Below are 57,671 nucleotides of genomic sequence, written 5' to 3' on the forward strand. Positions count from 1 at the left end.
CCAGCGTATAAAAATTTGCCGTCTTGAGAAAGATGGATGGCGCTACCTTGATTGTTTTCTAAAAAATCCTCAGGTATCGTCTTATAATAAGAAATTTCCTTCAATTCTCCTTTCTCAGTGTCATATTGAAGTGCAATAATTTCTGAGCTTAGTTCAGTCATGCAGTAGGCCCATTTCCCATTGGGGTGAAAGGTGATATGTCTTGGTCCAGAGCCTGGCTGTGTTGCCAAAGTAAAATGTTTGGTGAGTTTATCCCCATCCCTACGAAATAGAATGATTTCATCTGCCCCTAAATCGACAGCAACAACATACTTCTCATCCGGTGTGAGTCCAGCGAAATGGGTATGTGGTTTTTCTTGGCGCTCATGTGGTCCCGAACCATGAATCTCTTTTGAAGTTAGCAGGTTTTTAATCTCGCCATTTTGTAGTAGTGAATAATAGTCAACCGTTCCTTTATGGTAATTCGCACTTAATAAGTATTGACTCTTTGGATCTAGACTTACATGACAAGGCGAGGCACCTGGAGAAAGGTGTTTGTTTAATAAAGTGAGCCCACTATGTCTGCTGTCTAACTCATAAGCGGCGACACCGCCTAAATCTCCTTCTTTCATCACAGCGTATAGATGTGATTGATTCGAGCTGATCGTTAAATAAGTTGGGTTTTCAAGTTTAGCAGCAAGTTCTATATTTTTAATTTGATCATCCTCTAAATGAAATGAGTAAATTCCTTGGCTATCCTTTTTTGTATAGGTACCAACATAGCCTGTGTAAGTAGTTGATGTCATAATTATTCCTCCAACATTTTATGTATAGCTTTACTGTATCATATTTAAAGAGGAGAATGAAAAATAGAAAGAATCGGGATAAATTTATGGTAAGCGGAGAGGAGAAGGATGGTTACAAATTTTATTTAAAGTAATTTGATTTAAAGATTTGTATGTTTTTTGAATTTTTAACAAATACATTTGCTTTTACTTATTAAAGAATGATATCCTTTTACATTATATTGACAGGAGGCCGCGAAAGAATTATGTCACTTGAAAGTGTTAAAGCTCACTTGGGGAAATATGGTCGAGATAAAGATATATTGGAGTTTGATACGACAAGTGCAACTGTTGATCAAGCTGCCGAAGCAATTGGTGTTATTCCAGCTAAAATTGCCAAAACACTCTCTTTTCGAGGTGAGGGAGAAAAAGCACTACTAGTTGTTGCTGCAGGTGATGCCAGAATAGATAATAAAAAATTTCGTCATACATTTGGAATGAAAGCGAGAATGCTCTCTGCTGAAGAAGTGCTTGATCATACAGGGCATGTGGTTGGTGGTGTCTGTCCATTTGGTTTATCAAAAGAAATGAATATCTTTCTTGATACTTCCCTACAGCGTTTTGAAATGGTATATCCAGCATGTGGTAGCAAAAACTCAGCAATTGAACTAACTTGTGAGGAATTATATCAATATGCAGGGGCAAAACAATGGGTGGATGTAACTAAAGATTGGAATGGCGAGGCTAGGGAACAAACTGCGGCTACAACGGAAAATTGATTGTATTTGATGTAATGAAAGAAGGAGAGGTACTTGCCTAACAAAGGTTGGTACCTTTTTATGTGGAGAAGAATTTGAAATACGTGGTGCTTCCTCACTTGGGAATCTTAATAACACACACTATTATTAAGAGGAAATAGCTTAATTCTTTTTTTATTAGAGAAAAAGACCTGAATCTGCGTGGTGTTCTTATGTTACTATAGTACTATTCATGTTGTGTGAAAGGGTTTAGTCATGAATGAAACGTATCTTATTTTCTAGATTAATAGTAAGATAAAGGTGTATATATGCAAAAGGGGTTGCATTTATGGGAGTTGTCGTCACTGGAATGGGATTGATTGGCCCTAACATTACATCAATCAAAGATTTTTCAAATATATTAAAAGATAAAAAGACAACATTAAATAGAGAAGAATTTAACGGTGAGCACATTTTTACTGGAAGAGTAAATGAGAATGATATTAGCCACTCTTATTTAAAGGCGAGTAAATTACCGAAGTCAGCGCAAATGCTCCTTCATGCAACAGATCGGGCAATAGAAATGGCACAGATTCAACCGAGAGATTATGCAACTGCTATCATTGTTGGCTCTTCTGGTGGTGTAATAACGGAGGTTTTTAACCATTCAACTAAGTTAAACAAAGGAAAAAGGATGAGTCCCTATGCCATAGGGAATATGAATGGGCATACTTTGGCGAATTGTTTAAGTACTTCATTGCAAATTGAAGGACCAGCCTTTTCTTTAGCAAATAGTTGTACTTCAAGTTTAGACGCCATTCATATGGCTAAAATTCTTCTGCAAGCAAACGAGGTAGATGTGTGTATTGTCGGTGGGGTAGACTCTACCATTAATGATTTGGTATTGGCGGGATTTCTGCCACTGAGAATCTTGCAAACGGGAGAGACATTCATGGGTCCCTTTTCAACAGGTGAGGGTTTTGCTATGTCTGAAGGTGCAGGCGTATTAGTATTGGAATCAGAGCAAGGAGCGGTTAAACGAAAAAAAGAGATAATAGGGTATTTAGCGGAATCTAGCATGTTCCAATCCGCTTATTCATCTTACATTGCTGATCCAGGAGGTCGGGCAATGGTTAAGGCTGTTGAAAGAACAATTAAGAAAGGGATGCCGACTTATATTAATAGTCAGGCTTTAGGTTCCGAAGCAAACGATGATATTGAGGCAATGGTTTATGGAGAGTTTTTTCTAGATAAGGGTGTGCCCATTACTTCTATTAAAGGGAATGTTGGTCACGCGATGGGAGCATCGGGCATGTTTCAAGTAATGGCCGGTTTAATTAGTATACAGGAACAGTTCATTCCGCCAACCATCAGAGTAGATGTCGGTAAGTATGAGCAGCTTCTGGTTGTTGACGAAGTGATTCATAGCCCAGTGGAACAAGTACTTGTTACTTCACAAGGCTATGGTGGGAACAATAATGCTGCCCTTTTCTCTAAGGAAAGGATGACATAAGATGGAGTTTGTTTTATTATTAACTGTTTCTTTCATCCCCTTGTTTATCTCTGTATCCATATTATTCTATTCTAAAACCTCCTTAACAAAAGCTTTGTCCATTTTCCTCTTAATGTTGTCATTTTGGCAAATGGATATTGCCTTTCTTTATGCTGACCAGATGCTTTCTTTACAAGCGATTGATTTGTTGTTCCGCATTTTACGTATGGGTCCGATTTTTATAATGCCAACGATGTATTATTTCTCATACTATTTAGTAAAAGAAAATCCTTTTTTACATCGCTTTGGGATATTGTTTAATAAACCGGGAATGTGGTTATTTACGATCATTAGTATCATAACGTATTTGATAAACTTTACTTCACTTGGAGTCGAGTCTTACAGATTTGTTGAAGCGGTAAACGTTTCACCTTCTCATTGGATTCCTATCTATGGTCCATTGAATTTTACGTTTATCATTAATGTTTTACTTGTTTTTATTAATTGGTTTTTCTTGTTTATCGTCACCTTACAGTTAAAAGGTGTTTATTATCGAAGCTTTTACTTACAATTAGTAATAGCAGCAATGATTATTTTTATTAATGGTGTTATAAGTGGTTTTTCTTTTGCGCCGCTTTATTTTTCTAGTTTTAACTCTATCATTGCAGCCTTAATCTTATTTCTAGGTTTTTTTCAAATGCAATCGCAAAGAATTCGCAATATCAATATTGAGTTAATTAAACAGAGTGAACTATTAGAAGAAATTATGGATATTAATCCTAATTATCTGCTTGTTACAGGTAGTGATCAGCGAATTGTGAAGGTGAATCGCTCCTTTTGTCAATTATTTGATGAGAAAGAACGTACTTTACTAGGTAAAAAAACATCTACACTTATTCACTTTTTGCCAATGGTTGCATACGGGTTTGAACAACCTTACCGCTATACAGATTATAAAGGAAAAAATTATTATATTCAGTGGGGCATGAAGCAACTATATCAAAATTCCGGTCAATCGTTCACCATCTATTTTGGTAATGATGTAACAGAGCAGAAAAAGAATGAGCAATTGCTTCTTTCATCAGAGAAGATGAAAGTAATTGGTGAAATGGCTGCGAGTGTAGCGCATGAAATAAGAAATCCATTAACGACGATTCGTGGTTTCATACAATTGTTAAGAGAAAGAAACCCTGACTCGGCTTACGAGAGAATTCTTATTGAAGAAATTGATCGGATTAATCAAGTATTAAAAGAATTATTAATTCTCGGGAAGCCTGAGGCTAAATCTGATGAACTGCCTTCTGTTGAGCCATTTGATGCAGTTGATGAAGTGAATAATATTAACCTCCTCTTCAATGCTATGGCGACAGAACAAGGGAAGAAGATTCAACTTACTAACAAATTAAAGCAAAAACATTATATAAATATGGATAAGTCCCATTTCAAGCAAGTTATGATTAATATTATTAAAAACAGTTTGGAAGCCATTCATGAAGGTGGGAAGGTTAAAATTGTTTTAGATGAGCATGAAGAGTATATCCGTATCCGCGTCATGGATAATGGAGAGGGAATTTCTAAAGAAAGATTAGCTAGGATTGGCGAACCGTATTTCACAAGTAAAGAAAAAGGAAATGGCATTGGCTTAACGATTTGTTTTAAATTAATGAACGAAAATAAAGGGAAAATGTTTGTGAAAAGTAAAGAAAGATATGGAACAGTTGTAACAATGCTATATAAAGCACATTAAAAACTCCGAGGGCAATTGGAGGTGGTTAAATATCCTTTGTCTTCGGGTAGAAGTTGTGTTGACATTGACATTTTCTTAAATCCATTTTAAAATGAATGATATTCAGTCATGTTTAAGGAGTTTGATAAATGGACAAAAAAGAGCGTATTGTGCATGCCGCAATTGAAGTTTTTCAAGAAAAGGGCATTGAAAAAACCAAAATTGCCGATATCGTGAAACTAGCAGGTATTGCTCAAGGGACTTATTATTTGTATTTCCCATCGAAACTTTCTGTTATGCCGGCTATTGCAGAAGTGATGGTAGAAAAATTAATTGCCAGAGTACATCATGAAGTAAATAGTGAAGCGATATTTGTTGATCGATTAAAGCAACTGGTCGACAGTATCTTTTTATATACGAGTGAGTATCGAGAAGTGCTTGCCTTAGTATATGCTGGTCTTGCTTCTAGCGAACATATTCGTCAATGGGAAACTGTTTACCAACCATTTTACGAATGGATTAGTCATTTTTTGCAGGCGGCTAAAGAAGAAGGAGTCGTACGTTCCAACCTTAATATAGAAAGTACAGCAAAGATTTTGATTGGATTAGTGGAATCGACAGCGGAGCAAATTTACTTGTATGATCACACAGATGAAGACAAAGCAAAGCAACAAAAAGAAGAAGTGCTAACCTTTCTAAAATACGGTTTAGGTTATCAATCTTCTGCTATTTAGCTTATGATTTTTGTAGGTTAAATAAATCTCACCAGTGGTGGGTTTTTAATAAAAATGACTGAAATTCAGTCATTTGGAGGGAAAAAGATGAATCGATCTTGGTTTTATGTTATATTAACGTGTTTATTTGAACTTGTTTGGGTTTTTGGCTTTAATACAGCGTATCTTTGGTGGCATTGGCTACTTGTAGTTGCAGTGATTTTATTAGATTTTCACTGTTTATCCAAAGCATGTGAGAATCTACCAACTGGCACCGTTTATGCTATCTTCGCCGGAGTAGGTACTGTAGGGACGTCTTTAATGGATGTCTTTCTCTTCAATGGAGAAATGGGGTTAGCGAAAGTAGTATTTATTATATTCATTTTAGTCGGTGTTATCGGTTTGAAGCTAGCTGATAATCAAATAGAAGAACATAGTAGGGAGGATCAAGTAGCATGATGGGCTGGATTCTTGTGATTTTAGCAGCAATAAGTGAAATTACTGGTGTTATTGGGTTAAAAAAATATAGTGAACAAAAAAACATTCAGAATGGTGTCATTTATATGGGTGGTTTTGGGATATCCTTTGCGCTCCTGTATGCCTCCTTTCAATATTTACAAGTGAGTATTGCTTATACGGTATGGATTGGTATTGGTACAGCAGGGGCTGTTTTACTTAGTATGTTCCTTTTCGGAGAGCCAAAAAGTAAAAAACGTATCATCAGCGTGTTGTTTATCATTGTCGGCGTAATTGGTTTGAAGGCGACTTCATAATATCCTTTGCACGGAGGAGGAAGCACCATTCTGAAGTGAAAAAATGAATAATTTGGGTGCGCAAATAAAAATGCGCACCAAAGTTAATAAAAGGGAGTGATTGCCTTTTTCTGTGCTGGGAAAACTCTGTAATCAACGTTTCCCCCTTTTTACATTGTGATATTCATTTCGTACTTACTCCATTTTTTCTCTATTATACTAAACAACATTATTCCTCTTTTATTTATTCAATGTATAGTGCAGGCAGAGTGAAAGAATTAGACTAAAATATTTGCTTTCGTTGTACCTTTATAAACCCGTTATTTTTTACGGTTAACCGCTGATCGATCATATAAAGCAACTCGAAAGCCGATGATAATGGATAGTAAGATGACAATAAACGGCGCATAAAAAATAATAAATGTACTCATCTAAAATGTCTCCCTTCTTATACATGACTATCATTTCGCCCTTGTACATACTCCTTATTAAATAAGAAAAGCCGCAATAAAAGATAGAGCGATGGTAGGAGCAAACCTAAACCGGCTATAAAGGCTATAATCAAAGCGATGGCCATTGCTTCATTTGTGAAACTATCAAATATTGATAAATGGGGATACAGTAAATACGGATAATGTGAAATGCCATAAGCAAAGAAGGCAAGGTAATATTGTCCGCATAACAAAGTGAATGCGAGCCCATAGTTCATCCTCTTATATATAAGGATAAACGTCCCGATGAAAAATAGTACAGACAATGCAAACATCCACCATAAATCAACAAGTCGTTCAAAATGCTCTGGGTTGTGGAACTTTAATTCAACGATAATCCCAATTGCTGTAATGAGTGAAGGGATAGCCCATATTAGTGCATATTTCCTTAATAAAATAGTTGCCTCTTCGTCCTTGGCATAATGGGCATACCATGTTAAGAAAACAGCTGAGATATAAAGAACTGCAGTTATACTCAGTACAACAATACTCCATGTGAGTGGGCTTGTGAAAAGGGAGACTATATCAAGCACAGGTCCATTTTGTTCGATTGAAATAAATCCGCCTTCTGAGATTGTAAAAACAATTGAAAGGGAAGCTGGGATAAATAAGCCAGATAATCCATAAACATATGTATACCTCTTGGGCATACGATTTCCGTATGTTGAAAAAGCATAATAAGATCCACGAATGGCTAATAAAATAATGGCTAAGCTAATCGGCACTAACAGAGTGGTCCCATAATAATAAGCGGATTGTGGAAAAAACCCAACGATACCGACAAAGAAAAAGACGAGAAATACATTGGTGACTTCCCAGACTGGGGATAAGTAACGTTGAATGATTTTATTTAAAATATGTTGATTGCCTCTATATAAGCTGTAGGCATTAAAAAATCCTGCGCCAAAATCAATAGATGCAACGATAACGTAACCAAACAAAAACAGCCAAAGTACAAAAATACCAATTATCTCAAGACTCAAAAGTGTCACCGCCTTTTTCTATTTTTCGATCAGCTAATTCTTGTTCAACCGTGTTTCTATTGAACATACTAGTGAGTACGTAAATACTCCCTGCACCGAGCAAGAGGTATAAACAGGCAAATAGAACAAGCATCCAGCCTACATATTCATTACTAGTTGCCGCTTCAGCTGTCCGCATCAACCCATGTAGAATCCAAGGCTGTCTACCTACTTCGGTGAACCACCACCCTACCTCAATGGCGATCATTGAAAGTGGACCGGAAAGCACCATAATCCATAAAAACCATTTTGAATGAATAAATGACCACTTTCTAATAAGCCCAATAATATAAAGTAAAGCAATTAAAATAAGGAGCATACCTAAAGTCACCATAATATCGAATAAATAATGAATATATAAAGGTGGCGTAACATCTTCATCAAACTGGTCCAAACCGATGACTTCGGCAAATGGATTGCTGTGGGCAAGTATACTTAAAGCGTAAGGTATCCGAATGGCATATTTAATCTCTTCATCATCTAATACACCATAGAGAATAAGAGGCGCATTTTCTTCTGTTTCAAAATGCCACTCGGCAGCCGCAAGCTTCTCTGGTTGATATTCGGCTAAATATTTTCCAGCGAAGTCACCTAACAGGGCGGTGGAGATGGAGAAGACGAGTGCAAGTTTTAAAGTTAGATAAAGCGCTTTTTTATGATAGAGATGTGTTGAACCTCTAAGCATGCGATAAGCAGCAATACTAGCAAGTATAAACGCTGAAGTCATATAGGCCGTGCTTAAAACATGTGCTACCTTTGTCGGCATAGCTGGACTAAACATAGCAAGCAATGGAGAAATATTAACAATCTGTCCATCGACAATATCAAATCCTTGGGGTGAATTCATGAAAGCATTGACCACAGTAATAAAAACAGCCGAAAATGAAGCACCTAAAGCAACAGGGATTAACAATAGTAAATGTTTTTTTTGATTTTCAAATCGATCCCATGTATATAAGTAAATTCCAAGAAAAATTGCCTCAAAGAAGAAAGCAAATACTTCCATAAATAATGGCAGAGCAATAATATGTCCTACTAGTTCCATAAAGTGTGGCCAAAGAAGAGAAAGCTGCAAGCCGATTGCCGTTCCTGTCACAACTCCAACAGCTACGGTAATGACGAATCCTCTTGCCCAACGACGAGCAAGTAATATGTAATGGTCATCTTGCTTTTTAATTCCGATCCATTGGGCAATCATAATCATTAGTGGGATTCCTACACCAATGGTTGCATAAATGATATGGAAAGTTAATGTTAACTCTGTCAAAGCACGGCTATATAAAACGCCTTGTTCGCTAGCCAATAGAATCCCTTCTTTCTTTATTATCTTTTATAATTAGTGGAACAAGCGTCCGAGGATGGATAAGCCGAGAATAAAAGCGATTGAAAAGGCTAAGAGAATGAGCTTTTTCTCCTGTTTTTTATACATTTTGTCTCCTCCTTTATTTCAAACTAAGTTTGCCCATAATATGGGATATTATTAAGAATCAGACAGAAACTTGTTACAAAGGATGAGAATAATTGAGTTATAATAGAATTAACTGTTTTTTAGGGGTAAATTTTCGTTAGAAAGGGATGATAAGGAATTTATTCTAGCCATGTATCAATTTGAAAAAGTAAAGAGGAGATTATTATGGAAACAAAAAGTAAAAAGAAAAGTAAACAAAGTATACTAAGAATGGTGATTAGATGTCTGATTGTTATTATAGGTGGTTTTATCGCTGCTTATGGACTAGAGGCAGTCTTGATTCCTAATAATGTATCAGATGGAGGCGTTACGGGCATCAGCATTGTAGGTTCGCAACTATTTGATGTCCCATTAGGTGTTTTAATCGCAATTCTTAATATACCTTTTGTTTGGTTAGGTTATAAACAAATTGGTAAAACATTTGCCATCTATTCAATTATTGGTATTGCTTCATTAGCTGCAGGTACAAGCCTCATGCATCACATACCAGTCATTATTCAAGGTGATACACTCCTTGTCACAGTTGTAGGTGGAATTATTCTTGGTTTTGGTATGGGGTTAGCATTACGTAATGGTGGGGCACTTGATGGAATCGACATGCTTGCTGTGCTACTTTCACGAAAGCTCCCATTCGGAACAAGTGATTTAATTCTATTCTTAAATTTATTTGTCTTTATAATTGTTTCTACTGTGTTCGGCCTCCAGGGGGCGTTCTTATCTGCGATTGCTTATTTTATTGCAAGTAAAGTGATACATATCGTTGAGGAAGGGTTAAGTGGATCGAAAACATTTAAAATCATTACAACTGAACCAGTGGCTATGGTTGAAACCATTCGCGACCGTCTTGGGCGTAGTGCTACGTATAAAGAAGCTTATGGCGGTTATTCGCATGAAAAGTTCATCGAAATCACTTGTGTCATTAACCGTTTAGAAGAAAGCAAAATGAAAGAAATCATTTCTGAAATTGATGACGGCGCATTTGTCACCGTTTATGATGTAGCAGAAGTGAAAGGTGGAAGCTTTAGGAAAACGAATATTCACTAATTCAGTTTGTTACTCATCCTTTCCCAAACTTGACTGTTTGGGGGGATGAGTTTTTTCGTTTTAGAAATAAAAAAAATAGATTTTTAGTGAATAACAATCCTACTTAAATGAGAATTATTAAATTTTCATATGTAGAGTATTGCGATTCATATCGTATTTAATTATTGGTTAAGAGAAGGACATTTGATTATAACCATTAAAATTAACGGAAAATTATAAAAATATAATGCTGTTTATGCAGGGAATGAATGGGTAAAGGGGAAATAGTAGATAGGTAAATAAAGGGATTAAGGGGGGCTCATAGTGACAGAGAAGTTTGAGGTCACAATTAATGGAGAAACAACAAGTATGAGTAATCAAAAGTCGGTTATGCAGCTATTAAATACAATGAATATTGAGGTACCATCACTTTGTTATCATCCTAGTTTAGGAGCTATTGAAACTTGTGACACTTGTATTGTGAAAGTAAATGGGGAATATGTCCGTTCGTGCTCAACGACCATACAGCCAAATGATAAGGTTGAAACAGTAGGTGAAGATATCCATGAAGCACAGATGATCGCTATGGATCGCATATTAGGTAATCATGAATTATATTGTACAGTTTGTGATTTTAATAACGGCAATTGCGAAATACATAATACCGTCAAGGAAATGAAGATTTCCCATCAAGAGACTGATCATACATCAAAAGATGCAGAAGTACAAAGAAATGAGTTTTATCGATATGATCCTGATCAATGTATCCTTTGTGGTAGATGTGTCGAGGCATGTCAGAACTTACAAGTTAATGAAACGTTAACAATTGATTGGGATTTAAAGCGACCACGAGTAATTTGGGACAAGGATTCTCCGATTGAAGAATCGTCATGTGTAAACTGTGGTCATTGTTCAACTGTTTGCCCTTGTAATGCCATGATGGAAGTTGGGATGGAAGGAGAAGCCGGATTCTTAACCGGTGTTAAACAACAATCTCTTCGTCCGATGATTGAACTAACGAAGAATATTGAAACAGGTTATGAGTCTCTTTTAACCATTTCGGATATAGAAGCAACTATGCGAGAAGAAAGAATTAATAAGACGAAAACAGTTTGTACATATTGTGGCGTAGGCTGTTCGTTTGATGTGTGGACAAAAGGAAGGCAAATATTAAAAGTAGAACCGCAGGAGGAAGCACCAGCAAATGGTGTATCAACTTGTGTGAAAGGTAAATTCGGCTGGGATTTTGTTAATAGTGAAGAGCGCTTGACCAAGCCATTGATAAGAGATGAAGAAGGTTTCAAAGAAGTGGAGTGGGAGGAAGCGCTTACTTTTATTAGTTCAAAAATGACTGAGATAAAAACGAATCATGGACCTGATTCATTAGCTTTTGTTGCATCTTCTAAATGTACAAATGAGGAGTCCTATTTAATGCAAAAATTAGCGAGAGCTGTCATCGGGACAAATAATGTTGATAATTGTTCCCGTTATTGCCAATCTCCAGCAACAAAGGGACTATGGAGAACAGTAGGTTACGGAGGCGATTCTGGCAGCATTAGTGATATTGCCCAAGCAGAGTTAATCATTTCTATCGGCTCCAATACAGCAGAATCCCACCCTGTTTTGGCGACAAGAGTAAAACGAGCGCAGAAACTAAACGGTCAAAAAGTGATTGTGGCAGATTTACGGAAGCATGAATTAGCTGAACGAGCAGACCTTTTCGTTCAACCTGCACCGGGCAGCGATCTTGTTTGGCTTTCAGCAGTGACAAAATATATTGTCGATCAAGGCTGGCATGATGAAGCGTTCTTAGCTGCGCATGTCAATGATGTAGAAGTTTTCTTCGAAAGTTTAACGCCCTATACATTATCATACGCTTCTGAAGTGACGCACTTATCAGAAGAAGAGCTGATCTCAATCGCTGAAAGAATTCATGAAGCAAAAACAACATCTATCCTTTGGGCGATGGGTGTGACACAGCATGGTGGAGGCAGTGACACAAGTACAGCTATCTCTAATTTGCTTCTTGTAACAGGAAACTATATGAAACCAGGTGCAGGTGCTTATCCACTTAGAGGTCATAATAATGTGCAAGGAACAAGTGATTTTGGCAGTATGCCAGATCGTTTCCCTGGTTATCAATATGTAACCGATGAAAGTGTCAGACAACGTTTTGAGGAGCAGTGGGGTGTGGACCTCCCTAGTGAGCCTGGTTTAAATAATCAAGAAATGGTAGAAGCCATTCATGAAGGGAAATTAAAGGCTTTATATATAAAGGGCGAAGATATGGGGATTGTTGATACGAATATCAATCATGTACAAGCAGCTTTTGAAAAACTAGAACTGTTTATTGTGCAAGATATCTTTTTCTCGAAAACATGCCAATATGCGGATGTAGTATTACCAGCCAGCCCTAGTTTGGAGAAAGAAGGAACGTTTACCAATACTGAAAGAAGAATTCAACGTTTATATAGAGTAATGGAACCGCTGGGTGATTCTAAGCCTGATTGGGAAATTATTATGGCTATTGCTAATCAACTAGGTGGAGATTGGAACTATCAACATCCAAGTGAGATTATGGATGAAGCCGCATCTCTTACCCCGTTAATGGCTGGAGTCAATTATGATCGGTTAGAAGGCTATAAAAGTCTACAATGGCCAGTAGCAGCAGATGGCAAGGATACTCCACTCTTATTCACAGATGGATTTTCACTACCGGGTGGAAAAGCTATTCTCCATCCAGTGAAATGGACACAACCGCTTACTTTCAATGAAGAATATGATATCCATGTCAACAATGGTCGACTGCTAGAGCATTTTCATGAAGGGAATATGACTTACAAATCTAAAGCGATTTCCGGTAAAACACCTAATGTCTTTCTGGAGGTTTCAGGCGAATTGGCAGCGGAAAGAGGGATTAGAGATGGTACGAAAGTTAAGTTAACATCTCCCTATGGCAGTGTAAGGGTAAGCTGCCTCGTCACTGATCGAGTAAAAGGTAAGCAGGTCTATTTACCAATGAATACATCTGGAGAGGGCGCTATTAACTATTTAACTAGTTCGCATACAGATAAGGATACAGATACGCCTGCATATAAAGAGATTTCAGCAAAGCTTGAGGTAATAGAAGAAGATGGAGAGTCTCCATTACCACGGAAGAATCATCGCTTCGGTACACCTCAACCGCAAGTAGGTGTGAATGTGGAAGGGAAATGGCAGAGGAGCGACTATATTTTCCCTGGAGATCTTGTAAGAGAGAGGAGGAGGAGACATGGCTAAAGCAACAACAGTAATACGAAAAATCGAAGTGTCGCCTGAAGAGCAGAGAAATAGGGAATTAAAGGAACTGGAAGATAGTATTGTGAATAACCGCCGAGCAATTATTGATTCTATACACTTAATACAAAGAATCCACGAAAAAGGCATCCTTCATATCGTAGAAAGTATGCTGGGACAAAGTGACAAAATTCTTGATCGTGTCCTGTTATCAATGGAGCATCCTGAAGTTACAGGATCAATTAAAAATTCGTTCCTTCTCCTTGAAGTCTTAGGAAAAATGGATTTAAAGGAATGGGAACCGATGATTGATAAAATAAATACTGCACTTACCCGCATGGTAGAGGTTCAACAATCAGATAAGGAAAAAAAGGAAGTGACCATGCTATCTATGCTAAGGGATTCAGAGGTAAGGGAAGGAATGAGTATTCTACTTACTTTTGTGAAAGGACTTGGGTCAAGTAAGGGTAAGGAAAAGGAAGAGATAGTAAAACAAAATTTGGGCACCAGAAAGTTTAATAAGAATTGGCTCTTTTTTATAGGTGGAGCAGCAGTTATGTCTATCCCGTTATTTTTAAAGAGAAAATAAGAATGAATTTCCGGCCAATGTGCCGGAAATTTTTTTGGGGGAGGGGAGAAAAGAGGGACGGTGCCTCTGATAAGAATAAAATGCGCATATAAGCGGCTATGGAAGTAGCGAGAAGTGTGGGCAAAAGACCTCACTCATAAAAAAAGGTCCCCATAGTACGTATATGGGGATTTATTGTCGTTCTTTATTCGGCTTGCAACCATTCTTGAGACCACTTCTCTATTTCGCGTAAAACGGGCTCTAGGGCCATTCCTTTGTCTGTAAGCGAATACTCTATTCTTACGGGCGTTTCCGGATACACCTCGCGTTTAACAATACCTTGTTGTTCAAGGTCCTTTAATCTTTCGGACAAGACTCTACCGCTAATGCTCATTGAAGATTCTAATGTACAAAAGCGTTTAGGTCCTGCTAATAGTTGATAGATTACTAGACCAGTCCAACGTTGGCTCATGATACTCATGGCTTTTTCGAATCGAGGACATATCAGTGCTTGATTCAAAATGGTCACCCCTATTCGATGATTTCCTTATATCTTAACAATACATGATTATTGTACTTGACACAAGTAGTTAACAAAAATATAATTACTTACATAAAGTAACTAACATAACTAAAAGACAATTAAAGGGGTTAATGCAAATGAATACGTTTCATGCAGAGCCAAATATCTACGCACAGAAAATAGATCTTAAAGTAACAAATTTACAAACATCACTAAGATTCTATCAAGATATATTAGGTTTCCAAGTATTGTATCAAAGCAAGCATGAAGTGTCATTATCAGCTGATGGGAATCAAACTTTAGTGCAATTACATGCGCCAGAAGGTTTGCAGAAAAAAGAGCTGAGAAGAACAGGGCTATATCATTTTGCCATCCTGCTTCCAACAAGAAATGACTTAGCTAAGATCATTCGCCACTTTATTAAAGTGAATTATCCTTTACAAGGAGCGTCTGATCATGATGTGAGTGAAGCCCTTTATTTAGCAGACCCAGACGGAAATGGGATTGAAATGTATGCTGATCGCCCAAAAACGTCTTGGGATTGGAAGGGCGAAGAAGTTGTCATGGGCACCAATGCCTTAGATGTTCAAAGTATTATGAGTGAATGGGACGGTAATGAGTGGAATGGTATGCCGAATGAAACAATTATGGGACATATTCATTTACATGTAAATAATATAGAAGAAGCAAAAACTTTTTATTGTGAGGGTCTAGGCTTTGAAGTAGTTACTCATTATGGTAATCAAGCATTGTTTATTTCTACTGGGAAGTACCATCATCATATTGGCTTAAATATTTGGAACGGAACCATGGCTGTAGCGCCTTCAGCTAATAGTGTTGGGATGGCTTTCTATACGCTCGTTTTCCCGAAAAATAAGCTTGAACAGGCTGTTGAAAGACTTCAAGCGATGAATATAGAGGTCGAAAGGCAAGCGGACAGTTATATGGTGAGTGACCCCGCTGGAAACAATATTAAGTTAGTCGTTGAATAGAAAGGTGAGCCTTATGGATGTTAACTACGATGTATGTATTGTTGGTGCCGGACCTGGCGGCGCATTATTGGGATATTTATTAGCGAAAAATGGCATCAATGTCATCGTGCTAGAACGTAATGAAAATATGGATAAAGAATTCAGAGGTGAACATTTAAATCACTTAGGTGAAAATGTACTTAAAAAATATCAATTGTTTGATCAGGTCAAACAATTAGGTGTATTGCCGATGGAAGGAATAGAGTACTGGCAGAACGGGAGAATTCTTAGAACTGTCACACCTGCTCCAGATGAAAGACATGTTGGCATCCATGTACCGCAAAAGCATTTATTATCAGTTCTATTAAAAGAATCTTTACAGTTCTCCGCCTATCGCCTATTAACAGGTACAAGGGCTACTGAATTGATGCTCTCAGATGGGAAAGTAAAAGGGGTAAAAGCGAAAAGGAAAAATGGAGAAGAAATAATGATTCACTCCTCCATTGTTATTGGTTCAGATGGTAGGCATTCAACGATTAGAAAGCTAGCTAAAATTCCATTTGAAAAAATTGAACACGATTACGATTTACTTTGGGCAAAATTCCCTGCACCACAAAATTGGCAACCTGTTATACGACAAGGCTTAGTAAACGATCATCAACTAGCGCTATTTACACAAACGAATTCTTATATTCAAGTGGGATGGAATATAGATAAAGGTGCTTTTGCAGAGATTAGGAAACAACCAGTGGAAACATATATAGAAAAGTTAATTCAGGCATTTCCAGATTTACAACAATCTGTGTTAAAGTATATTCAATCGTGGCAGGATTTTATTTTACTAAATGTACAAAGTTGTCGTTGCCAAACTTGGGTTAAGGATGGCTTAGTACTAATGGGAGACGCAGCTCATACAATGAGTCCAACAGGCGCATTTGGCTTAAATAGTGCCTTGATTGATGCAGAAACTTTATATCCAACGATAGTTAAAGCTTTAGCTGCAAACGATACAAGTGCTGCATGCTTAAATGAGTTTGAAAGATATAGAAGAACAGATATTGAATCTTTACAATTAGAGCAACAAAAGATGGAGGCTTCATACAGAGAGCAGTTTGTCTCTGCCTGAGTCTTAGGGGGAGAAATAAATGAATCAAATAAACATAGAAACAAAAGCAATTGAAATATTAGAAAAAAAGATTCAGAGAATTGATCGAGGTGATCGTTCTGTTTATTTAGTAGGGCCGATTCGCTTACCTGTAAACCTAGATGGAGAAACTGTGCATTTTAAATGGTATTGCTGGTTAGATAGTGCTGAAGTGATGGAAGATACGAGCAAGATTGTCGCTCATTTATCTGCTGCTAATCTTGCTGATTCACAGCAATCAAGTGTCCTTGTTTACGGTGATTTTGAGGATAGTGAAGATGCATTGGTGCGTTTCCACTCGATTTGTCATACCGGGGATATTTTTGGCAGCAAGCGTTGTGATTGCGGATACCAACTTAAGCAATCTATGAAAATGATGGTGGCAAATGGTTCGGGTGCATTGTTTTACTTAGCTAATCATGAGGGAAGAGGCATTGGGTTATTTAGTAAAGCGATGGCTTATGTACTGCAGGAAAATGGGTATGATACCGTCGAGGCAAATGAAGAGCTTGGCTTTGTGGATGACTCTCGAAAATATGATGAAGCAATCACTGTATTACAACAATTGAGGAAAAAGCCTATTACATTAATCACGAATAATCCCAAGAAATTAGATGCTTTAACAGATGCAGGAGCCTTATTAGTAGGTCGGACACCACTATGGGGGGATATCTCTGATTTTAATGAAAAGTATCTGCAAACAAAGGTGTTAAAATCCGGACATCTTCAGGCGGAAGGGGTGTCGAGAGATGAGTAATGATCAATTTTACATGGAGTTAGCATTGCAAAATGCCAAAGCGATGAAGGGGCAAACAGATCCCAATCCGCTTGTAGGTGCCGTAATTGTAAATAACCAGCGGATTGTGGGTATCGGCGCGCATATGAAAGCAGGTGAACCACATGCAGAAATTCATGCTCTCAATATGGCAGGGGATCAAGCGAAAGGGGCAACGATTTATGTCACCTTGGAACCTTGTTCCCATCATGGACGAACGGGTCCCTGTGCGGAGGCCCTTGTTCAAGCGGGGATAAAAAAATGCGTTATCGCTTCATTAGACCCCAATCCTATTGTTAGTGGGAATGGAGTAAGGATATTAGAAAAAGCAGGTATCGAAGTAATTATTGGTATTTGTGAACAAGCAGCAATAGAGATGAATGAGGTATTTAATCATTATATAACTGCTGATCGTCCTTTCATTACACTGAAATCTGGTATTTCACTGGATGGTAAAATTGCTACACATACAGCTAGCAGTAAGTGGATTACTTCAGAAGAAGCAAGATTAGATGTACACCAGTTAAGAAGTAACCATCAAGCGATTTTAGTTGGAATTGGAACAGTGCTTCATGATGACCCAGCTCTAACGTCTAGAATACAAAATGGTAGAAATCCCATTAGACTTGTGTTAGATTCAACTTTACGTATCCCTATGGAAAGTCAGCTTGTTAATGATGGATTAGCACCAACATGGGTTTTTACTGGTTCCTACTATGATCAAGAGAAGAAAGCGCAGCTAGAAGAGAAGGGCATTCGTCTCTTTCATACAGCAACAGAAAAAGTAACTATCGCTGAAGTAATGACTATGTTAAAAGAAGAGCAAATTTCTTCTGTTCTGATTGAAGGCGGCGGCAATGTCAGTGCGTCCTTTTTAGAGGACGGTTATATTGATAAAGTAGTAATTTATTTAGCGCCTAAGTTAGTTGGTGGAAAAGAAGCACCAACCTTTTTAGAAGGTACAGGGGTTGCTCTTATGAGTGAAGCGGTAGAATTAGAGCATGTAACGGTGACTCCGATTGGCAAAGACTTTAAGTTTGTTGGATATCCTACTAACAAATAAAGGACTGAAATGATGAGGTTTGGTTTTGATATTGATGATACTTTAATCGATTTAAGAGGACATGCATTAAGTATTTATAATCGGAAATTAAAGAAGGAGATTGAAGCATCTGCACTTCAACAATTAAACACACTTGAAATCCATTCTTTATATGATTTGACTGATGATGAAGGTTTCAAAATGTGGAATCAACATCAAGAGGAAATCTTCTTTACGAACTGCAAAGCTTTTCCTGGCGCACTTGAGCTTTTACAGAAGCTGGCGGCAATGGGGCATGAGGTCTTTTATATTACCGCAAGAAATGCGGACTATTGCCAGCAAACGAAAGCTTGGATGAAGCAATTCGGTTTTCCAATTGAAGAAGGTCACTTTTTCTGTGGAATGAAGGATCACGAAAAAGTGAATATCATTCAAGAGCTTCAGCTAGATTATTATGTTGATGATAAACCACAAATATTGCACACACTCAAAGAGACAAAGGTCACATGTTTGTTAAAGGATCAATCATATAATCAAGAGGCTTGTGATTGGGAAAGAATAAAAGACTGGCAAGTGTATTTAAGAAATATCGACCAATAAAAAAACTGACTCAGATTGTCGTATACGTACGACAATATAGAGTCAGTTTTTTTAGCATCTCGTGGAAATAGTAAAAGTGAAGGAATCTAATGAAATGAAATACGAAATACAATTATTGCTTGATGTATACACTTCCAAAAGGTTGATAGAAGTGCTCCATATCGTTAAAATATCATGACTCAATTCCGATAGACTCTCGATTTTTTTAAAATTGGCTAAGAAGTGATATGTTTGTTGAAAAAGTGGAGGGAGAGTTTTGAGTAATTGAAAAAGATATTCACTGTTTGGAACAGCCGCCAGCTCCCCATGGAGAGGCTAGTTTTAAGTGGAGTAAAATCAATCACAAAAGGCTGTAACACAAGATGTGTACAACTCTTTGTGAATAAATTTACTTAAATTGTAGTGAATTAGCTTTACTTCATTTTATCAACTAAAGGTTGTTCAGATGATTGAGTCATGGCTATGAACCCATTAACAATTAATATGTAAATAGGATAGAGAATGACACAAATAAGAATAATGATACTGGTGACTGGGTTAGGTGATTCGATTGTCATTGAAAACGGTAAGAATATTGCAGTGATAAGCATCATGATGGAAAAGAAAGGAATCCAAGTAATGCTAGTAAAATATCTTATTCTTTTATGGTGTAGCCATTTTGTAGTTAAATGAAAAATATAGGCAGTACCTAAGAGAAGGATGATCAGAATAAGTGTATTACTAATAATGATAACCATACTGACATTTATGCCTGTCCAGCGACTGATTCTATTAACATTGCTTGAAAGTTGTACGGGGAAATAAGCGATGAGTGCATAAAATAGGCTCAGCAGATTCATTTTTTTAAATGTAGTCATGGGGGTTCTTCCTTTCTCAATTTTACAATTACACTCGACAAAACCAATGTAGTTCGGCCAAAATAAGGATAAAGCGTAATGATAAGAAGGTGTATAGGATATGATAAATAATCAAATACAACAGTTATTAGCAGATGATTCACTTATTAAAAAGCTAGTTAAATATGAACCAGTACTATGGTTGAATCAACAATATGATTCTACGATTCGTGGTCCTTTATCTAGTGTACATGTTGAAGACGCTATAAGACGTTTAGAAAGATTTGCTCCATATATTGCTAAAGCTTTTCCTGAAACAAGCAAGCAGAAGGGTATCATTGAATCTCCTCTACTCACATTGTTCAATATGAAGGAAAAACATGTAAATGTCAAAGGAGACTTACTGCTAAAGGCAGATAATGAACTTCCTATATCGGGATCTATTAAAGCTAGAGGTGGGATATATGAAGTATTAAAGCATGCAGAACACCTTGCTTTATCTGAAGGGATTCTTAACCTTACTGATGATTATAGCAAATTATTTAATCAGCAGGCATTTTTTTCACAGTATAGTATAGCTGTTGGTTCTACAGGTAATCTTGGTTTAAGTATCGGTATAATGGGTGCAAAACTTGGATTTCGCGTATATGTACATATGTCGAGTGAGGCAAAGAAGTGGAAGAAGGAATTATTGAAGCAAAAAGGTGTACAGGTCATCGAGCATACTTCAGATTTTAGCGCGGCGGTAGCTGAAGGTAGAAGACAAGCAGAGAGCGATCCGACTATGTATTTTATAGATGATGAGCATTCTGAACACCTTTTTCTTGGATATGCAGTTGCTGCCTTTCGTCTAAAGAAACAGCTAGAAGAAAAGCAAATTAGCATCTCTCAAGAGTATCCATTATTTGTCTACTTACCTTGTGGGGTAGGAGGGGGGCCAGGGGGCATTACCTTTGGTTTAAAACAAGTTTTTGGTGAGCATGTACATTGTTTCTTTGCTGAACCGACACACGCACCGGCCATGTTATTAGGTTTGCGAACAGGCCTGCATGAGAAGATTTCGGTACAGGATATTGGAATAGAGCTGAAGACAGAGGCGGATGGACTCGCTGTTGGACGCCCCTCTCAATTAGTTGGTCATATGCTAGAAAAAGCGATAAGTGGTGTATATACTGTTTCGGACCGTGAGTTGTATGAAATGATGCATTTTCTGAAAAACGAGGAGGGTATTTTCTTGGAGCCTTCAGCTTTAGCAGGGTTCTTAGGTCCGAAAAAAATCCTTCAATCAATGTATTCTGAGCAAGTTGGTATCACTAATATGAGTAAGGTAACTCATCTCGTATGGGGAACAGGTGGCAGTATGGTCCCTGATGAAATACAGCAACAATATTTACATTTGGCAAAAAAGGCGGGGGAATAAAGAGATGAATTTCACAAAAAAGCTATTTTATAATGATGCTTATACACAAACATTTACATCAAATATCTCTAAGGTAGGTAAAGATACAGAAGGCAGCTACGTCGTATTAGAAGAAACTGCGTTTTACCCGACCGGTGGTGGACAACCTGCTGATAAGGGATGGCTAAATGGTGTAGAGGTAGTGAATGTTGAAGAAAAGGAGGGTGAGATTAGGCATTATTTGGCGCAGTTGTTAGACGAAGGGGAGAAAGTCGATGGTAAAATTAACTGGGACCGTCGCTTTGATCATATGCAGCAGCATGCTGGTCAGCATATTCTTTCAGCTGCCTTTGCTGAAACGTTTCAATATCAAACGATTAGCTTTCATTTAGGCAAAGAAATTGTTTCAATAGATTTAGACATTGAAGACGTAACGGATGAAGAACTCGAAAGGGTGGAAAATGTAGCGAATCAAATCATTCTTGAAAATAGAGAAATAGAGACAGTATGGGTAGAGAAAGAGGATCTTTACAAGTATCCACTTCGAAAAGAAACAACGGTCTCTCATCATATTCGTTTAGTGATTATTCCATCATTTGACTATAATGGATGTGGTGGTACACACCCTTCTTCAACTGGTGAAGTAAGTGCGATTAAAATTCTCGGAACAGAGAGACATAAAAAGAAAACGCGAATTTACTTTGTTTGTGGTGCAAGGGTATTGCAGCAATTGCATCAAAAAAATAAAGTTTTGAATGAAGCAACCAAGTTATTAAGTGCACCTGAGGAAGATGTAGCACAAACAATTAAAAAGCTTTTAGTGGATATGAAAAGCTTGCAAAAGCAATTAGAGGTAAATGGAGAACAACTTTTGCAATTTGAAGCACGTCAATTAATGACTACAGCAAAGACAAACGATAACTGCTTGGTTGTCGGTAAGGTTTTTCTTAATCGTTCAATCAGTGAATTGCAATGGATGGCCAAATGGATGACAGCAGAGAAAGAGAATAATCTTATTGTGTTTATTAATGAAACGGAAGACAAGCTTCAATGTATTTGTGCAAGTGGAACACAAGTAGACTTTAGCATGAAGGAAATTTGTAGCAAGTTACTCCTTGAGATAAAAGGTAAGGGTGGAGGCAACCAAACTTTCGCTCAAGGTGGCGGAGAGCGCAGTGTAGAGGGGAAAGTCCTGCTAGACAAGGCGCTTTCATATGTTATATAATCTAACATAAATAAGACAAAATTAAAAAAATATTACGAAAAATATTGAAAATTGATTGTCAAAGCTAGGACGAATGGTTTACAATTCTAAGTAAGGGTCTTATGCATTACAATGAATGTTTATGTTTTTACATAAGCACCTCTTGTAATATCCATACTGGCTAGGAGGAAGAAAAATGTTTCCGCCAAATACCCTCTATATTATTGGAGAGAGTAAAACCTCTTCTAACAATGCGATCATGCAACAATACAATGGTTTTTTCATTGCCTTTGTGGTTGAGAAAGATTCTGGGAAGATTATCGATGCTGAATGCTCTTCAACCATAGGTTTAACATCAGCTTTCATCCAATCTATTTTCGTTGGGCAAAGTTTGTTGGAGTCGGATTTCTTATTAAATGAAATCGAAACGAGATATTTTGGATCATCGCAGAAAGCCATAATGGTAGCGTATCGCAATGCACTTATTAAATATAACCAAATTAAAATGAAATAGCTGCTTTTTCTGTTTATCGCAGATAAAATCCAGCGACTAAAGGTTTATTTCACTATGCCTTGGTCGTTGGATTTTTTTGATTTCTAATGATGAAGGTATGATATTTATTTGTAAAATATTTTCAATTTTCTGAGAATCATAAGCTGGAGGGGACAAAATGAAATTATATGTGTCAGTCGATATGGAAGGAATTACAGGGCTTGCTGATTATACTCAAGTAGATTCAGCTAAAAACAACTATGAACGTGGTCGGAGAATTATGACTGATGAAGCGAACTATGTAATCACAGAGGCCTTCAATCAAGGTTGTGAAGAGGTGCTTGTGAATGATAGTCATTCGAAAATGAATAATTTAATGATTGAATATCTCCATCCAGATACAAGTTTGATTACTGGGGATGTAAAGCCCTTTTCAATGGTAGAAGGCTTAGATGAATCTTATGCTGGAGCAATTTTTGTCGGATATCATGCCCGCGCTTCCATGAAGGGCGTAATGTCGCATTCTATGTTTTTTAATGTGAGAAATATGTTTATTAACGATGTTGTTGTTGGTGAGTTGGGGTTCAATGCATATGTAGCTGGATACTATGGTGTCCCTGTCATCATGGTGGCTGGTGATGACCAAGCAGCGAAAGAAGCAGAAAGCTTAATTCCTCATATAACGACAGCGGTAGTGAAAGAAACGATTACCCGTTCAGCAGTGAAGTCACTTACGCCAGCAAAAGCAGAGATTTTATTGAAAGAAAAGACAGTGCAAGCAATAGAGAATAAAGAAAGAGTTAAGCCGCTTGTGCCTCCAGATAAGCCGCTCCTTAAAATTGAGTTTGCTAATTATGGTCAAGCAGAGTGGGCAGCATTAATGCCCGGAACTCATTTGGAAGAGGGAACAACAACGGTGCAATTTCAAGCGAAAGACATCTTAGAGGCTTATCGTGCCATGCTTGTCATGACTGAATTAGCTTCGAGAACATCATATTGCTAAGGAGGTGTGTCTATGCTTAAGTACATTGGAAAACGACTCGGGGCGATGGTCATCACCTTATGGGTAATCATCACACTTACATTCTTTCTTATGCATGCTATACCAGGTTCGCCATTTAATAATGAACGTGCAACAAGTGAAGCTGTTCAAAGGAACTTAGAAGCATTCTATCATTTAGATGAACCACTATATGTCCAGTATTTTTCTTATATCCAATCTGTCGTTACCTTTGATTTTGGACCTTCGATTAAAAAGCCGGCGCAGTCGGTTAATGATATGCTCGGTCGGGGCTTTCCTGTTTCTTTTGAATTAGGGATGGTAACCCTCATAGTGGCCGTTATATCCGGGATTACCCTCGGCGTGATCGCCGCCCTTAGACATAATGGCTTTATAGATTATTTAGCCATGACTGTAGCTGTTTTAGGTATTTCCATTCCGAATTTTGTCATGGCAACCATGCTAATTCAGCAACTTGCAGTTAACCTTCCAATTTTTCCTGTAGCAACATGGTCGAGTCCAATGCATATGGTGCTACCGACTCTAGCGCTTGCGACTGGACCGATGGCAATTATTGCTAGGCTTACAAGATCCAGCATGCTAGAAGTGTTAACTCAGGACTATATTCGCACAGCGAAAGCGAAAGGTTTGAAGCCTGTAACAATCGTTTTTAGACATGCACTGCGCAATGCGCTTTTACCGGTAGTAACCGTGCTAGGTACATTAGCTGCCAGTATTCTTACAGGTACATTTGTGATTGAGAAAATATTTGCTATCCCGGGCATGGGGAAGTATTTCGTTGAGAGTATCAATACGCGTGACTATCCAGTCATTATGGGGACTACGGTGTTTTACAGCTCGATATTAATCGTCATGTTATTCCTTGTCGACATTGCTTACGGCATATTAGACCCTAGAATTAAGCTTCATAAAAAGGAGGGGAACTGATGGAGATACAAAAGCAAACGAACGATACATATACAGATATTCCAGATGATTGGTTTTCCCCGAAAGAAAAAGATGAAAGAAAAGCGGAAGCGGTAGTTAGACCAAGTCTTTCTTATTGGCAAGATGCATGGAAAAGGCTATTGAAGAATAAATTGGCTATGTCAGGGCTCGTTTTTCTTGTTCTTTTAACCATTATGTCTTTTGTAGGACCGTTGATTTCCCCTCATAATGGATCGGAACAAATGCTGGCGAATCAAAACTTAGCGCCATCTTCAGAATTTTGGTTTGGCACAGATGAACTAGGTAGAGATGTCTTTACTCGAGTGTGGGAAGGGGCCCAAGTTTCCTTATTTGTTGGTCTTGCTGCAGCACTTATTGACTTTGCCATTGGTGTTGCTTATGGAGGCATTGCCGGTTATAAGGGTGGACGCACAGATAATGTAATGATGCGGATTGTAGAGGTATTATACGGTCTTCCTTATCTTTTAGTTGTGATTTTAATAAGTGTGGTCATGGGACCAGGATTATTCACCATTATTTTTGCCCTGTCGATCACAGGCTGGGTAGGAATGGCCAGGATTGTCCGTGGGCAAGTTCTTCAGGTGAAAAACTATGAATTTGTAATGGCATCGAAAACCTTTGGTACGAAAACGGGGAGAATCATTCGTAAAAACTTACTTCCGAATACGATGGGACCGATAATCGTTCAGATGACTTTAACAGTACCATCAGCCATTTTCGCTGAAGCCTTTCTTAGTTTCTTAGGGTTAGGGATTCAACCCCCACTAGCTAGTTGGGGATCGATGGCTAATGATGCACTCACTTCCATATTAACTGGAGATTGGTGGAGACTATTCTTCCCAGCGTTATTTATTAGTTTAACGATGTTCTCATTTAATGTGTTAGGTGACGGTTTACAAGACGCATTGGATCCTAAGTTAAGGAGGTAACAATCATGGAGAAAATACTTGAAGTGGAAGATCTGCATGTAACGTTTAAGACGTATGGCGGAGAAGTAAAAGCAGTAAGAGGTGTTACCTTCGACTTAAATAAGGGAGAAACATTAGCCATTGTTGGCGAGTCGGGTTGTGGGAAAAGTGTGACCTCACAAAGTATTATGAGGCTCATCCCCTCACCACCAGGAAAGATTGCGTCTGGTGCGATTCGATTTAAAAATAAAGACCTCGTGAATATTTCTGAAAAAGAAATGAGAACTGTACGCGGGAAGGATATTTCAATGATTTTCCAAGATCCAATGACGGCATTAAACCCGACATTGACTGTAGGAAAGCAGCTCATAGAAGGCATTATACAACATGATGGTTCAACAAAAGAAAAGGCAAGAAAACGGGCACTTGATATGTTAAATCTTGTCGGTATTCCTGATGCAGATATGCGTATGAAAAACTACCCTCATGAATTTAGTGGGGGGATGAGACAAAGGCTGATGATTGCCATCGCCCTGGTGTGTGAGCCTGAAATTCTTATTGCTGATGAACCAACAACAGCTTTGGATGTAACAATCCAAGCGCAAATACTTGATTTATTTAAAGAAATACAAAAGAAGACTGATGTATCCATTATTTTGATCACACATGATTTAGGTGTGGTCGCCCAAGTAGCTGACCGCATTGCCGTTATGTACGCTGGTAAAATCGTTGAGGAAGGCACGAGGAGAGAAATTTTTTATCAGCCCCAGCATCCTTATACGAAAGGGTTGTTGCAATCTGTACCGAGACTCGATCTAATTGGCGGGGAACTGGTTCCTATTTTAGGTTCACCCCCTGATTTATTTTCACCACCAATTGGTTGTCCATTTACAGCAAGATGTGATTTTGCTATGGAAGTATGTGATAAGATCATTCCTCGTGAAAAGAAACTTTCCAATACACATAAAGTGGATTGTTGGTTGCAAGATGAAAGGGCGCAAAAATTAAAAATGATGGTCAAGTAAGCAGTCTTAATATTTATCAGCTGAAATAGCTGAAAATATAAAATTTTATAAAGATGAAGGGGGAAATATGATGAAGAAGCTATTCTCACTTGTATTATTACTAGTTTTCGCTCTTGTTCTATCTGCTTGTACAGCGAATGAGGAGGCAGGGAAGGAAACAGATGGTGAAACTGGAGGAGGAGAAGAGGCGGCAGAAAAAGTATTGTATATGAATAATGCCCAAGAACCGACCTCTTTTGACCCGCCAATCGGTTTTGATAGTGTCTCTTGGTCGGCATTGAATAACTTGATGGAAGGCTTAACAAGATTAGGAGAAGATCACCAACCAGCTCCAGCAATTGCTGAGAAATGGGATGTTTCTGAGGATGGTAAAGTTTATACATTCCATTTAAGAGACGATGCGAAATGGTCTAATGGCGATGATGTAACAGCGGGCGATTTCGTTTATGCGTGGAAAAGGCTACTAAACCCAGATACTGGTTCGGCTGCCGCGTTTTTAGGTTATTTCATTGAAGGTGGAGAAGCTTTTAATAACGGCGATGGTTCTGCAGATGATGTTCAAGTAAAGGCTGTCGATGAAAAAACATTTGAAGTAACATTAACAAGTCCACAAGCTTACTTCTTAAGCGTTATCACGAATCCGGCGTTCTTCCCGATTAATGAAAAAGTGGCTGAAGAAAACCCAGAATGGTTCGCAGAAGCTGATTCATATGTTTCAAATGGACCTTTCAAATTAACAGAATGGCAGCATGATAGCCACTTTGTAATGGAGAAAAATGAGAACTATTGGGATGCAACTAATGTGAAGTTAGATAAGGTTCACTGGGCGATGGTGGATGATGAAACAACAGAATATCAAATGTATAAAACTGGTGAACTTGATACATCAGCTGTTCCAGCGGAGTTGAGCGAAGAATTATTTGCTGATGGTTCTGCACAAATGGTCGAACAGGCGGGAGATTATTTCTACCGTTTTAATGTAACGATGGAACCATTCCAAAATGTGAATATTCGTAAGGCGTTTGTCATGGCAATCAATCAACAAGAGATTGTTGATTACGTTACAAAAAATGGTGAAGAGCCAGCATATGGATTTGTTTCCCCAGGGTTTAAAGATCCATCAGGTAAGGATTTCCGTGAAGCTAGTGGTAATCTGGTAGAAACTAATCTTGAGGAAGCGAAGGCTCTTTTAGCAAAAGGAATGGAAGAAGAAGGATATGAAACACTTCCTGAAGTCACGTTAACTTATAGCACAAGTGAGAATCACAAAAAAATGGCAGAAGCGATCCAACAAATGCTTAAAGAAAACTTAGATGTTAGTGTGAAATTGGCGAATATGGAATGGAATGTCTTTTCAGAAGAACAAACAGCTCTTAAGTTCCAATTCTCTAGAAGTTCTTTCTTAGCTGACTATGCTGATCCAATTAACTTCCTAGAAAATTTCCAAACAGGACATTCAATGAACCGTACAGGTTGGTCTAATGAAGAATATGACAAATTGATTAAAGATGCTAAGAACGAAGCAAACGAAGAAAAACGTTTTGAAATGATGTATGAAGCCGAGAAAATCCTTTTTGAAGAAATGCCGATCATGCCGATTCACTTCTACAATCAAGTGTATTTACAGAATGAAGATATAACTGGTATTGTTCGCCATCCAGTTGGCTATATCGAATTGAAGTGGGCAGATAAAAAATAATTTTATTAAGATATGAGGTTTGAATGGTGAGGTGAGCCCTTTCGAGGGTTCACTCTTCACATATAGTAAGAAATGATAGCTGAACAGCTCTTATATTTCGACAATATTTCCTGAGAAATAAATAGATTGATGTCTAGATTTGCCTAATCGCGCTTAAAAGATTGCTTGTGATGTTAGGTAGTGATGAAATAACAGAATACACATACGCATATATTGAAGTAATGACAATGAAAAGGATGTGGGGAAATGATCATCAAACCGGCTAGATTACGCATGGGGGATACAGTCGGGGTAATCGCACCTGCAAGCCCACCAAATCAAGAAAACTTAAAACGTTCATTTGCTTTTTTGGAGAAAGAATTAGGATTGAAAATAAAGCTCGGCCAGTCTCTCTTTGAACAATACGGTTATTTAGCTGGGCCGAATGAGAATAGATTAAAAGATTTACATATGATGTTTGCTGATAAGGAAGTCAAAGCCATTATCTGTGCAGGAGGTGGCTATGGAACAGCTAGAATTGCTGATGATATTGATTATAAAATGATTGCTGAAAATCCAAAGGTTTTTTGGGGCTATAGTGATATTACTTTTCTACATACAGCTATTCGACAACAGACGGGGTTAGTTACTTTTCATGGACCGATGCTAGCTTCAGATATCGGCTCAGTGCAAGAGGATCAAACGTTATCGAAGACTTTTATGAAGCAAATAATGGAACCAGAAGGTAGGGTATATCCTAAAACATTAGGGAATCTTGAGACAATTGTTTCAGGAGTAGCAGAAGGTGACATTGTCGGAGGTAATCTGTGTTTGCTCACTAGCACAATAGGAACTGCATTTGAGATTGATACGAAGGATAAAATTATCTTAATCGAAGATGTTCATGAGGAGCCGAGATCGATTGACCGCATGTTGAATCAACTATATATGGCTGGGAAGCTCCAACAAGCAGCAGGGTTCGTCATTGGGAATTTTAAGAATTGTAAGCCTGAAAGAGAACAATCATTATCACTAGATGAAGTGTTAGATTACTATTTTAAACTTATCGGAAAGCCAGCTGTGAAAGGCTTCATGATTGGTCATTGTACACCGCATTTTTCTTTACCACTTGGTGTACCTGCAAAGCTTAATGCCGAGACACAAGATTTAACGATTGAACATGGAGTCTTATAAAGGTGGATGTCAAATATGAAAATCAAAAGAATTGAGACACATCGCGTAGCTATACCACTCATAAAGCCATTTAAAACCGCGCTGCGCACAGTAAATACAGCGGATAGTGTCATTATCAAAATAATTTGTGATAACGGAATTGTTGGTTGGGGAGAAGCGCCGCCTACAGCTGTCATTACAGGTGATACGATGGGGAGTATTGAAGCGGCTATTAACGAAGTGATGGCTCCGAATCTAATGAATACGGATTTTTCCCAATATGAACAAATGCTTTCAATAGTTCAAACGGCAATAGTTGGTAATGCAAGTGCGAAGGCAGCAATCGATATGGCTATTTATGATTGTTTATCACAATTATGTAAGCTACCACTCTATCAATTTTTAGGTGGATATACGCATGAAATAGAAACCGATTATACAGTAAGTGTAAATGGCCCCGAAGAAATGGGGGAAGATGCGGTAAACTATGTGCAACAAGGGTTTGATGTATTAAAAATCAAGGTAGGGAAAGATAGTATTGCAACTGATATCGAGCGTATTAAAGAGGTACGCCGTAGAATTGGTAATAAAATTAAGTTAAGACTAGATGCTAATCAAGGATGGGGCAAGAAGGAAGCCATTTTTGCGATACGAAAATTGGAAGATTTAGATTTAGGCATTGAGTTAGTTGAGCAGCCAGTGAAAGCTTGGGATATCGACGGCTTAAAACAAGTAACGGATCATGTTGATACATTAATCATGGCCGATGAAAGTATTTTTACACCGAAGCAGGCGTTGGAAGTCGTTAAAAACCGTAGCGCAGATCTCATTAATATTAAGCTGATGAAGGCTGGTGGGATTTATCAGGCCCAGATGATCAATCAATTGGCAGAAGCAAGCGGGATAGAATGTATGGTTGGTAGCATGATCGAAACGAAAGTAGGTATTACTGCTGCCGCTCATTTTGCTGCAAGTAAAAGAAATATTACGCGATTTGACTTTGATGCTCCTTTAATGATGGCGAAAGATATCGTTGATGGTGGTATTCAATATAGAAGCAAAAAGATCACATTTCCGAACGAATCGGGGTTAGGCATAATAGATGTAGATATTAAAGGAGGGGTTTCTCTTGGTAAATAAATGGATTACGAATGTCCCTGTTGCTACGTTATGGACGTCTGCCCAATCTCCTAGAGCAATAGATGAGCAAGGTATCAAGCAAAATCCTGACCTTAATGCTTGGATTGCATCACTAGATTACGAGACAGCTTTAGAACTATGTAATGCCAATCTCGTACAATCACAACTTTTATATGGTGAAGAAGTCGTCGTGATAGAAGAGACAAATGAATGGTTTCATGTGGTTGTACCTACTCAACCTTCTTCCAAAAATAGTGTTGGTTACCCTGGTTGGGTACCGAAATGTCAAATGACGGCTTGTGAAAGCTGGGATGTCATGCAAGGACCGATTGCTGTGGTCACTGTGAAAAAAGCCAATTTAACTAAAACAAATGAAATCCTCACTCTAAGTTACTTAACGGTCTTACCATTAATTTCAGAAAAAGGTGAGTTGGTTACTGTACAAACACCTGACGGAGAAGGTGCTTTACAGCGGAGTGACGTTGAGATTTTTTCATCTAGATCCGATTGGTCGGTGAAAGATGGTGAGAAAGTGGTTGAATCAGCTGAACAATTTCTTGATTTACCATATTTTTGGGGTGGGATGAGTAGCTACGGTTATGATTGCTCTGGATTAAGTTATACTGCGTGTAAAGCGAATGGTGTCATCATACCAAGAGATGCACATGATCAGTCTGTTGAAGGAGAAGAAGTTTCACTTGATTCCCTACAACGAGGGGATCTTTTATTCTTCGCTTATGAAGAAGGTAAAGGAGCGCTGCATCATGTCGGTATTTATTATGGGGATGGTAAATTACTGCATTCACCAAAGACGGGAAAGAATGTTGAGATAATCCCACTCGCTGGGACGGTATACGAGAAAGAACTAATGGCAGCAAGGCGTTTCTGGAAAAAAGGGGAAGATTCACATGCAAGCTGAAACGATTTTATCAGTCCAACAATTAAAGAAGCATTTTCATTTAGGGAAAGACCGCGTTTTAAAAGCTGTTGATGGGGTTTCTTTTGACATTAAAAAAGGAGAAACTTTTGGGATTGTAGGCGAGTCAGGTTGCGGTAAATCGACTGCAGGCAGAACAATCATTGGCTTATATGATCGTACGGCTGGAGATGTTTTATATGATGGTAAAAATATTCATGAAATGAATGAAAAAGAAAAATTTCAATTCCATCGCAAAATGCAAATGATTTTCCAAGATCCATATGCTTCATTAAATCCTCGCTCAACTGTACAAGAGATTATTTCTGAACCGATGGAAGTCCAAGGACTTTATCAAAATAAAAAAGAACGTCTAGAACGGGTATATCAATTACTGGAGGATGTCGGGTTAAATCGGGATCATGCAAACCGCTACCCTCATGAATTTAGCGGGGGGCAAAGACAAAGGATTGGTATTGCTAGAGCACTCTCGTTGGATCCAGAATTTATTATTGCTGATGAACCTATCTCTGCATTAGATGTATCTGTTCAAGCGCAAGTTGTGAATCTATTAAAAGATTTACAAAAGAAAAAAGGCTTAACCTACCTTTTTATCGCCCATGATTTGTCCATGGTTAAGCATATTAGTGACCGAATAGGCGTTATGTATTTAGGACATTTAGTAGAGTTAACTTCAAGTGAAAACCTTTATCAGAAACCCTTACACCCATATACACAAGCACTACTATCAGCAATCCCCATACCTGATCCTGATGTAGAAGATAGACGGGAACGAATTATTTTAAAAGGAGAGTTGCCAAGTCCAGTCAATCCACCAAGTGGCTGTGTGTTTCGGACGAGGTGTCCACATGCTATGGAAGTGTGCGCGACACAAGCTCCTGTTTGGCAAGAGGTTGATGATAAACATTTTGTTGCTTGCCACTTATATAATGAAGACCTGCAAGACGGTAAGAATGGTAAGCAAGCAGCTGCATCGAGGGAATCATGAGTAAATTGGAGGTAATGAAACAAGCTGTTAATGAGTTGTTGCAGCAACATTGTCTAGATGCAGCTGTACATATAGAAACCGACGAAGGTATTTTATCAGTCAATTCCCATCAAGTGTTTTCGTCAGCAAGCCTAATAAAAGTGCCCATTTTATTAACAGCATTACGTGAAGTGGAAAAAGGTCGTTTACACTTAGAAGAAGAAGTAAAGGGTGGTCTTTCTGTTGGAGGGGCAGGGGTTTTATCAGCTCTATCTCCCAATCCTTCCTTTACATGGAAAGATATCCTTACATTAATGATGATTGTCTCTGATAATAGTGCAACAAATTGGATCATTGATCGCTTGGAGATGGATACAATCAATCGTTTGATTAAAAGCTTAAATTTAGAACAAACATGTTTAAACAGAAAAATGATGGACTTTCAAGCGATTGAAAGAGGAGTGAATAATCTAACAAGTGCTTACGATATGGTGCAATTGCTAAGAGTAATGAAAGACAAAGGGCGATGGATAAAAGATAGCTACATGCTCATGGAGAGTATAATGGCGAAACAACAATTCACATTATTAACGGCAGAATTAGAGGAAGAGAGCCATCCAAATATTAGTTACGGAAGTAAAAGTGGCTCGCTACAAGGTGTTCAACATGATTGTGCTTACTTCTGTCATGAAAATAAGTATGTTCTTGCCGCTGTTTTAACAGCTAATTTACCTAATCAAATGATTGGTAAACAGCTTATTAGTGAAATAGGAATGGCGATTAAGAGGTATATAATATAGTTGTTATAGCAAATTAGGCTCTGAATAACCATTGTGTTCAGAGCTTTTTTTGTTTAAGTCGGCGATATCAGTATTGCTGTACGATTTGAGGATGGGAGCAGGCAATTACTGCATTCTTCGCGTATAGAAACGTGAAGAAATGTGAGTCGATGACAAGGATACGGTAAAACCGTCTTTGCTGAGAAATAGCCAATTCGGATTTGCAAAAGCGGTTGAATTAGCTCCGAAATGAAAGTGAGGAATCAGGTCAAGCATGAAGAGAAAATCGAAAGTCTACCTCTAAAGTATAAGAATCCCCTGAGTCAAAGTGCACACTTCCCCATGCCCCATAAGACCGGAGCCTTTACCGCAATCAATCCATCTTTTGTAAAACATAATGGTACTAAAGATGCCAAAAGTAACTTTGATGGCACAAAATATATTCTCCTTTTTAGATTGAAATTGTCTAACTTTTCTTTCTATCTAGAGGAATTCGCTGTTGTTTTAGGGTTTTTTATACTATATAATGATAAATGGACTTAGATTGATAATCATTTTCAGTTGTCATGATGAGAATAAACAGATAATGAGGTTTACATATGAGAATATGGATGTTAATCTGTGCAGCTATAGTCCTGTCATTTATATCACTATTTATCGGTGCGATTGATATTAAACCAATGGATTTGCTAGATTGGGAGTCTGATGAAACACAAATTTTCCTGATTAGTCGTGTACCTAGATTAATAGCGATTATTTTAGCTGGTGCAGGAATGAGTATTGCTGGTTTGATTATGCAAAGTTTGAGCAGGAATAAATTTGTTTCTCCGACAACCGCGGGAACGTTAGATGCTGCTAAGCTAGGTATTATGATTTCCATGCTATTTTTTACAAACGTAACGTATACCCAGCAAGTTCTTTTTAGTTTTGCCTTTGCGCTTGTCGGTACGATGGTATTTATGCAAATACTTGATCGTATCAAATTTAAAGATGTTATATTTGTTCCTCTTATTGGAATAATGTACGGGAATATTTTGTCTTCTATTACCACTTTCTTTGCGTATGAAGCTGATATCCTGCAAAATATATCTTCATGGTTAATGGGGAGTTTTACTTTAGTAATCTCGGGCCGATATGAACTTTTATATGTAAGTATCCCAGTATTCATTTTGGCTTATTTATATGCTAATAAATTTACCGTTGCAGGTATGGGAGAAGAATTTGCGAAAAATTTAGGATTGAGCTATAAGTGGGTTTTAAATATTGGTCTCATCCTTGTTGCTATCATTGCTACGACTGTTGTACTAACCGTCGGTGTCATTCCGTTCTTAGGCTTAATTGTACCTAATATCGTGTCTCTGTATATGGGAGATAATCTCCGAAAAACGATTCCACATACGGCTCTTTTAGGCGTTGTGTTCTTATTAATTTGTGATATTATTGGGCGCATTGTGATCCACCCTTATGAGATACCGGTGAACGTAACAGTTGCGGTAATCGGTAGTGTCATCTTCTTAATTATGTTATTTAGGGGGAGAGCATATGCGAAAAAATAGTACCAAATTAATCGTTTTGGCGGTCATATCTATCGTTTGTATAGTACTGTATGGTTTTTACGATATAAAAGGTGGGTTTGATTATGCTTTCCCAAGGCGTATGATTCGTGTGGCAGCTATGGTGGTTACCGGAGTTGCGATTGCTTATTCTACAGTTGTATTCCAAACAATTACTAACAATAGAATCTTAACACCTTCTGTGATGGGGATCGATTCTATGTATGAAGTAGTTCAGACGATGATTTACTTCTTCGCGGGTTCGATGTCGATATGGGTATTAAACAAATATTTAAATTTTGGTGCAGCTATATGTGCCATGGTCATTTTTGCATTGTTGTTATACCGCTTCTTATTCAGAGCAGATAAACACCCGATTTACTTACTTTTATTAATTGGGATGATTATTGGTACGCTGCTTGGCAGCTTGGTGACATTCTTACAAGTAATGATCGATCCCGTTGAATATTTAAGTTTACAAAGCAAGTTATTTGCAAGTTTTACAAATGTAAAAGCTGATTTACTAATGATTGCTTTTGGCATATTGTTACTTGCTTTTATATACGGATATTTCATCATGGATAAATTGGATGTTATGTCGCTTGGGCGTGAAAATGCGATTAACCTGGGGATTAACTATGATCGTATGGTTATGAATGTACTAATTCTATCATCAGTCTTGATTGCCACTTCTACTGCGTTAGTTGGGCCAATTACATTCTTTGGGCTGATTGTTGCTAACCTGTCCTATCAATTTCTCTCGTCATATAAGCACTCTACGCTCATTCTTGGTGCTAGTTTAATTAGTATCATAGCTTTAGTCGGTGGACAATTCCTAGTTGAGCATGTATTTGAATTAAAAACAACATTAAGTGTTATCATTAACTTTATTGGTGGTATTTACTTCATCTATCTATTATTAAAAGAAAGTAGGTCAGCCGGATGATTGAAATAAAAGGATTAACGAAGCGTTTTAATAAAAAGCCTGTTGTTGAAGACGTTACAGTCGCAATTGAGCCAGGGACCATTACTTCTTTTATCGGACCAAATGGTGCAGGGAAATCTACACTTCTATCGATGGTTAGTAGATTGTTAGAAGCAGATACAGGAGAGGTATTGCTTGATCAAAATGATGTAACGAAATGGAAGTCCAATGAATTTGCGAAACGCGTATCGATTTTAAAACAAGCGAATCACATTAATGTCAGGTTAACAGTGAGAGATCTTGTAGAGTTTGGAAGGTATCCATACTCTAAGGGTAGATTAAATGACGCTGATAAGAAATTTGTTGATCAGGCAATTGAATATATGAACCTTTCAGATATGGAAGATAAGTTTTTAGACGAGTTATCAGGGGGACAAAAGCAGCGAGCTTTTATTGCTATGGTTATTGCACAAGATACCGATTATGTCTTACTTGATGAACCGTTAAATAACTTGGATATGAAGCACTCTGTCCAAATTATGAAGATTCTCCGTAAATTAGTTGACGATCTTGGAAAAACCGTCGTCATTGTATTGCATGATATTAATTTTGCTTCTGTTTATTCCGATCGGATTGTCGCATTAAAAGACGGCAAAGTAGTAAAGAATGGACCGACTGAAGAGATTATTAATTCGGTCGCATTGCGAGAAATTTATGATATGGATATTCCTATTCAAGAGCAAGATGGTTGCCGTATATGTGTATATTTTAATTCGCAAATTTCTTAAAGAGATTCCTTATAGGAAGGGTTACTATCACCCCTTTTTATAAGGAATTATCATAACTTTAAATGCATATTTATTCATTTTTATGCTTCTTTTATTAAAACATCTTAATTTATGCTTCTTTTTTAGCAAACGTTAAAAATCTAAATTTGGCAAGTGTTTCGATAGGTGAAATAAACAGTCAGTAAAATAATTAATTTCCAATTATAGAATATTTTTCTAAAAAAATTCAAAATAATTATGCAAATGGTATTGACGATTTGTCTAAATCAATCTATAATGATTATTGTTATCAGTGATAATGATTATCATTGCTAATAAGAGATTATACAATAGGGAGAGGTCATACATATGAAGAAATGGAAGTTAGCTAGTCTTTTTCTAGCGCTTGTTTTAATGCTTGCTGCATGTGGTTCCAATGACGATACTGCTGAAGATGCAGGCAACTCAGAAGATAAACAAACAGAAAATAATGCAGCGGAAGGTTCTGCTTATCCAATGACTGTGTCTCCGACTGTTGCTTCAACTGAAAGTCGTGATGCCGGAACAACAGTTAACTTTGAAGATGTAGAATTTGAAAGCATGCCTGAAAAAATTGTTGTTTTTGACTACGGTTTCTTAGATACACTAGATGCACTTGGAGTTGAAGGGGTAGTTGGTTTACCTCAAGAGTCTACTTTGCCATCTCACTTAGAGGCATATGCATCTGATGAGTATACAAATGTTGGTTCTTTAAAAGGTCCTCTTTTAGAAGATATTGCTGAACTTGATCCAGACGTTATCTTTATTTCTGGTCGTCAATCAGCATTTTATGAAGAATTAAAAGAAATTGCACCAGTTGTATTTGTAGGTACTAGCGAAGATGCTTATTGGGATACATTCCAAAATTCTGTTGACGTAGCTGCAAAAATGTTTGATAAAGAAAAAGAAGCAGAAGAATATCTTGCAAAATACGATACAGCACTTGAAGAAATTAACGAGTTAGCTGGCAACTATGAAACTTCATTAGTGACTATGTATAATGAAGGAAAACTTTCTGGATTTGCTGAAAACTCTCGTTTTGGTTATATCTATGATGTTTACGGCTTCAAACCAGTTACACAAGATATCGAATCTTCATCTCACGGTTCAAACTTCGGTTTTGAAGCGATTCTAGAATTTGATCCAGAAGTATTATTTGTTATCGACCGTACAGCGGCTGTAGATGGCAATTCTAATATCGAAAAAGATCTTGAAAACGATATTATTAAGAAAACACAAGCGTACCAAAATGATCGTGTGATCTACCTTGATGGTGCTCTTTGGTACTTAAGTGGCGGCGGCTTACAATCTGAGCTTGCTAAAATCGAAGAAGTATTAGCTGAATTAAAATAATCTGCTGTTAGAGTAAGCGATTATCCTATAGAAAAAGAAGCATTCTTAAAAAGATGCTTCTTTTTTGTTTTAAGTATATCCTTTTTGATGGGATTTGCTGTTACAACGATAGCGGAAATACCAAGGATAGCAGAGCAAAAAGGTTTTGTTCGTACATTAAGAGTAGAAAGACTCTAAAAGGTCTTGTATTAAAAAATCCCTATTTTCACAGTTTGTTAAACAGTCACAACTAAAGAAAGATAGGGTGGGCAACAATTGTTGCATCACCCAAAGCTTAATTAACGAGAAATATAGTTGGTATGAACATATCAATGTAGAATGATTTCAATTTAATAGACAAATCTATGTATAGCTTAAGTGTTCATTTTATTTAACAATGGCCTCTCCCAAGCTGGTTGAGTGAAGGAAAGAAAGTCTTTGAGCCATTTCCTCGGGAGTTGTTTGAAAGTCTTCTTTTATCCAAAAGATAAATAGTCCTAAAAGGGCGTAGGTTTCATAGAAATTAATCGCTTCTATATCAAACCATACTTCTTCTTTTAATTGTAACTCACTGCGACTAATGCTAGTAATGGTTTCACAAAAATGGTTTTGTGAACCTGGTATCACTTCGCCAATCAACATTAGGGAGAAGACGAATTGATTTTTTTGTACGTATTCGAAGATGGGGACATTACGTGTTGGGTCAGATAATAAGAAGCTTTTTTTTCCTTTAAAGCTATCACGGAAATATTGAGCGAGTTGTTCTAGGTAGTCTTGAAATATATCTTCTAATAAATGAGAGCTATCTTTATAATGCGAGTAAAATGTCACACGATTACAATTGGCCACTTTAGATATTTCTGTTATTGAGATCTCTTTAAAGTCTTTTTCGGATAACAGCTTTAACATGGCACTTTTTAAATTCGTACGTGTTCGCACGACTCGACGGTCTTCTTTTACCACCATGACTACCACCTTTCATACTGTGTCTTAATAAAGAGTATAACATGAAAAATAGAGCGTTAAGCAAATATTATTTTCATACTCGAAACATTTATTTTGACAACTGATTAGAATTCTGTTAATTTACATATGTAGTATAAAAATAGTGACAATTATCCTGGTTTCATGAATAACTTTTGATAGATTAGAGGAGGAATTATACATGGCAAGATTAGAAGGAAAAGTAGCAATTATTACTGGTGCGGCTCAAGGGATGGGTGCGGCTCATGCGCGTCTATTTATTGAAGAAGGGGCAAAAGTAGTGATTACTGATTTAAACACAGAAAAAGGTGAGGCTGTTGCAAAGGAATTAGGTGAAAATGCTTTATTCGTTAAACAAAACGTAACAACCGAAAAAGACTGGGCAACAGTTGTAGCTAAAGCTGAGGAAGTATTCGGTCCTGTTAATGTGTTAGTAAATAATGCGGGTATTACAATGTCTAAATCATTACTTGAAACAACGGAAGAAGAATATCGTCGTATTCTAGATATTAACCAAGTATCTGTTTTCTTAGGGATGAAAGCGGTTATTCCTTCCATGCAAAAAGCAGAAGGTGGCTCGATCGTTAACATTTCATCTATGAATGGTATTGTTGCCGGGGCAGTCGGTTATACAGATACGAAATTCGCTGTTCGTGGGATTACAAAAGCCGCAGCAATGGAATGCTCTCACTATGGCATTCGTGTAAACTCTGTACATCCTGGAGTAATTGAAACACCAATGATTATTCAAGAGGATACGAAAGCACAAGTAGAAGAATTCTCTAAACATATTCCACTTAAACGCATGGCAAAACCTGAAGAGGTTTCTAACCTAGTATTATATTTAGCATCAGATGAATCAAGCTATTCAACAGGTTCTGAATTCATCGTTGATGGTGGATTAACTGCAATGTAATCAATATAGAAAAAAAGCGGGGTCTCATATTGACCTCGCTTTTTATTTTACGAACGCAAAGAGCGTCTATATTTATACTGATTGTACTGAAAGTGAATAAAACAGCCAATACAAAAGCCACAAAGAGCAATGGTTGCTGCTAATCCGACAATAATGGCGAAAGAGTAAGATAGTATTGTCCACCCAATGATAGAGCTAATGAATGCAATACTTAAACATACTACAGCAATTAACTGATTAAATTGTTGTTGCGCTTTATCTTCAGGTATATAAGAGGATAAAGGTTTTTTGAGAAACTTTTTAGCTATCACCATCACTGGATTATTCCCTGTTAGTAAGCCAATCAATCCAGCAAGTAAGGGAATAAGTAAAATGAAGAATTGCCCAGTTATCAGTGTCGCAATTACACTTAGGACGATAACCCATTGATTCGTTTTAACGAGAGGACGCGGAATAGAAGCGATTTGTTGGTTGTTCATTTTAAAAACCAACCTTTCCAATGTGTTTGGTTCATTATATCATGAAATTTAGTTGATTATACCTATTTTCGCTTCGTTAACACGACTACTCTTCTTTATCATTCTCGACAATAAACTTTAATTTAGTGAGTTTGTTATTCCAGAATTGTTCATAATAATGCAGCCACTGGCTTACTTCTGTTAAAGGTTCTGGATTAATATGATAGATGTTTTCTCTGCCTTTCCTGTGGCTCTTCACTAAGTTGGCATCAGAGAGAATATGCAGATGTTTGACTACCGCCGTGCGACTGATTGGAAAATAAGCACTGATTGCAGCGATAGATAGTTCTTCTTTTGAAAGTAGCTGGAGAACATGTCTTCTAGTAGGGTCAGCAATTGCCTGAAAAACGTCGTGCTTAATTGCTGTCATGATTGCTCTATTGCCATCATTAAACGTTTTTGCACGATGGCTTCCCATCCATTATTCATACGTTCACGAATAATTTCGCTTTTTTCATTTGGTTTAGTAAGAATTGTATTCGCTTCTTTCCAACCACTATGAATGAGTGTGAATTTTGTTCTATTGTCTACTTCTTCTAATAAAAAGGTGACAACCCATCCGTCAGTATCCCAAGAGAAAGATAATTTATTTGGCTCATCGATTTCTAGTACTTGGCAAGGAGAAGGGCCAAACGGAGACTGTATTTCAAATGTGAATCCCTCTGTTGCTTGAAAGTTATTAGGCATAAACCATTCTGCGATTCCCTCACTAGTTGCAACATGTTGCCATACTTTATTTATTGGTGCATTTAAAATGATAGATTGTTGAATATCCTTTATTGTATTCATTTCATATCCCCCTTAGTTATATGACACCTTATGGTTCTATAATTTTGATAATATAACACCAAAAGGTTTTATGTCAATTGATAATCAAATTGAATGGTAAGTCTTAGATTATTTGTCATTTTAAAGCGAAGGTGAGGAAAGTAAGATAAGAGAGGAGGTGATGGTTATGATGATCTTTAGAGAGGCAAAAAGAGAGGATTTAGAAAGGATTGTTCAATTATTAGCAGATGATGTGTTAGGAACAAGTCGAGAAGATGTGTCCAGCCCCCTACATCAGGATTATGAAGAAGCGTTTGAAGCTATTAGTGGAGATAGCCATAATGAATTAATTGTAGCAGAATGGGATGAGAATGTTGTAGGTGTTTGTCAACTGACTTATATCCCTTATTTAACTCATCGTGGTGCTTGGAGAGCAATCATTGAAGGTGTGCGGATAGCAAGTGAATGTAGGGGAGAAGGTTTTGGTGAAGCCCTAATAAAAGAAGCGATAGTGAGAGCGAAAGCAAAAGGGGTGCGACTTGTACAGTTAACAACAGATAAGCAACGATCTCAGGCGAAACATTTTTATGAGAAAATAGGGTTTAAAGCAACGCATGAGGGGATGAAGTTGAAATTGTAAATATACACTTGGGATGAAGTTGAAAAGGTTTGAGATTCCTCCTAAAAGATCTTTCAGAAGGAACCTATAAGCCTATTAAAACAATCGTGAGTCATAGGGATCTATACTTTTTCTATGACATTTGTAGCAATATGTGCAGCGAACATTTTCGCGGGTGAAGGAAGGGACTCTTTTTCGAGCCAAGTTTCAGGCTTCCAAATTCCCGCTCGGTTAAATGAGTTAGCGCAATGGAGGAAACATTCTTCAACTTCAACAGCGATCCCTAAGAGAGGTGCCTTTCCTTTATCGGCCATTTTAGCTAGGATGTCTTCATCTTGAATAATCGAAGCTTTTCCGTTAATTCTTAATGTTTCATTTAGACCAGGAATGATAAATAATAGACCAACTTGTGGGTTGCTTAAGATGTTGTGCATACTGTCTAATCTCCTGTTACCTGGTCTATCAGGTATAACTAGATGCTTCTCATCTAACACTTGTACGAACCCAGGATAATCTCCACGTGGTGAGTTATCACATTGCCCGTCTTTATTCGTTGTTGCTAAAAAAAGAAACGGTGAACGAGCAAGAAAGTCTTTGCAATGTTCATCGATTATAGATATGACCTTATTAGCAGCTCCTTTACTTGGGGGCGTGAATAGAGCTTCTAATTCTTCTTCTGATTGAATGACATTGTTGAACATTTGTTGCCTCCTTTAAACAGTCGTTGATTGTCTTATGTTTATTATAAGGGGGAACAGCTAAATAAAAAAGAAGCGATTGTGAATAGACTGAAAAACTATTAGTCTATTTCGCTCGCTTCTTTTTTATTTCTATTGTACTTAGCCTAGATAGGCATTAAGCATCCAAATATGTTTATCTAAAGAATTAATTAAGCCAACTGCATAATCTTCAACTGCTGGTTCCTCTTCTTCATCTGCCAGCTTTGTAATCTCTTTTAATTCAGCACGTAACTGTTGATAATCACTGATTAAGTTCTCAACCATTTTTTCTGCTGATTTTTCATCAAGGTTTTCTTTTAGTGTAGCTACCTCAAGATATTCTTTCATTGACGCAACTGGTTTGCCACCGATTGTAAGAATGCGTTCAGCCATTTCATCGACTACCTCAGCTGCCTCATTATATAACTCTTCAAATTTTTCATGTAGTGTAAAAAAGTGTGGACCTGTTACATACCAGTGATAGCGATGCAACTTCGTATAAAGTAGGCTCCAGTTAGCAACTTGTGTATTTAGGGCAGCGTTTAATTTCGTATCTAATGTAATCATTATTTAGTCATCTCCTCAAGAATGTTTTGTCTTAACTATATTATAACTGATTTAAAATTAAAATCAATACTTAATTATAATAATTATAATTAAGGAATTAATTTAATCTGTTTTTGATATAGTGTGTTGTGATGAAGATAATAATAATGAATATAGCCATATAAATGGTCAATGCCGTAAAGTGGTCTTTTATGAAAGGTACAGCTTTATTGCCTAATTGATGGATGAGAAAAGCTTCAAAATAAAACCTTGCGCCTCTTCCAATCGTTGCCCATAATACAACGGTCTGTATTTTCATTTTTGAGATGCCAGATAAAATCGTAAATATCTTAAACGGTAAGGGTGTAAAGGCAGATATCAGAATGGCCAATGGACCAAGCTTTTGAAAGTACAGTTCTACTTTCATGATTTGTTGCTCTTTAAAAAGTGCTCGTAGGACAGGCCTGCCAACTCGTAATCCGATATACCAGCCAAAGATTGCACCGATAACAGAAGCGAAAGTAGTGAGAAAAGCGTACCAATACACATGATCACTGTCTGCTAGTCCCATTGGAATCAAAAGTAAATCAGGAGGAATGGGGAAGAAAGAAGAGTCAGCGAACGAAACGAAAAAAAGTCCAAACACACCATATTCCAATAACCATTCTTTAAGTAAATGTAAAATTTCTTGCATATATGAAAACCCCTTTTTAAGATTACGTGGTTTGTCCTTTAGAAATTATATGTGCACTTTTTCTTTTCATTACTATGGGGTATGATGGTGATGGTTGTTTGATAGAAAGGTGATGGAATTGTGGAATTGATATTGTTTTTTCTACTAGGTGCCTTAATTAGTGTGTTGTCAGGTTTTTTTGGCATCGGTGGAGGGTTTATATTAACACCATTATTAATGCTCATTGGACTTGCCCCTATTGAGGCAATTGCGACAAGTTTGTTATTTACAATTGGGAGTTCATCTTCTGGGATTATCGGTCATATAAAATTAAAAAATATTAATTGGAAAGCAGGGATTATTTTAGGGGTGAGTGGGATCATTGCTACCCAAATTGCCCATCCTTTTGTTGTCTTTTTAGATGCTCATCAGTTAGATGAATGGGCGATTCCTGTTATGTATATTGTGTTGCTTTCTTTCTTTTCTGTCCAAATGTTTAAGAAGAAAAGTGCGCAGCAAGGAGTGAGCGGGTTAGTTCAACCTTCCATATTAAAAATGGTTTTAATCGGCTTGTTTGCAGGGTTTGTTTCCACTTCTTTAGGTGTAGGTGGAGGGTTTATTATTGTACCAATGTCGATTGCCTTTCTAGGTATGTTACCTAAGGAGGCGGTAGGAACGAGCTTATTTGCAGTCCTATTTATTGTTTCAGCAGGTTTCTTATCCTACGCATTCACTGTAGAAATTAATTATTTTATGGGGATATTCTTACTTGCTGGTGGGCTACTAGGTTCTCAATTCGGAGCTAGATCAACCGATGTTTTTGAAAACAAAGAAATTACTACATTACTATCATTTCTATACTTAACGACGATTTTGAGTGTGGCACTTAAGGCATTTGAACAAAATGTTTTTGGATTAATCATCGTTGTTCTTTATCTTCTCTACTTTTTCACTGTTCTAGGGAAAAGACATATTGCTCATTGGCGAGAAGAAAAAGGGTACTCTTAAACAGGGACATACAGGGTAGGCTTTGGTTTAGTGTGGATTAGAAATATGACGAAGTAAGCCTGTTTCTAGCTCTTTCCTGGTAGATTGCATTTTTTAAAAAGGCTACATATTGTAGCCGCCGGATATATAGTGGTAACTAACTGTAGACTTTTGTTTCATTCAATCATATAGCTCCCAATTGGCTAAAGAGGGAGCTGATGTACAAGGTGAAATTACATCTCCTGAGGTACCTTCATACCAAGTAAATGCAGGCCGTCAGTTAAGATGATTGTTACTGCTTTGACAAGACCGAGTCTCGAAGATAAATGTTCATCTTTATGAAGTATTTTTTCGTTAGCATAGTATTTGTTAAAGCTTTGCGCTAGACTAATTAAATATTTGGCAATGATGGACGGTGCTGATTTTTCATGGGCAAGGACGAGCTTATCTGGATAAAGGGATAAAAGTTTAGCTACTTGCCAAGCGTATTCACTAGATAGACCTTCTATTTTATAAGTCTGTTGCTGACTTTTGTTTAAAATAGATTGCGCTCTAGCTTGGGTATACTGTACATACGGACCGGTTTCCCCTTCGAATGTTAACATGTCTTCTAAAGAAAATTCTATTTGTTTCATTCGTTCGTTCTTTAAATCATGGAAAATGATTGCTCCTACACCAACAGCTTTAGCTACCTCATCTTTGTTCTTTAGATGAGGATTTTTTTGTTCAATATTCTCTGAAGCTAATTGTATGGCATCTTGTAATACTTCCTCTAATAATATGACACGACCTTTTCTTGTCGACATCTTCTTACCTTCTTGTAAATACAACCCAAATGGGATGTGATGGATATGTGTCGCCCAGGAATGCCCCATTTTAGATAATACGGCTTTGACTTGTTGGAAGTGGATGGACTGCTCTGGACCAACGATATAGAGAGCCTCATCAAATTGGTATGTTTGTTTACGATAAATGGCTGCCGTAATATCGCGTGTAGCATAAAGAGTCGCTCCATCTGATTTCTTAATTAAGCAAGGAGGTAGATTTTCATCTGATAAGGGTACGATTTCTGCTCCATCAGAGGTAGATAGCAAGTCAGATTGTTGCAGTGTATCGACAACCGCGTTCATTTGATTGTTATAAAAGGCCTCCCCATAATTAGAGTCAAAAGAGACACCGAGCAGTTGATAGGTTTTCTCGAATTCTTTTAAAGATTCGTCTCTAAACCAAGACCAAAGTTGCTTTGCCTCCGCATCATCAAGTTCAAGTTTTCTGAACCAAGCTCTTGCTTCTTCATGCAAGTGGGGATGTTCCTCAGCTTTCTCGTGAAATTTTACGTATAATTGGAGTAATTCCTTAATTGGCTCCTTTTTAATTAAAGCTTCACTTCCCCAATGCTTATAGGCGGTAATGAGTTTGCCAAATTGTGTGCCCCAGTCGCCTAAATGATTAATCTTAACTGTATCATATCCATGCTTTTCTGCTATAAGTGCAAGGGAATGACCAATGACTGTCGAACGTAGATGCCCCATTGAGAATGGTTTGGCGATATTGGGGCTAGAGTAGTCTAATACGATTGTCTTACCTTTACCGCTTCCTGATTGTCCGTAATTCTCTCCTTGATGTAGTACGGCTTGAATAATGAGTTGACTGATTGCTTTTTTATTAAAAAATATATTTACATATGGCCCAACTGCTTCAACATGATCTATCCATTCATGAGTTAGCTTTCCTGTTAAGTCTTTTGCTAATAGATTTGGGTTTTCTTTATAAATCTTTGCTAGTGCAAAACATGGGAAAGAGAGATCGCCATGTTCGGATGTTTTAGGCGTTTCTAACAAGCGACGAATCTCACCTTCACTTAAGGCGTTATCTATTGCAACTTGAATACATGAACTGATTGTCTTTTTCAAATCTATCACCTTTTTCACCTCCAAAAATATAGGAAAACATAAAAAAGCCCGTCTCTCATAATTTGAGAGACGAGCCTTAAACCCGCGGTACCACTCTAATTGTTCGTGACGAACCCCTTTACTACTTGCCTGTAACGGGGCGAACAACCGACATGACCTACTTGGATTCTGCCATGCTTCTATCGAAGTGCGCTTCAATGTGGCTTTTCTTGCAGGCTCTCACCATCCCTGCTTCGCTTTAGAATTCACCTACATCTACTCTCTTCGTCACTGAATTTCCGTTTGATTTTCCATTATTATACGCTAGATTTTTAAAAAAGCAACCTTAAGATGCACGATAATATTTAGAGCTGTCTTGGAACATATAACTCTTCTGGTGAAATCTAATGCTAAAAATAAGCCCCATAGCCATCATATTTCCGATTAAGGAGCTACCCCCATAACTAATGAAAGGAAGAGGAATACCTGTAATCGGTAATACTTGAATGGTCATCCCGATATTTTGAAATACATGGAACGTTATATAACTAATAACGCCAACGCAGACATAAGTATTAAATGGGTCATTGACTGATAAGGCAATTTTCGTTAAGTGGAAAATAAGTATAAAATATAAGCATATCACGACACTTGCACCAATAAAGCCGTATTCTTCGCCAATGACACTGAAAATAAAGTCTGTGTGAACATCGGGGATATAAACTTGTCTCTCATAAAAACCTTTACCACCCAATTCTCCCGAGCCGATAGCATGAAGAGAATTGTACAGTTGTAAGCCAGCTCCTTGTTTATGTGTATACGGATCTAACCAAGCATAAATTCGCATCAATTGGTAGTTATCCACTGATAGATACTTTAATAATGTTTCAGGAGCCCAAATAATGTAATAGATGATGGTTCCACCTACAGCTGCAACTGTTCCGTAAACAGGGAGGATAATTTTCCAAGTAATACCAGATACAAGTAGAATCCCCGTGAAAATAGCGATAATAACGAGCGCCGTACCCAAATCTTCTAAAATGATTAGTCCTAGCGGAACACAAGTAACGAGCCCAAGCTTAATAAACAGTATAAGGTCATTTTTTACCGTTTTCATGGTGTATTTTGCATAATGATCTACAATTACTTTACTTAGTGCGAGGATAAGAAATATTTTAAAGAACTCGGATGGCTGCAAAGAAGGTCCTGGTAGACCGTTGTACCAGAGCTTAGCTCCTTTTACTTCATATGCAAGGGACTCTGGTGCGATAAAAAGTCCTGCTTGAAGTATTGTGCCGATACCGAATAAGATCCAGGTCATTCGCTTTATCTGATCAGAATCAAAGTACATAATGGCGGCGATAACAATCATACCTACACTATAAAAGATTATTTGTTGTAGCACGAAGTTATCTGGATACTGTGCTGTTGTTTGCCCGCTATAAATAGCAGTGCAACTAATGATGCAGAACAAAAATAATATCAGGGCTAATGTCCAATCAAAGCGATCATTCTTTTTTTGTATACGATCCATATATAAACACCTATCTTTATTTTATACATTCAGGTAATGCTACGAACAGAAAAAAACCATTAGGGATCTTCTGCAAAGGAATATGTTTAAACGTATATATAGACGTACCGAATTGAGAAAGAGTTTCCTTATTTACAATATAAAATAAAAAAGTAATGTTAAGTTAAGTAGGAAATAAACATTGTGGCAATACCAAAATACGTAACAAGTGAGAAAATGTCATTTAATGTTGTAATAAGAGGCCCGGAAGCTATGGCTGGGTCTATCCCGAATTTGTATAATAGTAAAGGAATAGTTGCTCCCGAAAGTGTCCCGATAATTAAAGTAAGAAGTAGGGAAACTCCGACAACTAAGCCTAAATAAATATTTCCTTGCCAAAAAAATGCAATCAGTGCGATTAAAATACCACAAGTGACACCAATAATCACGCCTACCCCTAATTCCCTAAGAATCAGTTTCGTAACCACTTTTTTATTTAAATCATTGGATACAAGCCCTCGGACAACTACAGCTAATGATTGCGTACCTGTGTTACCTGTCATACCAGAAATCATGGGCATGAAAAAGGCGAGGGCTACGACTTGCGATAAAGTAGCCTCATACCCGCTTATGATACTGCCTGAAATAATGCCGATGAATAATAAAAGGATGAGCCACGGTAACCTTCGATAAGCGGCGACGAAAGCTTTCGTATCAAAGTCAATTGCCTTACCGGAAGCGGATAGTTTTTCAATATCTTCATTCGCTTCTTGGACAACAACATCCATCAAGTCATCAACAGTGGCAATACCCATTAGCACATTTTCTTCATTCACAATTGGAATAGCAAGAAAATCATATTTTAAGACCATGTTTGCAACTTCTTCTTGGTCTGTCGTCACTGCAGCTGAGATGACCCGTTCATACATAATGTCTTGGATAACCTCGAGGGGCTCTGCGATTAGTAAGTCACGGTGAGAGACAACCCCAACTAATTTTCTGTCTTGATCTATCACGTATAAATAATTAATCGTTTCAGCATATTCTGCAAAGGATTTTAACTTCTCTACTGCTTCTCGGACTGTGTAATAATCACGAATCCATACAAAACGGTTAGTCATTAAGCGCCCGGCAGTTTCTGGTGGATAGGTCATCATATTCTGAATGATGCGAGATTCACTTTGTTTCATACCGGCAAGGAGACCTTCTATTTTCTCAGCTGACATATCATGAAGTAAAAGGGCGAGGTCGTCATTGTCCATTAGATCCAAGACTTTTCCTGTTTTCTCATTTTCTAATTTATTTAAAACCTCAAGCTGCATGTCTTTATTCAATTCCTCTAGCAACTGGGCAAGGCGGTCAGCAGTCATAAATAATAAGAAGCGCTTCTTATGCTTTTCAGGCAGATGATCATAAGCTTGAGCAATATCATACGGTTGCAGTTCATCTATAATCCTGTTAAATTCTTTTTGTTTATTATCTTTTAATGCTTTGATGATCAATAAAGCGATTTGGTTTTCTGTCATCGTCTGAATCATAAAGGTCAAGTCCTTTCAACCGAGGATATACCTTAAATTGTAAACGGAGATTATATGCTTATCTTACCATTCTTTTACTGGGAAAATCATGATTTCTTAAAGTAATGTATGATTTAAAAGTTAAGATTGTATGCTAATCCATTAGTTATTTTCATAGTATGTGTTAGAAGTGGATTGTTATCATTGGTTTGATATAAAAAGGTTTTTTTAGGGTATGAACAAAACTCAGGAATTGAAATAGTTATTTTGTAATGTTTTTTTAATAATCGTATTTCCTTATCTTTGCTAAAATGAAATGGATGAAATGACGCATTGTATCGGTTGTTTATGATTTACATGTAGTTAGTATAAATTATTGCAGTAAAACGAAATAGTTGTGTGGTATGAGGGTAATAACAAAGGTGGTACAATTTAATTTGCTCTTCGTCTTTCTATTTTCAGTTCGGAGGTTTCTAAATTGCGAAAGAAAAATCATAGTGTTCGAGATCTCATCTATATCTTATTAAACGAAAAGGACCAGTCCGTTATTTCTTATGGAATTGAATTTTCTGAGTTTATGCAATCATTACAGAACAGGACAGGGCATCTTCTATTAGTGAAGCATCAGTATGATAATGGGGAACTGAATGTACATACCATGTTTGATTGGGTGGCTCATGAAGACCTGCCAGCACTAATAAACGAAGATGTTTATAGTTATGGTGATTTTTGCTGGATAGATTTCGAGGAGGAAGAATCGTTAAATGAATTGCCTGCTCAAGCAATTGCTGAGCTCCTATATCTTAGTCATGTAAAGGAGCATTTAAAGAAACCTTTCTATAACCATTTAAGCAATCGTTATTGTTATTTAGCGCATGATGACGGTTGGTTAAATAAGGTCTATTACCGAGACTGGCAGGACTTTTACAAAATGCTTGGCGACGTTGCTGCTATGAAGATGGAGCATTTAAAAGTAGAAAAATCTTTATTAGGCCTAAAAAAGAAAAAAACATATCCGCAAGTTCCAGAAGGCGCGTTAAGGGCATTAAGAAATTTAATGAAGGAAGGCCTGGTAATTTCTTTTGAACAGAGTGAGCAGACACGTACAAAAATTAATATACCGCTCTGGACAGTTGGAGATTTCGCTAATATGGATGATATGTATGATGAGTTCGAAGCAATGAGGAAGGAAGCCACTCCAGACGTGAGATTGGTTTTTGATAAAAAACTGAAAGAATGGCAAGTAACTGATTCATAAAAATAATAATGCACCACAAAATATGATAAGGTATAATAAAATCGACAGAAAATTGTAGATTTAAGGAAATAGGTGTCAATTTTTGACTTAATAGGGGAAATTGGTGTAAAACCAATGCGGTCCCGCCACTGTAACTGGTTAATAAACAAAGAAAACTGCTATATATGTTGTATAGGAGGAGCCTTTGATTATAAACCATAAGCCAGGAAACCTGCCTATCTTCCATAAACACTGTAACCTACGAGGATAGGGGGTGTTTGGTAAGGCTTCTTTGTCGTGATTATTCCTTCCAAACATCTCCTACTAATGGGGATGTTTTATATTTTAAGGAGGGTCAATCATGAAGAAATGGTATTTATTTTTAGTCTCGATTCTACTATCAGCAGGTATTCTTGTTGGATGTGGGAATGACACAGCTGAACCGAAAAAAGATGGAGAAGAGAAGGTTGAAGAGAGTACTGAAACTAGCGCTTTTCCTGTAACATTAACGGATGCTGCGGATCAAGAAGTGGTGATTGAAGAAGAACCAGAAGCGATTGTTTCATTAATCCCGAGTAATACTGAAATCGCTTTCGAATTAGGGTTAGGTGAGAAGGTAGTCGGTGTATCTGATTTTGATAATTATCCAGAAGAAGTAGCTGATATTGAAAAAATCGGTGGACAAGAATTTAATGTAGAAGCAATTATTGCTTTAAATCCAGATGTTGTATTAGCACATAATTCAGGAGCGCATAATAGTACTGAAGGCTTAGATCAATTAAGAGATGCTGGTATTCCTGTTCTTATTGTCAATGATGCACAGAATTTTGAAGAAGTATATGATTCCATAGAAATGATTGGTAAAGCAACAGGAGCAACAGAAGAAGCAAATCAAACAGTTGAGGAAATGAAAACCCGTTTGGCAGAAATTGAAGAAAAAGCAAAGTCTGTTGAAGAGAAAAAATCTGTCTTTGTAGAAATCTCTGCAGCTCCTTCTTTATATACTGCCGGTCAAAAAACATTTATTGATGATATGCTCAATTTGATCCAAGCGGAAAATGTAATTGAAGAAGAAGGTTGGCCACAAATTGACGAGGAAGCTGTCATCGAAAAAAATCCTGATGTGATTATCACTACATACGGGTATTATACGGAAAATGCGGTAGAAACCCTTTTAAGTCGAGAAGGTTGGCAAGATGTAACAGCCGTTAAAGAGAAGCAAGTCTATGATGTGCACTCTGATAAGGTAACTCGTACAGGTCCTAGACTTGTAGAAGGAGTAGAGGAGCTTGCAAAAGCGATTTACCCAGAAGTATTTAAATAATAGAGGTGTTGCTTATCTCTGTGCGTTCGTTTTCTTATGTGTAGCAATGATGATGGGGATTTCTATAGGGACTGTTTCAGTGCTACCGTTAGATATATTCAATATCATTGGAGCGGAAATCTTACGTTTACCGATAAGAAATGATGTTAATCCAATGCATAGTAATATTGTTATGAATATTCGCTTGCCTAGAGTAGTATTGGCGGGCTTCGTCGGGGCATCACTTGCAATAGCAGGTGCTGCCTTTCAAGGTTTATTAAGGAACCCTTTAGCAGACCCTTATACATTGGGGGTGTCTTCAGGAGCTTCTGTTGGTGCTGTATTAACGATCTTTCTCGGTTTATCCATTCCGTTTGTTGGCACCTTTACTTTACCGTTATTTAGTATTACAACAGCTTTTCTAACGATAATTGTTGTCCTTTTCTTTGCGCGACAAATTGATCGTGGCATGAGAGTAGAGACAATCATTTTAACCGGTATTATCTTCAGTTCTTTTCTAGGTGCATTTATTTCCTTAATGATTGCTTTAACCGGGGATGAACTGAGACAGATTATTGGGTGGTTGTTAGGAAGCGTATCGATGAGAGGTTGGGACTATGTTCAAATCATCCTTCCTTTCTTTATCATTGGTTCTGCGATGCTCATTGCCAATAGCAAGGAATTAAATGCGATGTCATTCGGCGAAGAAAGAGCTCGTCATATCGGGGTGAATGTACAGAAACGTAAGATGATGGTCTTAATTGCCGGATCGATTTTAACTGGTGCCGCTGTAGCAGTGTCAGGTACAATCGGATTTGTCGGCTTAGTCATTCCGCATCTGACCAGATTGCTATGGGGACCAGACCATAGACACTTGCTCCCTTTATCGATGATGACAGGTGCGGGGTTTTTAATACTTGCTGATTTATTTGCAAGAACAGTCATTTCACCTACTGAGTTACCTATTGGTGTCATTACTGCGTTAATTGGTGCACCAGTTTTTGCTATCATTCTAATTAAAAGAAGAGCGGAAGGCAGAGGATAATGTGATGATGTATAGCTTACGAAAAATTAACGGTGGTTATGGAGGCAAGCAGGTCATTCATGATGTTTCCTTTGAAGTAGAGAAAGGACAGTTATTCGGCATACTTGGACCGAATGGGAGCGGCAAGTCGACAGTTTTAAAGATGCTAAGTGGTCTTATACCGGTCACATCTGGTGAAGTTTATTTAAAAGATCAACCAGTACAAAATTATAACACGAAGGAAATAGCGAAAATCGTTGCTGTCCTACCTCAACATGCCGAACATAGTTTTTCTTATACAGTAAAGGAAATTGTATCACTTGGCCGCTATGCTCATCAAAGTGGCTGGTTCCAAACATGGTCTGAAGATGATGAAGAAGTGGTTCAACGATCGATGAAACAAACAGGCGTACAGCATTTTGCACATAAAAATATTACTGAGCTATCAGGTGGAGAGAGACAACGTGTGTTTTTGGCACAAAGTCTCGCACAAGAACCAGAAATATTATTACTTGATGAGCCAACCAATCATTTAGACTTATCCTATCAAAAAGAATTGCTAGATATGTTAAAAGAATGGACTGAGAAAAAGGGTTTAACGGTCATATCCATTTTTCATGATTTAAATTTAGCCGGTTTATATTGTGATCAAATCGTTTTATTAAATGATGGAAAAATAGTCTGCAATGATAAACCTAATGAAGTATTGCAAGAAGCACGTATTATAGAAGTTTATGAGACTGAAGTGAAGAAGCACGGCCACCCGAAAGTACCAGCACCTCAAGTAGTCCTAATACCTGAGGAGAAATGGCATAATGAAGAGATTATTACACCTGCTATATTAATGGTGAATGAAGAATATATTACACTTCAGTCTGCCCAACCTCTAAGGGTAATGTCATCAGGAGTTGTTGGTTCTGGTATTGGCTGGTATCAAACATTTGTTAATCGCCATGTTGATAAAAGTTATAACTGTGATGATTTTTATGAGGAGATGGTAGATTTTCTTATAGAAAAAGGGTTTGAGCCTTCGGAAACGGTTGGTATGATGACAGCGGTATATACGGATGATGTGATCTACGAATTTTACGAAATGGATCTGTTCTCTGTGTTGATCGTGGTCACAGCAGGTGTAGGAAACGCTGTCGATGCTTCGATGGCAAGCAAACATAGAGAGGTAGTAACCCCAGGCACTATAAATAGTTGGATATTTGTCAATGGTCATCTTTCTGAAGAGGCATTTATTCAAGCAATGATGACGGCAACTGAAGCGAAAGCAAAAGTATTAATGGATTTAGAAGTAAGAGACAAAGAAACGGGGACAGTTGCCACGGGCACATCTACGGATAGTATATTAGTTGCTGCAACACAAAGTGGAGAGAAAATAGATTTCGCTGGAACAGTTACACCCCTAGGAAAAATAATTGGAAAAGGTATTTACGAATGTACACAAAAAGCGATTCACAAGAGTCGTAAAAGAAAAAAGGAAACAGATGATGATTGAACATTTAATCGCATTAACAGTAGCAGTGGTCATTGACCGATTCATAGGTGACCCACCGCAATGGCCGCATCCTGTAAAGTGGATGGGTTCTTTAATAGGATTTTTAAGGAATAAATGGAATATAGGGGAGCATAGAAAATGGAAAGGTGTAGCTATGATAACAACAGTCTTATTGATTGTATTAGTTATATCGATAAGTATTGTGGTGATTGCTTATGCTGTCCACCCTATCGTTGGAATATTATTTGAGGCGGTGTTAATCGCAACTACCATCGCCCAAAAGAGTTTAAAGGAAGCGGCAATAGAAGTGTACGAGCCTTTAAAGAAGGAACAAATAAGTGAAGCAAGGCAAAAGCTTTCATATATTGTTGGTAGGGATACAGAAGAGCTAGATGAAGCGGAGATTGTTAGGGGAACAGTTGAAACAGTAGCAGAAAATACAAGTGATGGGATTACTGCCCCGTTGTTCTTTGCATTAATTGGTGGTGCACCATTTGCATTAGTTTATCGCGCTATTAACACTTGTGACTCAATGGTCGGTTATCAAAATGAGAAATACATTGATTTTGGCTGGGCGTCTGCAAAGCTTGATGATGTGGTGAACTGGGTACCGAGTAGACTGACAGCATTTTGTATGCTTCTCGTGAATAAGCCGAGATTTATTCGAAAGAAAGAGAGCTTCCGATTAGTGATGAGCGATGCGAAAAAACATCCAAGCCCCAATAGTGGCTGGGGAGAAGCAGCTGTGGCTTATTTATTAGGAGTTCAATTAGGTGGTAAAAATACATATGAAGGGCATGTTTCTTATCGTGCCACGATGGGGGAAGCTAATATGCCATTATCAAGGAATCATATTGTAGAGGCGAATACTATTATTACTAAGACCATTCCACTGTATCTCTTTATCTTATGGCTAGGGGGTGTTTTGATTGCAATGGCCTAAGCATGGTGCGAATCCACAATATTTATACGAAGTATTAAAGTTAGATATGCCCGCAAAGACAATTGACTTTAGCGCGAATATTAACCCATTAGGGCCTCCACAAGCTGTAAAAAGGCAATGGTCAAGCTTACTTTCATCATTATACGAATACCCCGATCCGTTTGCCACACGATTAACAGAGCGTATCAGTAAAACCACATTACTTCCAAAAGAAAATGTTCTTATTGCCAACGGTGGAGCCGAAATCATCTCAATGATTGGACAGTTATTTGCAAGAAAGCGTGTAATGATTGTCCAACCTGCTTTTTCCGAATATGAGACAGCTTGCCGAGCGAATGCGTGTGAAATTGACTATTTTTTCTTAAATAAGAACTGGCATTTAGATATTGAAGGTTTGATAGCTACTTTTAAGGAGATTGATGTAGTTTTTTTGACGAACCCGAATAATCCGACGGGTAAATACTTCTCGAAAGCTTCAATCAAACGTTTGATTGAAGCTGCAGAATGTCTAGGTGTTTACCTCATTGTCGATGAAGCTTTTTATGATTTTGTGGATGAATATGAACCGATCTCACCGTTATTACTGCAGTACGATCAGTTAGTTATTATTCGCTCTATGACTAAAATGTTTGCCATTCCTGGGATTCGCTTAGGATATGTGCTCGCGAATGAACAATTTATAACTGACTTAAGGGCAATACAACCGCATTGGAGTGTCAATAATGTAGCGCAGGAAATAGGGTTACTGTGTATAGAGGATAATAACTTTCAGAAGGAAACACGTGAGTTGATGAAGGTAGAACGGAAGAGAATCTTTTCTTTTTTAACACATAATGATTACCTACATTCAGATTCATCTACCAATTTTTACTTATTAAAAGATCCATTTTCCAAAGAAAGCGAGAGACTTTTTCTTTTTTTATTAGAAAAGGGACTGATTCCAAGGCATACATACAACTTCCCCGGATTGGAAGGAAATTGGCTTAGACTAGCAATAAAATCACCGGATGAAAACAGTCGATTGATGGAGGCATTAAAGCGATGGCGCGAATCATCTTTATAAGCGGTGGAGTGAGAAGTGGTAAGAGTCGGCTTGCTGAGAAATTGGCCATTGATAGGGCTTACTACCATGGGAAGCATTTACATTACATCGCGACAGCTCAACCAAGTGATAAGGAAATGATGTTGCGCATTCAGCATCATCAAAAGCAGAGGCAAGAGAGTGGTAAGAAGTGGATGACATGGGAACAACCAAGAAAGGTTCACCAACTAGCTACTCACTTCTCTTCAAACGATATTATTCTTCTAGATTGCCTAACAACTCTGCTTAATAATGAGTTTTTTTATGAGAATCGCTGGTCTGATTACGAATTTCAACAACAAATTTATGCAAATCTTGTCCAAGGAATAAAAGAGCTTTCGAGTAAAGTCGATACGTTAATTCTCGTAAGTAACGAAATATTCCATGATGTGATAAGTGATGAACCACTTGTACTGGTGTATGGAAAGATGTTAGGACGACTCCATCAAAAAATCGTGAAACTTGCAGATGAAGCTTATCTAGTAGATGCTGGCTGTCTCATTCAGATGAAAGGAGGAGAAGAATATGAAAGGCTTAATGGTCGTTGGAACCGCCTCTGATGTGGGGAAAAGTATGATTGCCACAGCTATATGCCGAGCCTTAGTAGAAGAGGGTGTGCGTGTTGCTCCGTTTAAATCACAAAATATGTCTAATAATTCTTATGTAACGAAAGATGGCAAAGAAATTGGACGGGCACAAGGTGTACAGGCAGAAGC

The 57,671-nt window shown here is 37.6% G+C and carries 58 protein-coding genes, 1 riboswitch and 1 other annotated feature (2 of these 60 running past the window's edge); of the genes, 42 read left to right on the forward strand and 16 right to left on the reverse strand.

Annotated features, from left to right (window positions below):
• Positions 1 to 785: the 5' portion of a lactonase family protein gene (locus MKY26_RS19360; protein WP_095370895.1), read on the reverse strand. Its footprint begins 268 nt before the window's first position; the window shows 785 of its 1,053 coding nt (coding positions 1-785); its start codon is at positions 783 to 785; its stop codon lies off the left edge, out of view.
• 245 nt (positions 786 to 1,030) lie between these two features.
• Here MKY26_RS19360 and MKY26_RS19365 point away from each other — a divergent pair, with 245 nt between their 5' ends.
• From MKY26_RS19365 to MKY26_RS19390, 6 genes are all read left to right on the forward strand, one after another.
• Positions 1,031 to 1,543 (forward strand): YbaK/EbsC family protein, encoded by a 513-nt coding sequence (locus tag MKY26_RS19365; RefSeq protein WP_095370894.1) that lies wholly within the window; start codon positions 1,031 to 1,033, stop codon positions 1,541 to 1,543.
• A 307-nt stretch (positions 1,544 to 1,850) separates the two neighbouring features.
• Positions 1,851 to 3,014, forward strand: coding sequence for a beta-ketoacyl-[acyl-carrier-protein] synthase family protein (locus MKY26_RS19370; RefSeq protein ID WP_095370893.1), 1,164 nt, complete (start codon positions 1,851 to 1,853; stop codon positions 3,012 to 3,014).
• A gap of 1 nt (position 3,015) precedes the next feature.
• Positions 3,016 to 4,740: an ATP-binding protein gene (locus MKY26_RS19375; protein ID WP_095370892.1), complete on the forward strand. Its 1,725-nt coding sequence runs from the start codon at positions 3,016 to 3,018 to the stop codon at positions 4,738 to 4,740.
• A gap of 128 nt (positions 4,741 to 4,868) precedes the next feature.
• A complete protein-coding gene (locus MKY26_RS19380; RefSeq protein WP_307315544.1) occupies positions 4,869 to 5,453 on the forward strand; it encodes a TetR family transcriptional regulator in 585 nt (194 codons plus the stop codon).
• An 87-nt stretch (positions 5,454 to 5,540) separates the two neighbouring features.
• Entirely contained in the window at positions 5,541 to 5,891 is a 351-nt protein-coding gene (locus MKY26_RS19385; RefSeq protein WP_095370890.1) for a DMT family transporter, read from the forward strand.
• A complete protein-coding gene (locus tag MKY26_RS19390) occupies positions 5,891 to 6,205 on the forward strand; it encodes a DMT family transporter (RefSeq protein WP_095373550.1) in 315 nt (104 codons plus the stop codon). Before MKY26_RS19385 ends, MKY26_RS19390 begins: the two co-directional genes overlap by 1 nt.
• Before the next feature lie 299 nt (positions 6,206 to 6,504).
• Here the strand turns inward: MKY26_RS19390 and cydS are convergent, their stop codons facing one another.
• Genes cydS through MKY26_RS19400 form a run of 3 tightly spaced genes read right to left on the reverse strand, consistent with a single transcriptional unit; the run spans position 6,505 to position 9,000 of the window.
• Positions 6,505 to 6,615, reverse strand: a complete 111-nt coding sequence (gene cydS, locus MKY26_RS23405) for a cytochrome bd oxidase small subunit CydS (protein ID WP_370873333.1) — start codon at positions 6,613 to 6,615, stop codon at positions 6,505 to 6,507.
• A 17-nt stretch (positions 6,616 to 6,632) separates the two neighbouring features.
• Entirely contained in the window at positions 6,633 to 7,658 is a 1,026-nt protein-coding gene (locus MKY26_RS19395) for a cytochrome d ubiquinol oxidase subunit II (RefSeq protein WP_095370889.1), read from the reverse strand.
• Positions 7,648 to 9,000: a cytochrome ubiquinol oxidase subunit I gene (locus MKY26_RS19400; protein ID WP_095370888.1), complete on the reverse strand. Its 1,353-nt coding sequence runs from the start codon at positions 8,998 to 9,000 to the stop codon at positions 7,648 to 7,650. The genes MKY26_RS19395 and MKY26_RS19400 overlap by 11 nt, the downstream gene beginning before the upstream one ends.
• 330 nt (positions 9,001 to 9,330) lie before the next feature.
• Here MKY26_RS19400 and MKY26_RS19405 point away from each other — a divergent pair, with 330 nt between their 5' ends.
• The 3 genes from MKY26_RS19405 to MKY26_RS19415 all read left to right on the forward strand — a co-directional run bounded on the left by MKY26_RS19405 (position 9,331) and on the right by MKY26_RS19415 (position 14,053).
• On the forward strand, positions 9,331 to 10,209 hold the full coding sequence (locus tag MKY26_RS19405) for a YitT family protein (protein WP_095370887.1): 879 nt from the start codon (positions 9,331 to 9,333) through the stop codon (positions 10,207 to 10,209).
• Positions 10,210 to 10,557: 348 nt separating this feature from the next.
• Positions 10,558 to 13,467: a formate dehydrogenase subunit alpha gene (gene fdhF / locus MKY26_RS19410; protein WP_445293142.1), complete on the forward strand. Its 2,910-nt coding sequence runs from the start codon at positions 10,558 to 10,560 to the stop codon at positions 13,465 to 13,467.
• Positions 13,460 to 14,053, forward strand: coding sequence for a DUF1641 domain-containing protein (locus MKY26_RS19415; protein ID WP_341098383.1), 594 nt, complete (start codon positions 13,460 to 13,462; stop codon positions 14,051 to 14,053). Before fdhF ends, MKY26_RS19415 begins: the two co-directional genes overlap by 8 nt.
• A 184-nt stretch (positions 14,054 to 14,237) precedes the next feature.
• Here MKY26_RS19415 and MKY26_RS19420 read toward each other — a convergent pair whose 3' ends face one another.
• Positions 14,238 to 14,552: a winged helix-turn-helix transcriptional regulator gene (locus tag MKY26_RS19420; protein WP_095370884.1), complete on the reverse strand. Its 315-nt coding sequence runs from the start codon at positions 14,550 to 14,552 to the stop codon at positions 14,238 to 14,240.
• A gap of 140 nt (positions 14,553 to 14,692) precedes the next feature.
• On the opposite strand from MKY26_RS19420, the gene MKY26_RS19425 reads away from it, so the two are divergent.
• From MKY26_RS19425 to MKY26_RS19445, 5 genes are read left to right on the forward strand one after another with little or no spacing between them, the layout of a single operon-like run.
• Positions 14,693 to 15,547 (forward strand): VOC family protein, encoded by an 855-nt coding sequence (locus tag MKY26_RS19425; RefSeq protein ID WP_341098384.1) that lies wholly within the window; start codon positions 14,693 to 14,695, stop codon positions 15,545 to 15,547.
• A 13-nt stretch (positions 15,548 to 15,560) separates the two neighbouring features.
• A complete protein-coding gene (locus MKY26_RS19430) occupies positions 15,561 to 16,652 on the forward strand; it encodes an FAD-dependent monooxygenase (RefSeq protein WP_095370882.1) in 1,092 nt (363 codons plus the stop codon).
• Positions 16,653 to 16,671: 19 nt separating this feature from the next.
• Positions 16,672 to 17,427 carry a GTP cyclohydrolase II gene (locus MKY26_RS19435; RefSeq protein WP_328198954.1) on the forward strand — a complete coding sequence of 252 codons (756 nt, stop codon included), beginning with the start codon at positions 16,672 to 16,674 and terminating at the stop codon, positions 17,425 to 17,427.
• On the forward strand, positions 17,420 to 18,508 hold the full coding sequence (gene ribD, locus MKY26_RS19440) for a bifunctional diaminohydroxyphosphoribosylaminopyrimidine deaminase/5-amino-6-(5-phosphoribosylamino)uracil reductase RibD (RefSeq protein WP_328198955.1): 1,089 nt from the start codon (positions 17,420 to 17,422) through the stop codon (positions 18,506 to 18,508). The genes MKY26_RS19435 and ribD overlap by 8 nt, the downstream gene beginning before the upstream one ends.
• Before the next feature lie 12 nt (positions 18,509 to 18,520).
• Positions 18,521 to 19,087, forward strand: coding sequence for a 5' nucleotidase, NT5C type (locus MKY26_RS19445; protein ID WP_328198956.1), 567 nt, complete (start codon positions 18,521 to 18,523; stop codon positions 19,085 to 19,087).
• A gap of 413 nt (positions 19,088 to 19,500) precedes the next feature.
• On the opposite strand, the gene MKY26_RS19450 is transcribed toward MKY26_RS19445, so the two are convergent.
• The gene (locus tag MKY26_RS19450; RefSeq protein ID WP_095370879.1) at positions 19,501 to 19,944 is read right to left on the reverse strand and encodes a hypothetical protein; all 444 of its coding nucleotides are present in this window, start codon (positions 19,942 to 19,944) and stop codon (positions 19,501 to 19,503) included.
• Positions 19,945 to 20,044: 100 nt separating this feature from the next.
• Between MKY26_RS19450 and MKY26_RS19455 the strand changes: the two genes are divergently transcribed.
• The 17 genes from MKY26_RS19455 to MKY26_RS19535 all read left to right on the forward strand — a co-directional run bounded on the left by MKY26_RS19455 (position 20,045) and on the right by MKY26_RS19535 (position 38,232).
• Complete coding sequence (locus MKY26_RS19455; protein ID WP_095370878.1) at positions 20,045 to 21,343, forward strand: D-serine ammonia-lyase; 1,299 nt, start codon at positions 20,045 to 20,047, stop codon at positions 21,341 to 21,343.
• Between the two features lie 4 nt (positions 21,344 to 21,347).
• Positions 21,348 to 22,547, forward strand: a complete 1,200-nt coding sequence (locus MKY26_RS19460) for an alanyl-tRNA editing protein (RefSeq protein ID WP_341098389.1) — start codon at positions 21,348 to 21,350, stop codon at positions 22,545 to 22,547.
• Between the two features lie 175 nt (positions 22,548 to 22,722).
• Positions 22,723 to 23,040, forward strand: coding sequence for a DUF3870 domain-containing protein (locus tag MKY26_RS19465; protein WP_095370876.1), 318 nt, complete (start codon positions 22,723 to 22,725; stop codon positions 23,038 to 23,040).
• A 157-nt stretch (positions 23,041 to 23,197) separates the two neighbouring features.
• A complete protein-coding gene (locus MKY26_RS19470) occupies positions 23,198 to 24,022 on the forward strand; it encodes a M55 family metallopeptidase (RefSeq protein ID WP_095370875.1) in 825 nt (274 codons plus the stop codon).
• A gap of 12 nt (positions 24,023 to 24,034) precedes the next feature.
• The gene (locus MKY26_RS19475) at positions 24,035 to 24,967 is read left to right on the forward strand and encodes an ABC transporter permease (protein ID WP_095370874.1); all 933 of its coding nucleotides are present in this window, start codon (positions 24,035 to 24,037) and stop codon (positions 24,965 to 24,967) included.
• Positions 24,967 to 25,917 carry an ABC transporter permease gene (locus MKY26_RS19480; protein WP_095370873.1) on the forward strand — a complete coding sequence of 317 codons (951 nt, stop codon included), beginning with the start codon at positions 24,967 to 24,969 and terminating at the stop codon, positions 25,915 to 25,917. The genes MKY26_RS19475 and MKY26_RS19480 overlap by 1 nt, the downstream gene beginning before the upstream one ends.
• A 5-nt stretch (positions 25,918 to 25,922) precedes the next feature.
• Positions 25,923 to 26,921 (forward strand): ABC transporter ATP-binding protein, encoded by a 999-nt coding sequence (locus MKY26_RS19485; protein ID WP_095370872.1) that lies wholly within the window; start codon positions 25,923 to 25,925, stop codon positions 26,919 to 26,921.
• Positions 26,922 to 26,991: 70 nt separating this feature from the next.
• Positions 26,992 to 28,620 (forward strand): peptide ABC transporter substrate-binding protein, encoded by a 1,629-nt coding sequence (locus MKY26_RS19490; protein WP_340977501.1) that lies wholly within the window; start codon positions 26,992 to 26,994, stop codon positions 28,618 to 28,620.
• Positions 28,621 to 28,866: 246 nt separating this feature from the next.
• On the forward strand, positions 28,867 to 29,793 hold the full coding sequence (locus MKY26_RS19495; RefSeq protein WP_328198959.1) for a S66 peptidase family protein: 927 nt from the start codon (positions 28,867 to 28,869) through the stop codon (positions 29,791 to 29,793).
• Between the two features lie 15 nt (positions 29,794 to 29,808).
• A complete protein-coding gene (locus tag MKY26_RS19500) occupies positions 29,809 to 30,912 on the forward strand; it encodes a dipeptide epimerase (RefSeq protein WP_341098393.1) in 1,104 nt (367 codons plus the stop codon).
• The gene (locus MKY26_RS19505; RefSeq protein WP_341098396.1) at positions 30,902 to 31,831 is read left to right on the forward strand and encodes a C40 family peptidase; all 930 of its coding nucleotides are present in this window, start codon (positions 30,902 to 30,904) and stop codon (positions 31,829 to 31,831) included. The genes MKY26_RS19500 and MKY26_RS19505 overlap by 11 nt, the downstream gene beginning before the upstream one ends.
• Positions 31,821 to 32,837, forward strand: a complete 1,017-nt coding sequence (locus MKY26_RS19510; protein ID WP_251162953.1) for an ABC transporter ATP-binding protein — start codon at positions 31,821 to 31,823, stop codon at positions 32,835 to 32,837. The genes MKY26_RS19505 and MKY26_RS19510 overlap by 11 nt, the downstream gene beginning before the upstream one ends.
• A complete protein-coding gene (locus MKY26_RS19515; RefSeq protein ID WP_328198961.1) occupies positions 32,834 to 33,616 on the forward strand; it encodes a serine hydrolase in 783 nt (260 codons plus the stop codon). Before MKY26_RS19510 ends, MKY26_RS19515 begins: the two co-directional genes overlap by 4 nt.
• A 578-nt stretch (positions 33,617 to 34,194) precedes the next feature.
• Complete coding sequence (locus tag MKY26_RS19520) at positions 34,195 to 35,151, forward strand: ABC transporter permease (RefSeq protein ID WP_095370865.1); 957 nt, start codon at positions 34,195 to 34,197, stop codon at positions 35,149 to 35,151.
• Complete coding sequence (locus tag MKY26_RS19525; RefSeq protein ID WP_224938162.1) at positions 35,138 to 36,094, forward strand: iron chelate uptake ABC transporter family permease subunit; 957 nt, start codon at positions 35,138 to 35,140, stop codon at positions 36,092 to 36,094. The genes MKY26_RS19520 and MKY26_RS19525 overlap by 14 nt, the downstream gene beginning before the upstream one ends.
• Positions 36,091 to 36,861, forward strand: a complete 771-nt coding sequence (locus MKY26_RS19530; protein ID WP_095370863.1) for an iron ABC transporter ATP-binding protein — start codon at positions 36,091 to 36,093, stop codon at positions 36,859 to 36,861. Before MKY26_RS19525 ends, MKY26_RS19530 begins: the two co-directional genes overlap by 4 nt.
• 348 nt (positions 36,862 to 37,209) lie before the next feature.
• Positions 37,210 to 38,232 (forward strand): siderophore ABC transporter substrate-binding protein, encoded by a 1,023-nt coding sequence (locus MKY26_RS19535; RefSeq protein ID WP_095370862.1) that lies wholly within the window; start codon positions 37,210 to 37,212, stop codon positions 38,230 to 38,232.
• Between the two features lie 366 nt (positions 38,233 to 38,598).
• Here the strand turns inward: MKY26_RS19535 and MKY26_RS19540 are convergent, their stop codons facing one another.
• Positions 38,599 to 39,177: a TetR/AcrR family transcriptional regulator gene (locus MKY26_RS19540; RefSeq protein WP_095370861.1), complete on the reverse strand. Its 579-nt coding sequence runs from the start codon at positions 39,175 to 39,177 to the stop codon at positions 38,599 to 38,601.
• 199 nt (positions 39,178 to 39,376) lie between these two features.
• Between MKY26_RS19540 and MKY26_RS19545 the strand changes: the two genes are divergently transcribed.
• The gene (locus MKY26_RS19545) at positions 39,377 to 40,111 is read left to right on the forward strand and encodes a glucose 1-dehydrogenase (protein WP_341098397.1); all 735 of its coding nucleotides are present in this window, start codon (positions 39,377 to 39,379) and stop codon (positions 40,109 to 40,111) included.
• Between the two features lie 47 nt (positions 40,112 to 40,158).
• Here the strand turns inward: MKY26_RS19545 and MKY26_RS19550 are convergent, their stop codons facing one another.
• The 3 genes from MKY26_RS19550 to MKY26_RS19560 all read right to left on the reverse strand — a co-directional run bounded on the left by MKY26_RS19550 (position 40,159) and on the right by MKY26_RS19560 (position 41,418).
• Positions 40,159 to 40,590 (reverse strand): DUF4395 domain-containing protein, encoded by a 432-nt coding sequence (locus tag MKY26_RS19550; protein WP_095370859.1) that lies wholly within the window; start codon positions 40,588 to 40,590, stop codon positions 40,159 to 40,161.
• A gap of 85 nt (positions 40,591 to 40,675) precedes the next feature.
• On the reverse strand, positions 40,676 to 40,999 hold the full coding sequence (locus tag MKY26_RS19555; protein ID WP_095370858.1) for an ArsR/SmtB family transcription factor: 324 nt from the start codon (positions 40,997 to 40,999) through the stop codon (positions 40,676 to 40,678).
• Positions 40,996 to 41,418 carry an SRPBCC family protein gene (locus MKY26_RS19560; protein WP_095370857.1) on the reverse strand — a complete coding sequence of 141 codons (423 nt, stop codon included), beginning with the start codon at positions 41,416 to 41,418 and terminating at the stop codon, positions 40,996 to 40,998. The genes MKY26_RS19555 and MKY26_RS19560 overlap by 4 nt, the downstream gene beginning before the upstream one ends.
• A 166-nt stretch (positions 41,419 to 41,584) precedes the next feature.
• Here MKY26_RS19560 and MKY26_RS19565 point away from each other — a divergent pair, with 166 nt between their 5' ends.
• The gene (locus MKY26_RS19565; protein WP_095370856.1) at positions 41,585 to 42,037 is read left to right on the forward strand and encodes a GNAT family N-acetyltransferase; all 453 of its coding nucleotides are present in this window, start codon (positions 41,585 to 41,587) and stop codon (positions 42,035 to 42,037) included.
• 101 nt (positions 42,038 to 42,138) lie between these two features.
• Here the strand turns inward: MKY26_RS19565 and MKY26_RS19570 are convergent, their stop codons facing one another.
• The 3 genes from MKY26_RS19570 to MKY26_RS19580 all read right to left on the reverse strand — a co-directional run bounded on the left by MKY26_RS19570 (position 42,139) and on the right by MKY26_RS19580 (position 43,975).
• Positions 42,139 to 42,717 (reverse strand): pyridoxamine 5'-phosphate oxidase family protein, encoded by a 579-nt coding sequence (locus MKY26_RS19570; RefSeq protein WP_095370855.1) that lies wholly within the window; start codon positions 42,715 to 42,717, stop codon positions 42,139 to 42,141.
• Positions 42,718 to 42,855: 138 nt separating this feature from the next.
• The gene (locus MKY26_RS19575) at positions 42,856 to 43,302 is read right to left on the reverse strand and encodes a Dps family protein (RefSeq protein ID WP_095370854.1); all 447 of its coding nucleotides are present in this window, start codon (positions 43,300 to 43,302) and stop codon (positions 42,856 to 42,858) included.
• A 97-nt stretch (positions 43,303 to 43,399) separates the two neighbouring features.
• Positions 43,400 to 43,975 (reverse strand): YqaA family protein, encoded by a 576-nt coding sequence (locus MKY26_RS19580; RefSeq protein WP_095370853.1) that lies wholly within the window; start codon positions 43,973 to 43,975, stop codon positions 43,400 to 43,402.
• A 120-nt stretch (positions 43,976 to 44,095) separates the two neighbouring features.
• On the opposite strand from MKY26_RS19580, the gene MKY26_RS19585 reads away from it, so the two are divergent.
• Positions 44,096 to 44,962, forward strand: coding sequence for a sulfite exporter TauE/SafE family protein (locus MKY26_RS19585; RefSeq protein ID WP_307315469.1), 867 nt, complete (start codon positions 44,096 to 44,098; stop codon positions 44,960 to 44,962).
• Positions 44,963 to 45,174: 212 nt separating this feature from the next.
• Here MKY26_RS19585 and argS read toward each other — a convergent pair whose 3' ends face one another.
• From argS to mgtE, 3 genes are all read right to left on the reverse strand, one after another.
• Positions 45,175 to 46,860 (reverse strand): arginine--tRNA ligase, encoded by a 1,686-nt coding sequence (gene argS / locus MKY26_RS19590; RefSeq protein WP_341098708.1) that lies wholly within the window; start codon positions 46,858 to 46,860, stop codon positions 45,175 to 45,177.
• 56 nt (positions 46,861 to 46,916) lie between these two features.
• Positions 46,917 to 47,134: a binding site (T-box leader), on the reverse strand.
• Between the two features lie 45 nt (positions 47,135 to 47,179).
• Complete coding sequence (locus MKY26_RS19595) at positions 47,180 to 48,367, reverse strand: FtsW/RodA/SpoVE family cell cycle protein (protein ID WP_095370851.1); 1,188 nt, start codon at positions 48,365 to 48,367, stop codon at positions 47,180 to 47,182.
• 158 nt (positions 48,368 to 48,525) lie between these two features.
• On the reverse strand, positions 48,526 to 49,884 hold the full coding sequence (mgtE, locus tag MKY26_RS19600) for a magnesium transporter (protein WP_341098401.1): 1,359 nt from the start codon (positions 49,882 to 49,884) through the stop codon (positions 48,526 to 48,528).
• A 457-nt stretch (positions 49,885 to 50,341) separates the two neighbouring features.
• On the opposite strand from mgtE, the gene MKY26_RS19605 reads away from it, so the two are divergent.
• From MKY26_RS19605 to MKY26_RS19640, 8 genes are all read left to right on the forward strand, one after another.
• Positions 50,342 to 51,121, forward strand: a complete 780-nt coding sequence (locus tag MKY26_RS19605) for a hypothetical protein (RefSeq protein ID WP_341098402.1) — start codon at positions 50,342 to 50,344, stop codon at positions 51,119 to 51,121.
• A 53-nt stretch (positions 51,122 to 51,174) separates the two neighbouring features.
• Positions 51,175 to 51,354: riboswitch (cobalamin riboswitch) on the forward strand.
• 107 nt (positions 51,355 to 51,461) lie between these two features.
• A complete protein-coding gene (locus MKY26_RS19610; RefSeq protein ID WP_341098403.1) occupies positions 51,462 to 52,424 on the forward strand; it encodes an ABC transporter substrate-binding protein in 963 nt (320 codons plus the stop codon).
• Positions 52,390 to 53,448, forward strand: coding sequence for a FecCD family ABC transporter permease (locus MKY26_RS19615; protein ID WP_341098404.1), 1,059 nt, complete (start codon positions 52,390 to 52,392; stop codon positions 53,446 to 53,448). Before MKY26_RS19610 ends, MKY26_RS19615 begins: the two co-directional genes overlap by 35 nt.
• A 7-nt stretch (positions 53,449 to 53,455) precedes the next feature.
• Positions 53,456 to 54,931 (forward strand): heme ABC transporter ATP-binding protein, encoded by a 1,476-nt coding sequence (locus MKY26_RS19620; protein WP_095370846.1) that lies wholly within the window; start codon positions 53,456 to 53,458, stop codon positions 54,929 to 54,931.
• Positions 54,921 to 55,874, forward strand: coding sequence for an adenosylcobinamide-phosphate synthase CbiB (cbiB, locus tag MKY26_RS19625; RefSeq protein WP_095370845.1), 954 nt, complete (start codon positions 54,921 to 54,923; stop codon positions 55,872 to 55,874). Before MKY26_RS19620 ends, cbiB begins: the two co-directional genes overlap by 11 nt.
• Positions 55,861 to 56,937 (forward strand): threonine-phosphate decarboxylase CobD, encoded by a 1,077-nt coding sequence (gene cobD, locus MKY26_RS19630; RefSeq protein ID WP_341098406.1) that lies wholly within the window; start codon positions 55,861 to 55,863, stop codon positions 56,935 to 56,937. The genes cbiB and cobD overlap by 14 nt, the downstream gene beginning before the upstream one ends.
• A complete protein-coding gene (locus MKY26_RS19635) occupies positions 56,916 to 57,515 on the forward strand; it encodes a bifunctional adenosylcobinamide kinase/adenosylcobinamide-phosphate guanylyltransferase (RefSeq protein ID WP_095370843.1) in 600 nt (199 codons plus the stop codon). Before cobD ends, MKY26_RS19635 begins: the two co-directional genes overlap by 22 nt.
• On the forward strand, positions 57,481 to 57,671 hold the 5' portion of the coding sequence (locus MKY26_RS19640) for a cobyric acid synthase (RefSeq protein ID WP_095370842.1). 1,312 nt of this gene lie beyond the right edge of the window; the window shows 191 of its 1,503 coding nt (coding positions 1-191); it begins with the start codon at positions 57,481 to 57,483; its stop codon lies off the right edge, out of view. The genes MKY26_RS19635 and MKY26_RS19640 overlap by 35 nt, the downstream gene beginning before the upstream one ends.

The organism is Cytobacillus sp. FSL R7-0680 (assembly GCF_038009245.1).
Lineage (GTDB): Bacteria > Bacillota > Bacilli > Bacillales > Cytobacillaceae > Cytobacillus > Cytobacillus kochii.

What these genes read in the sequence shown, in the direction of transcription:
- MKY26_RS19365 (WP_095370894.1), top strand. Translation starts at nt 1,031, where the DNA reads ATGTCACTTGAAAGTGTTAAAGCTCACTTGGGGAAATATGGTCGAGAT.
- MKY26_RS19370 (WP_095370893.1), top strand. Translation starts at nt 1,851, where the DNA reads ATGGGAGTTGTCGTCACTGGAATGGGATTGATTGGCCCTAACATTACA.
- MKY26_RS19375 (WP_095370892.1), top strand. Translation starts at nt 3,016, where the DNA reads ATGGAGTTTGTTTTATTATTAACTGTTTCTTTCATCCCCTTGTTTATC.
- MKY26_RS19380 (WP_307315544.1), top strand. Translation starts at nt 4,869, where the DNA reads ATGGACAAAAAAGAGCGTATTGTGCATGCCGCAATTGAAGTTTTTCAA.
- MKY26_RS19385 (WP_095370890.1), top strand. Translation starts at nt 5,541, where the DNA reads ATGAATCGATCTTGGTTTTATGTTATATTAACGTGTTTATTTGAACTT.
- MKY26_RS19390 (WP_095373550.1), top strand. Translation starts at nt 5,891, where the DNA reads ATGGGCTGGATTCTTGTGATTTTAGCAGCAATAAGTGAAATTACTGGT.
- cydS (WP_370873333.1), bottom strand. Translation starts at nt 6,615, where the DNA reads ATGAGTACATTTATTATTTTTTATGCGCCGTTTATTGTCATCTTACTA.
- MKY26_RS19405 (WP_095370887.1), top strand. Translation starts at nt 9,331, where the DNA reads ATGGAAACAAAAAGTAAAAAGAAAAGTAAACAAAGTATACTAAGAATG.
- fdhF (WP_445293142.1), top strand. Translation starts at nt 10,558, where the DNA reads ATGAGTAATCAAAAGTCGGTTATGCAGCTATTAAATACAATGAATATT.
- MKY26_RS19415 (WP_341098383.1), top strand. Translation starts at nt 13,460, where the DNA reads ATGGCTAAAGCAACAACAGTAATACGAAAAATCGAAGTGTCGCCTGAA.
- MKY26_RS19425 (WP_341098384.1), top strand. Translation starts at nt 14,693, where the DNA reads ATGAATACGTTTCATGCAGAGCCAAATATCTACGCACAGAAAATAGAT.
- MKY26_RS19430 (WP_095370882.1), top strand. Translation starts at nt 15,561, where the DNA reads ATGGATGTTAACTACGATGTATGTATTGTTGGTGCCGGACCTGGCGGC.
- MKY26_RS19435 (WP_328198954.1), top strand. Translation starts at nt 16,672, where the DNA reads ATGAATCAAATAAACATAGAAACAAAAGCAATTGAAATATTAGAAAAA.
- ribD (WP_328198955.1), top strand. Translation starts at nt 17,420, where the DNA reads ATGAGTAATGATCAATTTTACATGGAGTTAGCATTGCAAAATGCCAAA.
- MKY26_RS19445 (WP_328198956.1), top strand. Translation starts at nt 18,521, where the DNA reads ATGAGGTTTGGTTTTGATATTGATGATACTTTAATCGATTTAAGAGGA.
- MKY26_RS19450 (WP_095370879.1), bottom strand. Translation starts at nt 19,944, where the DNA reads ATGACTACATTTAAAAAAATGAATCTGCTGAGCCTATTTTATGCACTC.
- MKY26_RS19455 (WP_095370878.1), top strand. Translation starts at nt 20,045, where the DNA reads ATGATAAATAATCAAATACAACAGTTATTAGCAGATGATTCACTTATT.
- MKY26_RS19460 (WP_341098389.1), top strand. Translation starts at nt 21,348, where the DNA reads ATGAATTTCACAAAAAAGCTATTTTATAATGATGCTTATACACAAACA.
- MKY26_RS19465 (WP_095370876.1), top strand. Translation starts at nt 22,723, where the DNA reads ATGTTTCCGCCAAATACCCTCTATATTATTGGAGAGAGTAAAACCTCT.
- MKY26_RS19470 (WP_095370875.1), top strand. Translation starts at nt 23,198, where the DNA reads ATGAAATTATATGTGTCAGTCGATATGGAAGGAATTACAGGGCTTGCT.
- MKY26_RS19475 (WP_095370874.1), top strand. Translation starts at nt 24,035, where the DNA reads ATGCTTAAGTACATTGGAAAACGACTCGGGGCGATGGTCATCACCTTA.
- MKY26_RS19480 (WP_095370873.1), top strand. Translation starts at nt 24,967, where the DNA reads ATGGAGATACAAAAGCAAACGAACGATACATATACAGATATTCCAGAT.
- MKY26_RS19485 (WP_095370872.1), top strand. Translation starts at nt 25,923, where the DNA reads ATGGAGAAAATACTTGAAGTGGAAGATCTGCATGTAACGTTTAAGACG.
- MKY26_RS19490 (WP_340977501.1), top strand. Translation starts at nt 26,992, where the DNA reads ATGAAGAAGCTATTCTCACTTGTATTATTACTAGTTTTCGCTCTTGTT.
- MKY26_RS19495 (WP_328198959.1), top strand. Translation starts at nt 28,867, where the DNA reads ATGATCATCAAACCGGCTAGATTACGCATGGGGGATACAGTCGGGGTA.
- MKY26_RS19500 (WP_341098393.1), top strand. Translation starts at nt 29,809, where the DNA reads ATGAAAATCAAAAGAATTGAGACACATCGCGTAGCTATACCACTCATA.
- MKY26_RS19510 (WP_251162953.1), top strand. Translation starts at nt 31,821, where the DNA reads ATGCAAGCTGAAACGATTTTATCAGTCCAACAATTAAAGAAGCATTTT.
- MKY26_RS19515 (WP_328198961.1), top strand. Translation starts at nt 32,834, where the DNA reads ATGAGTAAATTGGAGGTAATGAAACAAGCTGTTAATGAGTTGTTGCAG.
- MKY26_RS19520 (WP_095370865.1), top strand. Translation starts at nt 34,195, where the DNA reads ATGAGAATATGGATGTTAATCTGTGCAGCTATAGTCCTGTCATTTATA.
- MKY26_RS19525 (WP_224938162.1), top strand. Translation starts at nt 35,138, where the DNA reads ATGCGAAAAAATAGTACCAAATTAATCGTTTTGGCGGTCATATCTATC.
- MKY26_RS19530 (WP_095370863.1), top strand. Translation starts at nt 36,091, where the DNA reads ATGATTGAAATAAAAGGATTAACGAAGCGTTTTAATAAAAAGCCTGTT.
- MKY26_RS19535 (WP_095370862.1), top strand. Translation starts at nt 37,210, where the DNA reads ATGAAGAAATGGAAGTTAGCTAGTCTTTTTCTAGCGCTTGTTTTAATG.
- MKY26_RS19540 (WP_095370861.1), bottom strand. Translation starts at nt 39,177, where the DNA reads ATGGTGGTAAAAGAAGACCGTCGAGTCGTGCGAACACGTACGAATTTA.
- MKY26_RS19545 (WP_341098397.1), top strand. Translation starts at nt 39,377, where the DNA reads ATGGCAAGATTAGAAGGAAAAGTAGCAATTATTACTGGTGCGGCTCAA.
- MKY26_RS19550 (WP_095370859.1), bottom strand. Translation starts at nt 40,590, where the DNA reads ATGAACAACCAACAAATCGCTTCTATTCCGCGTCCTCTCGTTAAAACG.
- MKY26_RS19555 (WP_095370858.1), bottom strand. Translation starts at nt 40,999, where the DNA reads ATGACAGCAATTAAGCACGACGTTTTTCAGGCAATTGCTGACCCTACT.
- MKY26_RS19560 (WP_095370857.1), bottom strand. Translation starts at nt 41,418, where the DNA reads ATGAATACAATAAAGGATATTCAACAATCTATCATTTTAAATGCACCA.
- MKY26_RS19565 (WP_095370856.1), top strand. Translation starts at nt 41,585, where the DNA reads ATGATGATCTTTAGAGAGGCAAAAAGAGAGGATTTAGAAAGGATTGTT.
- MKY26_RS19570 (WP_095370855.1), bottom strand. Translation starts at nt 42,717, where the DNA reads ATGTTCAACAATGTCATTCAATCAGAAGAAGAATTAGAAGCTCTATTC.
- MKY26_RS19575 (WP_095370854.1), bottom strand. Translation starts at nt 43,302, where the DNA reads ATGATTACATTAGATACGAAATTAAACGCTGCCCTAAATACACAAGTT.
- MKY26_RS19580 (WP_095370853.1), bottom strand. Translation starts at nt 43,975, where the DNA reads ATGCAAGAAATTTTACATTTACTTAAAGAATGGTTATTGGAATATGGT.
- MKY26_RS19595 (WP_095370851.1), bottom strand. Translation starts at nt 48,367, where the DNA reads ATGGATCGTATACAAAAAAAGAATGATCGCTTTGATTGGACATTAGCC.
- mgtE (WP_341098401.1), bottom strand. Translation starts at nt 49,884, where the DNA reads ATGATTCAGACGATGACAGAAAACCAAATCGCTTTATTGATCATCAAA.
- MKY26_RS19610 (WP_341098403.1), top strand. Translation starts at nt 51,462, where the DNA reads ATGAAGAAATGGTATTTATTTTTAGTCTCGATTCTACTATCAGCAGGT.
- MKY26_RS19620 (WP_095370846.1), top strand. Translation starts at nt 53,456, where the DNA reads ATGTATAGCTTACGAAAAATTAACGGTGGTTATGGAGGCAAGCAGGTC.
- cbiB (WP_095370845.1), top strand. Translation starts at nt 54,921, where the DNA reads ATGATGATTGAACATTTAATCGCATTAACAGTAGCAGTGGTCATTGAC.
- MKY26_RS19635 (WP_095370843.1), top strand. Translation starts at nt 56,916, where the DNA reads ATGGCGCGAATCATCTTTATAAGCGGTGGAGTGAGAAGTGGTAAGAGT.